This is a genomic window from Pseudomonas sp. WC1, assembly GCF_050586565.1.
In the GTDB taxonomy this organism is placed as follows: Bacteria; Pseudomonadota; Gammaproteobacteria; order Pseudomonadales; family Pseudomonadaceae; genus Aquipseudomonas.
Map to the genome: position 1 here is coordinate 1 of NZ_JBOBDQ010000025.1, position 56530 is coordinate 56530.

50 protein-coding genes, 2 tRNA genes, 1 pseudogene and 1 riboswitch (1 of these 54 cut by a window edge) are annotated in these 56530 nt (G+C 64.4%); of the genes and pseudogenes, 35 read left to right on the plus strand and 18 right to left on the minus strand.

Annotated elements, in window-relative coordinates:
- From ACQ4OD_RS13335 to ACQ4OD_RS13350, 4 genes are all read right to left on the minus strand, one after another.
- Positions 1-968: metal ABC transporter ATPase (locus ACQ4OD_RS13335; protein WP_198754814.1), on the minus strand; the 968-nt coding region annotated here is incomplete at its 3' end.
- Positions 969-1005: 37 nt separating this feature from the next.
- On the minus strand, positions 1006-1818 hold the full coding sequence (locus ACQ4OD_RS13340; RefSeq protein ID WP_046853972.1) for an aldo/keto reductase: 813 nt from the start codon (positions 1816-1818) through the stop codon (positions 1006-1008).
- On the minus strand, positions 1815-2990 hold the full coding sequence (locus tag ACQ4OD_RS13345; RefSeq protein ID WP_102682187.1) for an NAD(P)/FAD-dependent oxidoreductase: 1176 nt from the start codon (positions 2988-2990) through the stop codon (positions 1815-1817). Before ACQ4OD_RS13345 ends, ACQ4OD_RS13340 begins: the two co-directional genes overlap by 4 nt.
- A gap of 117 nt (positions 2991-3107) precedes the next feature.
- Positions 3108-3440, minus strand: a complete 333-nt coding sequence (locus tag ACQ4OD_RS13350; protein ID WP_430944420.1) for a DMT family transporter — start codon at positions 3438-3440, stop codon at positions 3108-3110.
- 90 nt (positions 3441-3530) lie between these two features.
- On the opposite strand from ACQ4OD_RS13350, the gene ACQ4OD_RS13355 reads away from it, so the two are divergent.
- Together ACQ4OD_RS13355 and waaA are read left to right on the plus strand one after the other, a co-directional pair.
- Positions 3531-4421: a LysR family transcriptional regulator gene (locus ACQ4OD_RS13355; protein WP_198754825.1), complete on the plus strand. Its 891-nt coding sequence runs from the start codon at positions 3531-3533 to the stop codon at positions 4419-4421.
- 38 nt (positions 4422-4459) lie between these two features.
- Positions 4460-5731 (plus strand): lipid IV(A) 3-deoxy-D-manno-octulosonic acid transferase, encoded by a 1272-nt coding sequence (waaA, locus tag ACQ4OD_RS13360; RefSeq protein WP_139673888.1) that lies wholly within the window; start codon positions 4460-4462, stop codon positions 5729-5731.
- 82 nt (positions 5732-5813) lie between these two features.
- Here the strand turns inward: waaA and ACQ4OD_RS13365 are convergent, their stop codons facing one another.
- Positions 5814-7247 carry a TolC family outer membrane protein gene (locus ACQ4OD_RS13365; protein WP_139673885.1) on the minus strand — a complete coding sequence of 478 codons (1434 nt, stop codon included), beginning with the start codon at positions 7245-7247 and terminating at the stop codon, positions 5814-5816.
- A gap of 158 nt (positions 7248-7405) precedes the next feature.
- Positions 7406-7512, plus strand: a riboswitch (TPP riboswitch).
- 157 nt (positions 7513-7669) lie between these two features.
- Here ACQ4OD_RS13365 and thiC point away from each other — a divergent pair.
- Positions 7670-9550: a phosphomethylpyrimidine synthase ThiC gene (gene thiC, locus ACQ4OD_RS13370; protein WP_046853977.1), complete on the plus strand. Its 1881-nt coding sequence runs from the start codon at positions 7670-7672 to the stop codon at positions 9548-9550.
- Between the two features lie 134 nt (positions 9551-9684).
- Entirely contained in the window at positions 9685-10968 is a 1284-nt protein-coding gene (gene cytX / locus ACQ4OD_RS13375; RefSeq protein WP_430944421.1) for a putative hydroxymethylpyrimidine transporter CytX, read from the plus strand.
- Here the strand turns inward: cytX and ACQ4OD_RS13380 are convergent.
- On the minus strand, positions 10937-11683 hold the full coding sequence (locus ACQ4OD_RS13380) for an RsiV family protein (RefSeq protein WP_102682182.1): 747 nt from the start codon (positions 11681-11683) through the stop codon (positions 10937-10939). The genes cytX and ACQ4OD_RS13380 overlap by 32 nt on opposite strands.
- A 184-nt stretch (positions 11684-11867) precedes the next feature.
- Between ACQ4OD_RS13380 and ACQ4OD_RS13385 the strand changes: the two genes are divergently transcribed.
- From ACQ4OD_RS13385 to ACQ4OD_RS13425, 9 genes are all read left to right on the plus strand, one after another.
- Positions 11868-12485: an NUDIX domain-containing protein gene (locus ACQ4OD_RS13385; RefSeq protein ID WP_139673876.1), complete on the plus strand. Its 618-nt coding sequence runs from the start codon at positions 11868-11870 to the stop codon at positions 12483-12485.
- A complete protein-coding gene (locus ACQ4OD_RS13390) occupies positions 12476-12928 on the plus strand; it encodes a DUF1249 domain-containing protein (protein ID WP_023630808.1) in 453 nt (150 codons plus the stop codon). The genes ACQ4OD_RS13385 and ACQ4OD_RS13390 overlap by 10 nt, the downstream gene beginning before the upstream one ends.
- An 85-nt stretch (positions 12929-13013) precedes the next feature.
- Complete coding sequence (gene cpdA / locus ACQ4OD_RS13395) at positions 13014-13817, plus strand: 3',5'-cyclic-AMP phosphodiesterase (RefSeq protein WP_258599756.1); 804 nt, start codon at positions 13014-13016, stop codon at positions 13815-13817.
- Between the two features lie 136 nt (positions 13818-13953).
- Positions 13954-14562 (plus strand): YqiA/YcfP family alpha/beta fold hydrolase, encoded by a 609-nt coding sequence (locus ACQ4OD_RS13400; RefSeq protein ID WP_430944422.1) that lies wholly within the window; start codon positions 13954-13956, stop codon positions 14560-14562.
- 33 nt (positions 14563-14595) lie between these two features.
- Positions 14596-16500 (plus strand): DNA topoisomerase IV subunit B, encoded by a 1905-nt coding sequence (gene parE / locus ACQ4OD_RS13405; protein ID WP_023630810.1) that lies wholly within the window; start codon positions 14596-14598, stop codon positions 16498-16500.
- Positions 16497-17483 carry an esterase-like activity of phytase family protein gene (locus tag ACQ4OD_RS13410; RefSeq protein ID WP_198754809.1) on the plus strand — a complete coding sequence of 329 codons (987 nt, stop codon included), beginning with the start codon at positions 16497-16499 and terminating at the stop codon, positions 17481-17483. Before parE ends, ACQ4OD_RS13410 begins: the two co-directional genes overlap by 4 nt.
- Positions 17480-17998 (plus strand): retropepsin-like aspartic protease family protein, encoded by a 519-nt coding sequence (locus tag ACQ4OD_RS13415; RefSeq protein WP_277502180.1) that lies wholly within the window; start codon positions 17480-17482, stop codon positions 17996-17998. Before ACQ4OD_RS13410 ends, ACQ4OD_RS13415 begins: the two co-directional genes overlap by 4 nt.
- 10 nt (positions 17999-18008) lie before the next feature.
- Positions 18009-20267: a DNA topoisomerase IV subunit A gene (gene parC / locus ACQ4OD_RS13420; protein ID WP_139673861.1), complete on the plus strand. Its 2259-nt coding sequence runs from the start codon at positions 18009-18011 to the stop codon at positions 20265-20267.
- 176 nt (positions 20268-20443) lie between these two features.
- On the plus strand, positions 20444-21154 hold the full coding sequence (locus ACQ4OD_RS13425) for a PqiC family protein (protein WP_038706898.1): 711 nt from the start codon (positions 20444-20446) through the stop codon (positions 21152-21154).
- A gap of 193 nt (positions 21155-21347) precedes the next feature.
- Here ACQ4OD_RS13425 and ACQ4OD_RS13430 read toward each other — a convergent pair whose 3' ends face one another.
- Positions 21348-22799, minus strand: a complete 1452-nt coding sequence (locus tag ACQ4OD_RS13430) for a histidine kinase (RefSeq protein WP_430944423.1) — start codon at positions 22797-22799, stop codon at positions 21348-21350.
- 135 nt (positions 22800-22934) lie between these two features.
- Between ACQ4OD_RS13430 and serB the strand changes: the two genes are divergently transcribed.
- Entirely contained in the window at positions 22935-24149 is a 1215-nt protein-coding gene (serB, locus tag ACQ4OD_RS13435; protein ID WP_139673855.1) for a phosphoserine phosphatase SerB, read from the plus strand.
- Positions 24150-24310: 161 nt separating this feature from the next.
- Here the strand turns inward: serB and asd are convergent, their stop codons facing one another.
- The 3 genes from asd to ACQ4OD_RS13450 are packed head-to-tail and all read right to left on the minus strand — an operon-like array spanning position 24311 to position 27574.
- Positions 24311-25174 (minus strand): archaetidylserine decarboxylase, encoded by an 864-nt coding sequence (gene asd, locus ACQ4OD_RS13440; RefSeq protein ID WP_038706897.1) that lies wholly within the window; start codon positions 25172-25174, stop codon positions 24311-24313.
- 9 nt (positions 25175-25183) lie between these two features.
- On the minus strand, positions 25184-25993 hold the full coding sequence (gene rhdA / locus ACQ4OD_RS13445; protein ID WP_430944424.1) for a thiosulfate sulfurtransferase: 810 nt from the start codon (positions 25991-25993) through the stop codon (positions 25184-25186).
- Between the two features lie 45 nt (positions 25994-26038).
- Positions 26039-27574, minus strand: coding sequence for an HDOD domain-containing protein (locus tag ACQ4OD_RS13450; protein WP_430944425.1), 1536 nt, complete (start codon positions 27572-27574; stop codon positions 26039-26041).
- Between the two features lie 130 nt (positions 27575-27704).
- On the opposite strand from ACQ4OD_RS13450, the gene motA reads away from it, so the two are divergent.
- Positions 27705-28556, plus strand: coding sequence for a flagellar motor stator protein MotA (gene motA / locus ACQ4OD_RS13455; protein ID WP_023630652.1), 852 nt, complete (start codon positions 27705-27707; stop codon positions 28554-28556).
- Between the two features lie 3 nt (positions 28557-28559).
- Positions 28560-29576: a flagellar motor protein MotB gene (gene motB / locus ACQ4OD_RS13460; protein WP_102682172.1), complete on the plus strand. Its 1017-nt coding sequence runs from the start codon at positions 28560-28562 to the stop codon at positions 29574-29576.
- A 32-nt stretch (positions 29577-29608) separates the two neighbouring features.
- Here the strand turns inward: motB and ACQ4OD_RS13465 are convergent, their stop codons facing one another.
- Together ACQ4OD_RS13465 and rsgA are read right to left on the minus strand one after the other, a co-directional pair.
- A complete protein-coding gene (locus ACQ4OD_RS13465) occupies positions 29609-30088 on the minus strand; it encodes a molecular chaperone Tir (protein ID WP_102682171.1) in 480 nt (159 codons plus the stop codon).
- Positions 30089-30234: 146 nt separating this feature from the next.
- Complete coding sequence (gene rsgA, locus ACQ4OD_RS13470; protein WP_139673849.1) at positions 30235-31266, minus strand: small ribosomal subunit biogenesis GTPase RsgA; 1032 nt, start codon at positions 31264-31266, stop codon at positions 30235-30237.
- Positions 31267-31375: 109 nt separating this feature from the next.
- On the opposite strand from rsgA, the gene orn reads away from it, so the two are divergent.
- Together orn and ACQ4OD_RS13480 are read left to right on the plus strand one after the other, a co-directional pair.
- The gene (gene orn, locus ACQ4OD_RS13475) at positions 31376-31918 is read left to right on the plus strand and encodes an oligoribonuclease (RefSeq protein ID WP_139673846.1); all 543 of its coding nucleotides are present in this window, start codon (positions 31376-31378) and stop codon (positions 31916-31918) included.
- 91 nt (positions 31919-32009) lie between these two features.
- Complete coding sequence (locus ACQ4OD_RS13480; protein WP_023630647.1) at positions 32010-32621, plus strand: trimeric intracellular cation channel family protein; 612 nt, start codon at positions 32010-32012, stop codon at positions 32619-32621.
- 867 nt (positions 32622-33488) lie between these two features.
- Here the strand turns inward: ACQ4OD_RS13480 and queG are convergent.
- The gene (gene queG, locus ACQ4OD_RS13485) at positions 33489-34553 is read right to left on the minus strand and encodes a tRNA epoxyqueuosine(34) reductase QueG (RefSeq protein ID WP_139673837.1); all 1065 of its coding nucleotides are present in this window, start codon (positions 34551-34553) and stop codon (positions 33489-33491) included.
- Between the two features lie 64 nt (positions 34554-34617).
- Between queG and ACQ4OD_RS13490 the strand changes: the two genes are divergently transcribed.
- The 11 genes from ACQ4OD_RS13490 to ACQ4OD_RS13540 all read left to right on the plus strand — a co-directional run bounded on the left by ACQ4OD_RS13490 (position 34618) and on the right by ACQ4OD_RS13540 (position 46892).
- Positions 34618-35469 (plus strand): NAD(P)H-hydrate dehydratase, encoded by an 852-nt coding sequence (locus ACQ4OD_RS13490; protein WP_430944426.1) that lies wholly within the window; start codon positions 34618-34620, stop codon positions 35467-35469.
- On the plus strand, positions 35457-35930 hold the full coding sequence (tsaE, locus tag ACQ4OD_RS13495; RefSeq protein WP_139673831.1) for a tRNA (adenosine(37)-N6)-threonylcarbamoyltransferase complex ATPase subunit type 1 TsaE: 474 nt from the start codon (positions 35457-35459) through the stop codon (positions 35928-35930). The genes ACQ4OD_RS13490 and tsaE overlap by 13 nt, the downstream gene beginning before the upstream one ends.
- 12 nt (positions 35931-35942) lie before the next feature.
- Positions 35943-37373, plus strand: a complete 1431-nt coding sequence (locus ACQ4OD_RS13500) for an N-acetylmuramoyl-L-alanine amidase (protein WP_102683933.1) — start codon at positions 35943-35945, stop codon at positions 37371-37373.
- A complete protein-coding gene (gene mutL, locus ACQ4OD_RS13505) occupies positions 37370-39265 on the plus strand; it encodes a DNA mismatch repair endonuclease MutL (RefSeq protein ID WP_102683934.1) in 1896 nt (631 codons plus the stop codon). The genes ACQ4OD_RS13500 and mutL overlap by 4 nt, the downstream gene beginning before the upstream one ends.
- Position 39266: 1 nt before the next feature.
- On the plus strand, positions 39267-40238 hold the full coding sequence (gene miaA / locus ACQ4OD_RS13510) for a tRNA (adenosine(37)-N6)-dimethylallyltransferase MiaA (RefSeq protein ID WP_102683935.1): 972 nt from the start codon (positions 39267-39269) through the stop codon (positions 40236-40238).
- Positions 40239-40332: 94 nt separating this feature from the next.
- A complete protein-coding gene (gene hfq, locus ACQ4OD_RS13515; RefSeq protein ID WP_023629894.1) occupies positions 40333-40593 on the plus strand; it encodes an RNA chaperone Hfq in 261 nt (86 codons plus the stop codon).
- A gap of 18 nt (positions 40594-40611) precedes the next feature.
- On the plus strand, positions 40612-41913 hold the full coding sequence (hflX, locus tag ACQ4OD_RS13520) for a ribosome rescue GTPase HflX (protein WP_102683936.1): 1302 nt from the start codon (positions 40612-40614) through the stop codon (positions 41911-41913).
- Between the two features lie 96 nt (positions 41914-42009).
- Positions 42010-43194 (plus strand): FtsH protease activity modulator HflK, encoded by a 1185-nt coding sequence (hflK, locus tag ACQ4OD_RS13525; RefSeq protein ID WP_102683937.1) that lies wholly within the window; start codon positions 42010-42012, stop codon positions 43192-43194.
- The gene (gene hflC, locus ACQ4OD_RS13530; protein ID WP_023629896.1) at positions 43194-44063 is read left to right on the plus strand and encodes a protease modulator HflC; all 870 of its coding nucleotides are present in this window, start codon (positions 43194-43196) and stop codon (positions 44061-44063) included. Before hflK ends, hflC begins: the two co-directional genes overlap by 1 nt.
- A gap of 293 nt (positions 44064-44356) precedes the next feature.
- Positions 44357-45544, plus strand: coding sequence for an ATP phosphoribosyltransferase regulatory subunit (locus tag ACQ4OD_RS13535; protein ID WP_102683938.1), 1188 nt, complete (start codon positions 44357-44359; stop codon positions 45542-45544).
- Positions 45545-45599: 55 nt separating this feature from the next.
- Entirely contained in the window at positions 45600-46892 is a 1293-nt protein-coding gene (locus ACQ4OD_RS13540; RefSeq protein ID WP_028688256.1) for an adenylosuccinate synthase, read from the plus strand.
- 264 nt (positions 46893-47156) lie between these two features.
- Here the strand turns inward: ACQ4OD_RS13540 and ACQ4OD_RS13545 are convergent, their stop codons facing one another.
- Positions 47157-47468, minus strand: a complete 312-nt coding sequence (locus ACQ4OD_RS13545; protein ID WP_372241253.1) for a hypothetical protein — start codon at positions 47466-47468, stop codon at positions 47157-47159.
- A gap of 567 nt (positions 47469-48035) precedes the next feature.
- Here ACQ4OD_RS13545 and ACQ4OD_RS13550 point away from each other — a divergent pair.
- Positions 48036-48164, plus strand: a pseudogene (locus tag ACQ4OD_RS13550) (hypothetical protein); the annotation flags it as partial.
- Positions 48165-48365: 201 nt separating this feature from the next.
- Positions 48366-49070 carry a methyl-accepting chemotaxis protein gene (locus ACQ4OD_RS13555; protein WP_371918106.1) on the plus strand — a complete coding sequence of 235 codons (705 nt, stop codon included), beginning with the start codon at positions 48366-48368 and terminating at the stop codon, positions 49068-49070.
- A 129-nt stretch (positions 49071-49199) separates the two neighbouring features.
- Here the strand turns inward: ACQ4OD_RS13555 and ACQ4OD_RS13560 are convergent, their stop codons facing one another.
- From ACQ4OD_RS13560 to ACQ4OD_RS13575, 4 genes are all read right to left on the minus strand, one after another.
- Positions 49200-50765, minus strand: coding sequence for an ABC transporter permease (locus ACQ4OD_RS13560; RefSeq protein WP_430944427.1), 1566 nt, complete (start codon positions 50763-50765; stop codon positions 49200-49202).
- Positions 50765-51778: an extracellular solute-binding protein gene (locus ACQ4OD_RS13565; protein ID WP_023629373.1), complete on the minus strand. Its 1014-nt coding sequence runs from the start codon at positions 51776-51778 to the stop codon at positions 50765-50767. The genes ACQ4OD_RS13560 and ACQ4OD_RS13565 overlap by 1 nt, the downstream gene beginning before the upstream one ends.
- Before the next feature lie 165 nt (positions 51779-51943).
- A tRNA-Leu gene (locus ACQ4OD_RS13570) sits at positions 51944-52030 on the minus strand.
- An 88-nt stretch (positions 52031-52118) separates the two neighbouring features.
- Positions 52119-52205, minus strand: a tRNA-Leu gene (locus ACQ4OD_RS13575).
- Between the two features lie 98 nt (positions 52206-52303).
- Between ACQ4OD_RS13575 and ACQ4OD_RS13580 the strand changes: the two genes are divergently transcribed.
- The 4 genes from ACQ4OD_RS13580 to rpsF form a co-directional block, all read left to right on the plus strand.
- On the plus strand, positions 52304-52477 hold the full coding sequence (locus ACQ4OD_RS13580) for a hypothetical protein (RefSeq protein ID WP_430944428.1): 174 nt from the start codon (positions 52304-52306) through the stop codon (positions 52475-52477).
- The gene (rnr, locus tag ACQ4OD_RS13585; RefSeq protein ID WP_430944429.1) at positions 52477-55050 is read left to right on the plus strand and encodes a ribonuclease R; all 2574 of its coding nucleotides are present in this window, start codon (positions 52477-52479) and stop codon (positions 55048-55050) included. The genes ACQ4OD_RS13580 and rnr overlap by 1 nt, the downstream gene beginning before the upstream one ends.
- Positions 55047-55793 carry a 23S rRNA (guanosine(2251)-2'-O)-methyltransferase RlmB gene (gene rlmB / locus ACQ4OD_RS13590; protein ID WP_102683943.1) on the plus strand — a complete coding sequence of 249 codons (747 nt, stop codon included), beginning with the start codon at positions 55047-55049 and terminating at the stop codon, positions 55791-55793. The genes rnr and rlmB overlap by 4 nt, the downstream gene beginning before the upstream one ends.
- 322 nt (positions 55794-56115) lie before the next feature.
- On the plus strand, positions 56116-56530 hold the 5' portion of the coding sequence (gene rpsF / locus ACQ4OD_RS13595; protein WP_023629370.1) for a 30S ribosomal protein S6. Its footprint extends 11 nt past the window's final position; 415 of the gene's 426 nt are visible here — the first part of the coding sequence; the start codon lies at positions 56116-56118; the stop codon falls past the right edge of the window.

The following is a 56530-nucleotide window of genomic DNA, read 5'->3' on the forward strand; positions in this document are numbered from 1 at the left end:
CATTTGTGCAGCGTGTCCCGCGCTCGCTCCAGCAACGCCCGGGCCTTGTCACTGAAGCGCTCCAGGTGCGAAGCCGGTTCGCGCTTGTGTTCGGCCAGGTCTTGTTGCTTCAACCAGTCCTTCCAGCGTACCCGCTCCTCCCGAACCACCCAGCCTACCTGTAGTGCAAAGCTTTCAGCCAGCCATAGGCCGCGTGTGCTCGCCGGCAGCAGTTGATCCTTCTTCAGGGTATAGAGCTCTGCCATCGGTTGGCCGTCCTTCAACGGCATCAGGTAAAGGTCTGGTCTTTTGCGGTCGAGCCGTGCCACCAGTTGGTCGCCCTCGAGCCGTTCATCGACATGGAACAGGCTCAGTGACTTGGCCTCCTTGGGCACTTGCAGACGCAGGTCGTAGATCAGCTGCAACGACGCGGTGGGCAGGTGCACGTAGGCCCGTGGCCGCTCCAGCAGGGTGAGCCGGGCGCAATGCACCGGGCGGGCGGCACCAGACTCAGGCGAGAGCACGAACGGCAGCGCCTCGCGATAGTGCAGGGCGGCGGCATAGGGCGCCGGCAGCCAGGTATCGTTGAAGCGCCCGCCAAGCCAGCCTTCAGGGGTTTCCAGCAGGCACTCCTCGGCCACTTCCTGGATCGCCGTGTGCAGCGGCAGGTTCAGCTCGTGGGCCGGGACATAGCCTGAAATCAGCTTGAGCACCACATCGCCACGGTCCTGTCGGCGTTGGCGCACCAGCACCCAGTAGTCGCGGCCTTGCCAGTTCAGGGTGAGGCGCACCGACACGCCGAGGTTGGCCAGCTCCGCCACGAAGCGTTCGGGGTCGGCGACCTGGATGGCCTTGCGCCGCTGCAGGGTTTGAGCGAAATTCAGCGGCATGCCGATGCTCTGGTAAGTCAGGCCGTCGGGCGTGGCTTCGACGTGCAGCGGCAGGGTCTTGAAGTTGCTCGGATTCTTGCGGATCAGCGTACGCGGCACGAGGCTCCTCCTTGCGTTGGGCCCCCGCCCGGGCGGCTCAGGGCCGGCCCAGGATGCGGGCGACGGTGGCCACGTTGTGGGCCAGGTGAACCGGGTTGATGGTGCCGACGATGGCACTGCACACGCCGGGGTGGGCGAACAGCAACTCGAAACTGGCCTGCACCGGGTCGACCCCCGGCGCCAGGCAGATATGGCCGCTGGCCAGGGCCTTCTTTACCAGGATGGCCTTGCCGTGTTCGGCAGCGTAGTCGAGCACGGGCCGCTCCGCCTGCTCGTTGAGATTGTAGGTGACCATGGCGCAATCACCTTGTTCCAAGGCCTTCAGGCCACCCGCGGCGGTCTTGCCGGAGAAGCCGTAGCCGAGGATCTTGCCTTCGCGCTTGAGCGCGGCGAGTGTTTCATACACTCCCTCCTGCTCGAGGATCGCCAGGTCGTTGCCATCGGAGTGCACCAGCACCAGTTCGATACGGTCGGTTTCCAGGCGCTTGAGGCTGCGTTCGACCGAGCGACGGGTATGGGCGGCGCTGAAATCGAAATGCGACTGGCCATCCTCGAACTCTTCCCCGACCTTGCTGACGATTACCCATTGCTCGCGTTGGCCGCGCAGCAATGGGCCGAGGCGCTCCTCGCTGCGGCCATAGGCCGGGGCGGTGTCGATCAGGTTGATGCCCAGCTCGCGGGCCTGGGCGAGCAGCAGGCGGGCGGCCTGGTCATCGGGGATGGTGAAACCATTGGGGTATTTGACGCCTTGGTCGCGGCCCAGCTTGACCGTGCCCAGGCCCAGTGGCGATACCCGCAGGCCGGTGCTGCCCAAGGGGCGGTGGTGATCGTGCAGGGTCGGCAGGCTCATGGCAGCAGTTGCTCCCAGGCTGGCAGCGCCAGCGGTGGACGCGGCAGGTCGGCAAGGTCCGGCTGGCTCGCCGGGCGCACGCCGTCACGCTCGAAGCTGGCCAGCACACGATCGGCGAAATCTGGCGCCAGGGCCAGCTTGGTCGGCCAGCCGACCAGCAGGCGTTGCTGGTCGGCAAGGAAGGCGTTGTCCGGGCGTACCAGGCCCGATTGCGCGGGCTCGGCGCGATCGACGCGCAGGGTGGCCCAGCGGACCAGGCTTTGATCGACCCAAGGCAACAGGCTGGCAACTTCCTTCTGCGCCGCGGCGATCTGCGCGGCGGGCTCACGGGCAACGCCGTCAGCCTCGGCGATATCGCCACCCAGGTACCACACCCATTGGCCATCGGCGGCCGGGTGGGTGGTCACGGTGATGCGCGGCTTGGGGCCGCCGCCCAGGCAGTGGGCATACAGGGGCTTGAGGTTGGGCCCCTTGGCCAGGACCATGTGCAGCGGGCGGCGTTGCATGGCCGGTTGGTTCAGCCCCAGGGCGTGCAGCAGGCCTTCGGTGCCACCGCCGGCGCTCAGGACTATGCGCTGGGCGCGGATCTCGCGGTCATCGACCACCAGGCCGGCCAGCTCTTCGCCGTCGCGCAGCGGTTCGATTCGCTCGCCGGCCAGCAGGCTGTCACCCGCCAGTTGCGCGAGGTTGGCCAGCAGGCTGGGCACGTCGATGACCAGTTCGGCCAGGCGGTAGACCTTACCCTTGAAGGCGCGGTCCTGCAGGGCCGGCGGCAGTTGCTCGCCCTTGACCTGGTCGACCCGGCCGCGCACGGCCTTGCTGGCGAAGAAACTGGTGAGGTTGCCCGCCAGGGTGCCGGGGGACCACAAGTAGTGGGCATCGGACAGCAAGCGGGTGCCGCTCAGGTCCAGTTCGCCGTTGCCGGCCAGCGCTTCGCGCCAGCGTCGCGGCATGTCGGCGATGGCCTCGGAGGCGCCGGTGAGGGCGCCGTGCAAGGCATATTTGGTGCCGCCGTGGATGATGCCTTGCGACTTGATGGTCTGCTCGCCACCCAGGCTGGCGCGCTCCACCAGCACCGTCGAGTAGCCCAGGCGGCGCAGCCGGGCATTGAGCCAGAGGCCTGCGACCCCGGCGCCGACGATCAGCACGTCAGTGGTAATGGCGGATGGCATGCGGGCACCTCGAAAACTAGGACAGGTGCGCAGTATACAGGCTGTGGCGTCGTGCTGACCCCTGTGGGAGCCGGCTTGCCGGCGATAGGGCCGCGCAGCGGCCCCATGGGCTCAGGCTCAGTGCCCTGCGGTATTGGAAAACACCTGGATCACCACCACCCCGCCGACGATCATGGCCATCCCCACCATCGCCGGCACATCCAGCTTCTGCCCATAGATCACCAGCGCCGCGACGCTGATCAGGACGATCCCCAGACCCGACCAGATCGCGTAGGCGATCCCCACCGGAATGCTGCGCACCACCAGGGTGAGCATCCAGAACGCCACGCCGTAGCCGCACACCATCAGCAGCAGCGGCAGAGGCGTGCTCAGACCCTTGACCGACTTCATGGAGGCAGTGGCAATGACTTCGGCGCAGATGGCGATAGCGAGATAGGTATAGGCGTTCATGATGCGGGTCCTCCGGTACTGGATGGGCATTCTAGAGGATCCCAGGATGCGGTAAAGTCATTACCTATCTGTTATGGAGATAGGTTAATGATGACTGAGCACTGGAACCTGGAACAGTTGCGCCTGTTTGTGCGGGCGGCGGAGCTGCGTTCGTTTTCCGCCGTGGCCCGAGAGCAGCACAAGGCCCAGTCGGCGATCAGCAGCGCCATCGCCTTGCTCGAGGCGGACCTGGGCGTGACCCTTTTCGAGCGCAGCAGCGGCCGGCAGCCGCGCCTGACCGAAAGCGGCGCCGCGCTGCTGGAGGACGCCCGCGAGCTGTTGCGCCAATGCGAGCGTCTGGATGGCCGGGCGTTGGCCTTGATGCGCGGACAGGAGGCGTTGCTGCGGGTGGCCCAGGACGAGGCCATGCCCTACCAGCCGGTGATCGACAGCCTTGACGAGCTGGCGGTGCGCTACCCCTACCTGGAGGTGCAACTGGCCAGCGGCGCCCAGGGCGATGTGGCGCGCAAGCTGGTGGAGCGGCGCGCCGACCTGGGGTTGTTCTTCCACCACGAAAGCATTCCCGCCTCGCTGGAGAGACGGTCCTTGGGCAGCGTCGAGATGGTCACGGTGTGTGCCATCGACCACCCGCTGGCACACTTGGCCAAGGTCAGCCGCCAACAACTGGCCCGCCATCGCCAGTTGCTGATTACCCCGCAGCAGAGCGGCTACCCCGGCGGCGAGGCGATCAGCCCGCAGATCTGGCGTGCCGACAGCTTTTATGCCATGGCCGAATTGCTGATGCGCGGCCTGGGCTGGGCCTGGCTGCCGCGTCATGTGGTGCAGTACCCCACCTACCAGGCGCAGATGGTCGAGCTGGACAGCGAATGGCGCCCGCCGGCGCTGGTGGCGGAACTGGCCTGGCGCCGTGACGAGCCCTTGGGCCCTGCGGCGCAGTGGCTGGCCGAGCGCTTCGCCGTGCACCTGCGGGCCATTGGCTGACAGGCCTTTTCATCCAGTTCCTAGTAAACTCCGCCGCCATGAACAGAACCCTCTATACCCTGCTTTTCCATCTGGGCCTGCCGCTGGTCGCGCTGCGCCTGTTCCTGCGCGGGCGCAAGGCGCCGGCCTACCGTGCGCGTATCGCCGAGCGCTTCGCTTGTGGCTTGCCACCCATGCGTCAGGGTGGCATCTGGGTGCATGCGGTCTCGGTGGGTGAGAGCATCGCTGCCGCGCCGATGGTGCGGGCCCTGCTCAAGCAGTACCCGGACCTGCCGGTCACGCTCACCTGCATGACCCCGACCGGCTCAGAGCGCATCCGCGCGATGTTCGAGGGCGAGCCACGGGTGCAGCACTGCTACTTGCCTTACGACCTGCCGTGGGCGGCCGGGCGGTTCCTCGACCATGTGCGCCCGCGCCTGGGCATCATCATGGAAACCGAGCTGTGGCCGAACCACATCCACCAGTGCGCCAGGCGCGGCATTCCGGTGGCGCTGGCCAATGCGAGGCTGTCCGAGCGCTCGGCGCGTGGTTATGCCCGTTTTGCCGGCCTGACCCGGCCGATGCTCGAGGAGATGAACCTGATCGCCGTACAGACCGAAACCGAGGCGGAGCGTTTCCGCGCGCTCGGTGCGCGCCACGAATGCGTGCAGGTGACCGGTTCGATCAAGTTTGACCTCACGATCGACGATCAACTGCTGCCACGGGCCTGCGCATTGCGCGAGCAGTGGGCTGCCCGGCAGCGTCCGGTGTGGATCGCCGCCAGTACCCACGATGGCGAAGACGCGTTGATTCTCGAGGCTCATCGTGAGCTGCTGAAGGTACACAGCGATGCGCTGCTGATCCTGGTGCCGCGCCATCCCGAGCGCTTCGCGGCGGTGCATGAGCTGTGCGCCGGACAGTTCTCCACGGTGCGCCGCTCGGCCGGTGACGCGGTCACGGCGCAGACCCAGGTGCTGCTGGGCGACACCATGGGCGAACTGCTGTTTCTGTATGCACTGGCCGATATCGCCTTCGTAGGCGGCAGCCTGGTCCCCACGGGCGGTCACAACCCGTTGGAGCCGGCGGCGCTGGCACTGCCGGTGCTCATGGGACCGCATGTGTTCAACTTCCTCGAGATCAGCGCGATGCTGCGCGAGGCGGGGGCGTTGCAGCAGGTGGACGATGCCGAGGGGCTGGCCGCGGCGGTGCGCCGCTTGGTTGAGCTGCCGCAGGACGCGCGGCGCATGGGCGAGGCGGGCAGGGCGGTGATGCGGGCCAATCAGGGGGCGTTGCAGCGTTTGCTCGATGGGCTGGCGTGCCTGCTGAGCTGATGATGAGCCTGTAGGCGCGGTTGTGGTGGGAGCGGGGCAATCCCGCTCCCACTAAGCCCGCCCTACAGGTAGTGTGTTGCCTTCAAGGCCGGCGTTCGAAGTTCTTCGCCGCAGCCGCTGCCAGATCCGGTGGCAGGAAATCCTTGTCCGGGTTGTAGTCGGCCTTCAGGTACCGCCCCAGGTCCTGCAGGTCCTGCGGGCTCAAGGTGCCGGCCGCCTGCTTGAGGCGCAGGTTGTCGAGGATGTAGTCGTAGCGGCTGTTGTTGTAGTCGCGCACCGAGGTGTACAGCTGGCGTTGCGCATCGAGCACGTCGACGATGTTGCGGGTGCCGACCTGGTAGCCGATCTCGGTGGCCTCCAGTGCGCTCTGGTTGGAAATGATCGACTGCTTGCGCGCCTGTACCTGTTCCACGTCGGTGTTCACCGCACGGTGCAGATTACGCGTGTTCTCCACCACCTGGCGGCGCAGGCTTTCGCGCTGCTGCTCGCTCTGGGTCAGGCGCGCATAGGCCTCGCGCACCTGGGAGCTGGTCAACCCGCCGCTGTAGATCGGAATGTTCAGTTGCAGGCCGACGCTGGTCTGCTCCACGTCACCGCCGTAGCGCACGCCGTTCTGCGAAGGGTTGGTGAAACCCAGGTTGTCGTTGTCGCCCTTCTGGTACTTGGCCACGGCATCCAGGGTTGGTGCATGGCCCGCTTTGCGTTGGCGCACGGTCTCTTCGGCGGCCGCCACGGCATGGTTGGTGGCCTGCAGGTTGAGGTTCTGCCGCCCGGCGGTCTCGACCCAGGCCTTGGCGTCGTTGGGCGTCGGCACTTGCACCGGCAGGGTGTGGACCACGCCCTGGATCGCGCTATATTGGCGGTTGGTCAAGGTGATCAGGGCCTCGAAGGCATCCTGCACCTGGCGCTCGGCGATGATCCGGTTGGCCCGCGCCGTGTCATAGCTGGCCTGTGACTGCAGCACATCGGTCTTGTCCGAAAGGCCGACATCGAATCGCTCGTTGGACTGGTCGAGCTGGCGCTTGAAGGCCGCCTCTTCAGCCTTGGTCGAGGCCAGGTTGTCCTGAGCGCGGAGCACCGCGAAGTAGTTCTCGGCGCTTTGCAGGATCAGGTTCTGCTCGGTGGCCGACAGTTCCAGCGCGGCCTGCTCGTTGACCGCTTCGGCAGCCTGCAGCTGGAACCAGCGGTCGGCGCGGAAGATCGGCTGCGCCAGGGTGGCGCTCCAGGTATTGCCGCTGCGGTTGGAGGTGATCGACGGCTCGTCGAGCTTGGTGCGGGTATTCATCATCTCGGCGCCGGCCGAAAGGTTGGGCAGCAAACCGGCGCGGGCCTGGGGCACCACTTCGCGGCGGGCGCCGTAGTCGGCGCGGGCGGCTGCCAGGTCGGCGTTATTGTCCACCGCTTCCTGGTAGACGCTGACCAGGTCGGTCTTCACCGTCGTGGGCGTATCCACTGCCCAGGCCACTCCGTTGGACGCACAAGACACGGCAATCGCCAGTGAGAGTTTGCGCAGCATAGGGCAATCCTTGATCAAGATGTATTTACTGTACTGTCTGGTATCGAGCACGCCAGTGTAGTGCCGTGCGTCGCCATCAACAATCCGCCACGTGTGCCATTTATCACGCCAGGGATTTACCCGCTTGGCTTTGCCGACCACTCCAGTCTAGACTGCGCAGGTTCTTGTCGGGGTGCCTTGATGCAAAGGCTGAGATCGCAAAGTTGCGGATCCCGTTGAACCTGATCAGGTTAGCGCCTGCGTAGGGAACAAGATTGCTCTCATGTCCCGGGAGCCTCTTGTGCCAGGTCCGGGATCGCCACAGCTGCTTGCAGCCCACGGCACCCCTTGTCCGGCACTGCACTCGTCAACACGGGTGCGTCCGCGCCTTTCAGGTTCACCCCGACATTCCGCCCGCTAGGAAGCTGTCTGGAGAGCCTGTGATGAGCAAACAAGAAAAAACGATCAGTCTGAGCGAGTCGGCCCAAGTCGACCAACAGTCCGTGCAACCGCTGCCCAACTCGCGCAAGGTCTATGTCGAAGGTTCGCGCCCCGATATCCGCGTGCCCATGCGCGAGATCAGCCTGCACGACACCCCCACCGACTTCGGCGGCGAAAAGAACGCCCCGGTGCTGGTGTATGACACCTCCGGCCCGTACACCGACCCCAATGTCATCATCGACGTGCGCAAGGGCCTGGGCGATGTGCGCTCGGCGTGGATCGACGCCCGTGGCGACACCGAGCGCCTGGGTGGCCTGAGCTCGAACTTCGGCCAGCAGCGCCTGAACGACGCCGAGCTGGCCAAGCTGCGCTTCGCCCACGTGCGCAACCCGCGCCGGGCCAAGGCCGGCGCCAACGTCTCGCAGATGCACTACGCGCGCCAGGGCATCATCACCGCCGAGATGGAATACGTTGCCATCCGCGAGAACATGAAGCTGCAGGAAGCCCGCGCCGCCGGCCTGTTGAGCCAGCAGCACGCCGGCCACAGCTTCGGTGCCAGTATCCCGAAAGAGATCACCCCCGAGTTCGTGCGCGAAGAGATCGCCCGCGGTCGCGCGATCATCCCGGCCAACATCAACCACACCGAGCTGGAGCCGATGATCATCGGCCGCAACTTCCTGGTAAAGATCAACGGCAACATCGGCAACAGCGCCCTGGGTTCCTCCATCGAGGAAGAAGTGGCCAAGCTGACCTGGGGCATCCGCTGGGGTTCGGACACGGTCATGGACCTGTCCACCGGCAAGCACATCCATGAAACCCGCGAGTGGATCATCCGCAACTCGCCGGTGCCGATCGGTACCGTGCCGATTTACCAGGCCCTTGAAAAGGTCAATGGCGTTGCCGAGGACCTGACCTGGGAGCTGTTCCGCGACACCCTGATCGAACAGGCCGAGCAGGGGGTGGACTACTTCACCATCCACGCTGGCGTCTTGCTGCGTTATGTGCCGCTGACCGCCAAGCGCGTCACCGGCATCGTCAGCCGTGGCGGCTCGATCATGGCCAAGTGGTGCCTGGCGCACCACAAGGAAAACTTCCTGTACACGCACTTCGACGAGATCTGCGAAATCATGAAGGCCTACGACGTCAGCTTCTCGCTGGGCGACGGCCTGCGCCCGGGCTCGATCGCCGACGCCAACGACGCCGCGCAGTTCGGTGAGCTGGAAACCCTCGGCGAGCTGACCAAGATCGCCTGGAAGCACGACGTGCAGTGCATGATCGAAGGCCCTGGCCACGTGCCGATGCAGCTGATCAAGGAGAACATGGACAAGCAGCTCGAATGCTGCGACGAAGCGCCGTTCTACACCCTTGGCCCGCTGACCACCGACATCGCCCCTGGCTACGACCACATCACCTCAGGGATAGGCGCGGCGATGATCGGCTGGTTCGGTTGCGCCATGCTCTGCTACGTCACGCCCAAGGAGCACCTGGGCCTGCCGAACAAGGATGACGTGAAGACCGGCATCATCACCTACAAGATTGCCGCGCATGCCGCCGACCTTGCCAAGGGCCACCCGGGCGCGCAGATCCGTGACAACGCGCTGTCCAAGGCGCGCTTCGAGTTCCGCTGGGAGGACCAGTTCAACCTCGGCCTGGACCCGGACACCGCCCGTGCGTTCCACGACGAGACGCTGCCCAAGGAGTCGGCCAAGGTCGCCCACTTCTGCTCGATGTGCGGGCCGAAGTTCTGCTCGATGAAGATCACCCAGGAAGTGCGTGAGTACGCGGCCAAGATCGAGACCGTCGACGTGACAGTCGAACAGGGCATGCGCGAGCAGGCCGAGCGGTTCCGCCAGGAAGGCAGTCAGTTGTACCAGAAAGTCTGAGTAGCAGACCCAGGCGGTGCGCGATGCGCACCGCATCGCTGGCAAGCCAGCTCCCACAGACTGCGATGCGGCCCCTGTGGGAGCTGGCTTGCCAGCGATGGGTTCACCCCAACTCTTCCGTCGAGCGCCCGAGCATGACCACTCCCAGCCACTTCTCTCCCGACCACCCGGTCCCCTCTCACCATCGCCAGTTCGGCGCCCGCGACCTGTTTTCGCTGTGGTTTTCCCTCGGCATCGGCCTGATGGTCCTGCAGGTCGGCAGCCTGTTGGCGCCGGGCCTGGGGCTGGCGGGCTCGATCCTGGCGATCACCCTGGGCACGGCGGTAGGGGTATTGCTGCTGGCCGCGGTGGGGGTGATCGGTAGCGATACCGGCCTGTCGGCCATGGCAACCTTGCGCCTCACGCTCGGTAGCCATGGCGCGCGCCTGCCGGCCTTGCTCAACCTGCTGCAACTGGTGGGCTGGGGTTCGTTCGAGATCATCGTCATGCGTGATGCCGCCAGCTTGCTGGGCGAACGCGCGTTCGGCGAGGGCAGCGGCTGGAGCAGCCCGCTGCTGTGGACCTTGTGCTTTGGCGCCCTGGCCACTCTGCTGGCGGTCAGCGGGCCGCTGGCGTTCGTGCGCAAGGTCTTGCGCAAATGGGGGATCTGGCTGCTGCTGGGCGCCTGCGCCTGGTTGACCTGGAACCTGTTCGCCAGGGCCGACCTGGCCCAGCTGTGGCGTCAGCCCGGTGATGGTTCGCTGTCCCTGGCCCTGGGTTTCGACATCGTGATCGCCATGCCGCTGTCGTGGCTGCCGCTGATCGCCGACTATTCACGCTTTGGCCAGCGCGCCAGCCGGGTGTTCGGCGGTACCGCGCTGGGCTTCTTCATTGGCAATGCCTGGCTGATGAGCCTGGGCGTGGCTTACACCTTGGCGTTCGCGCCCAGCGGTGAGGTGAATGCCCTGCTGTTGGCACTCGCCGGCGCTGGGCTGGGAATTCCGTTGCTGCTGATCCTGCTGGACGAGACGGAAAACGCCTTTGCCGATATCCACTCGGCGGCGGTGTCCACCGGCCTGCTGCTGAAAATGAAGGTCGAGCACCTGGCCTTGGCGATCGGCGTGCTGTGCACGCTGATCGCCTTGCTGGCGCCGCTGGCCCAGTACCAGAACTTCCTGTTGCTGATCGGCTCGGTGTTCGCGCCGCTGTTCGGCGTGGTGCTGGTGGATCACTTCGTGATTCGCCGCCGCCGCTTGCCGGCGTTGGTCGAGGGCTTGCACTGGCAGGCGCTACTGGCCTGGGGCGTGGGGGTGGCGGCCTATCACCTGATGGCCAGCCAGGCGCCTGAGCTGGGGGCGACCCTGCCGGCACTGTTGCTGGCAGGGGTACTGCACCTGTTGCTATCGCTCAGCCGCGGCCGGGAAACAGCTCGGGCTTGATCACGCCATTGAGGCGCGGGTAGGGGATCTTCAGCTCGACGTGGCCCATGGAGTAGGGGGCGATGGAGTAGACCTCGTACTTGATCACCACCGCGCCGTAGGTCAGGGCGATGTGCGGGGATTGCTTGAACGGCCAGGTCTTGACGAACTCGGGGTCCTTGTCCATGCCGGTGCTGATCAGCCAGGCGCGGTGGGACTCCTCGGCGGTTTTCCAGAAAGTCGCCTCCTGACCCGGCACAAGCATGTCGTCCAGGGTCAGCACCTTGTCCAGCTTGCGCGAATAGTTGATGAAGCCGCGTCCCGGCATGCCGTGGGCGCCGCCGCTGTCCAGGTAGCTGGACAGCTCGACGATCACCAGCCCGTCATGCTGCTCGCGTACCTTGGCTTGCAGGTAGCTGCTGTTGCGCTTGTCGGCGCGGGCCAGGTACTGCTGCTCGTAGGCTTGCAGCGAGGCCGGCGGGGTGCCGCGCTGGTTGTCCTCGGTCAACATCAGCAGGCGCTTCTCGACAATGCCGTCGAGCTTGGGCAGGGCCGGGAAGTGCACGACGTCGATGTTGACCAGCGGGCAGTCGCTTTCGCTGCAGCCGGGTTTTACGTGCTCCCAGGCCTCGCGCTTGACCTCGAGCGGGGCCCGGTAATTGGGCGTGAACAGGCTCTGGCAGGCGCCGAGCGCCAGTGCCAGGACGGCCACGGAAGTCAGTTTGACAAGCGTCATGTTGCCTCTTTCACAACGGTGATGATCGGCCTTGGACCGCCTGCGCGGCCTTCAGTTCGCCACTAAGCTAACAGAGAGTGACACGCCTGTCCCGGCTGCCCGAACGGTCAGCGGAAAGGGATGAAACCGGGCCGTGCGCAGAGTAGGATTGCGCGATGCGGTAAACGAGGCATGAGGAGTTTGCATGACGGACACGCACAATACAGTGCCTACCCAGGTCGAGATCGCTCGGCGGGAGCCGCTGTTCAAGGGCTTTTACAAGCTCGACAAGCTTTACCTGCGCCACGAACTGTTCGCCGGGGGCATGAGCCGCGAGTTCACCCGTGAACTGTTCGTACGCCATGACGCGGTCTGCGTGCTGCCCTACGATCCGCAGCGCGACGAAGTGGTGCTGATCGAGCAGTTTCGCGTTGGCGCCATGGGCAAGGTCGCCAATCCCTGGCTGATCGAAATGGTGGCCGGGCTGATCGACAAGGACGAGCAACCCGAGCAGGTCGCCCATCGCGAAGCGGAGGAAGAAGCAGGCCTGACCTTCTCGGCGCTGTGGCCGATGACCAAGTACTTCCCCTCGCCGGGCGGCAGCGACGAGTACGTCCACCTGTTCCTGGGCCGTTGCGTCAGCGAGGGTGCCGGAGGCCTGCATGGCCTGGAAGAGGAAAGCGAGGACATCCGCGTGCGCGTCTGGGCGTTCGAGGACGCCCTGCAGGCGGTGCGCGACGGGCGCATCTGCAACGCCGCCACGATCATCGGGTTGCAATGGCTGGCGCTGAACCGTGACGAAGTACGAGGTATGTGGAAGTGAACCTGCTGCGCGAGCGCTATCGAGTCGACCTGGTCGGGCTGCAGTCGGCCTGCGAGGCCAACTATGCCCGCCTGATGCGCCTGTTGCCCGACATGCGCACCACGCAGAGCTCGCGGCGCATCGGCATGACCCAGGGCGACCAGATGCTCGGCGTGCTGGTGCTTGAAGTGCTGCTGGCCTGCCCTTACACCACCACGCTCAAGGTACGCCAGGAGCACAGCCTGCCCTGGCTGCCGGTGCCAGAGCTGGAAGTGCAGGTCTACCATGACGCGCGCATGGCCGAGGTGGTCAGTGCCGAGCATGCGCGTCGCCTGCGCAGCATCTACCCCTATCCCAACACGGCTATGCACCAGCCGGACGAGAAGGCCCAGCTCAATCTGTTCCTCGGTGAATGGCTGAGCCACTGCCTGGCCTGCGGCCACGAACTGGAAGCGGTGCGCTGAAATGTGATGCGCGTCGGTTTCGAGTATTTGCTCGAAAGCGATCCGCCGCCATAATCCGTGCTGAATCCGTTCGAGGAGACGGCCGTTGCCGCAACCACTATCATCCCCGTCACCTGTCCATGTGGTGCAACTGACCGACGCCCATCTGTTCGCCGACCCGGCGGGCACCTTGCTGGGCCTCAATACCCGCGCAAGCCTTGGGCACGTGGTCGGCCAGGTTCGCCGCGAACAACCGCGCATAGACCTGCTGCTGTGCACGGGCGATCTCTCCCAGGACGCCAGCAAAGCTTCCTACGCTGCTTTCCGTGAAATGACGGCGGTGTTCGGCGCCCCCTCGCGCTGGTTGCCAGGCAACCATGACGAAGCCCAGGTGATGCTAGCCGTGGCGCCGGAGCTGGTGCAGGCCGTGACCGACATTGGTCAATGGCGCATCGTCATGCTCGATTCGGCGGTGGTCGGCGCCACGTTCGGGTTGTTGGCGGACGATCAGCTGGCCATGCTGGACAAGGCACTGGACGATGCCGGCGAACGCCATTGCCTGGTGTGCTGCCACCACCAGCCGGTGGATATCGGTTGCGCCTGGATCAAGCCGATCGGTTTGCGCAATGCCGATGCACTGTTGCTGTGTATCAAGCGTTATCCACAGGTGAAAGCCTTGCTCTGGGGGCATATCCATCAGGAATGGGATGAACTGCATGATGGCGTCCGTTACCTCGCCACACCGTCGACCTGTATCCAGTTCGCGCCGCGCAGCGAGGACTTCAAGGTGAGCGAGGAGCAGCCGGGCTATCGCTGGCTGCGGCTGCATGACGACGGGCGGCTGGAGACCGGGGTGGAGCGGGCGTTCGATTTCGAGGTGAAGCTGGACTTCGACAGCCCCGGTTACTGATCGGGTCAGTGGTGAGAGGCGTGGGAGCGGGCACTGCCTGCATCGCCTTGGTTGAAGTATTTGTTGCGAAAATCCAGGCGCTGCGCCAATGCCCTTCGAACGCGCTACACTGCGCATCTTTGCGTCCGGGGGCAGCATGTCGGGTTCCATCCTCTATATCCATGGCTTCAACAGCTCGCCGCTGTCGAAGAAAGCCCGTCAGCTCGAGGCGGTGATGCAGCAGCTCGGCCTGGTCGACCAACTGCGCGTCCCGGCCTTGCACCACCACCCGCGCCAGGCTATCGCCCAGCTGGAGGCAGCCATCGATGAGCTGGGTGCGCCGCTGCTGGTCGGCAGCTCCCTCGGCGGCTACTATGCCACCCATCTGGCCGAGCGCCACGGGCTCAAGGCCTTGCTGGTCAACCCGGCGGTCGCGCCGCATCGCCTGTTCGATGGCTACCTCGGCACCCAGCGCAACCTCTATACCGACGAAGCCTGGGAGCTGACCCACGATCATGTGGAAGCGCTGGCGGAACTGGAAGTGCCGCCCCCACAGGACGCCAGCCGCTATCAAGTGTGGTTGCAGACCGCCGATGAAACCCTGGACTATCGCCAGGCTGAGCGCTACTACCGCGCCTGTGCCCTGCGTGTCCAGGCCGGTGGCGACCACAGTTACCAGGGCTTCGCCGAACAGCTGCCGGCCCTGCTGGCGTTCGCCGGCATTGCCCGCGGGCAGTACGCGGCGCTGGACTTTTCTGTATTTTGACTTTTGCATTCACCAGACTGACGACGAGAACCCATGGCCAATCCCAGCGCTAGCGCCTATAACGCAGACGCCATCGAAGTCCTCTCGGGCCTTGACCCGGTCCGCAAGCGGCCGGGCATGTACACCGACACCAGCCGGCCCAACCACCTGGCCCAGGAAGTCATCGACAACAGCGTCGACGAAGCCCTGGCTGGCCACGCCCGGTCGGTGCAGGTCGTTCTGCACGCCGATCACTCGCTGGAAGTCAGCGACGATGGCCGCGGCATGCCGGTGGACATCCACCCCGAAGAGGGCGTTTCCGGTGTCGAGCTGATCCTTACCAAGCTGCACGCCGGCGGCAAGTTCTCCAACAAGAACTACCAGTTCTCCGGCGGCCTGCACGGCGTCGGCATCTCGGTGGTCAACGCCCTGTCGAGCCAGGTACGCGTACGCGTCAAGCGCGACGGCAACGAGTACCAGATGACCTTCGCCGACGGCTTCAAGGCCAGCGAGCTGGAGGTGGTCGGCACCGTCGGCAAGCGCAACACCGGCACCAGCGTGTACTTCAGCCCCGACCCGAAGTATTTCGATTCGCCGAAGTTCTCCATCAGCCGCCTCAAGCACGTGCTCAAGGCCAAGGCCGTATTGTGCCCGGGGCTGTCCATCAGCTTCGAGGACAAGGGCACCGGCGAGAAGGTCGAGTGGCACTACGAGGACGGTCTGCGCTCCTACCTGGTCGATTCGGTCAGCGAGTTCCAGCGCCTGCCCGACGAGCCGTTCTGCGGCAGCCTGGCGGGTAACAAGGAGGCCGTGGACTGGGCCCTGTTGTGGCTGCCGGAGGGCGGCGACAGCATCCAGGAAAGCTACGTCAACCTGATCCCCACCGCCCAGGGTGGCACCCATGTCAATGGCCTGCGCCAGGGCCTGCTGGACGCCATGCGCGAGTTCTGCGAGTTCCGCAACCTGCTGCCGCGCGGAGTCAAGCTTGCCCCCGAGGACGTCTGGGAGCGCATCAGCTTCGTGTTGTCGATGAAGATGCAGGAACCGCAGTTCTCCGGCCAGACCAAGGAGCGCCTGTCGTCCCGCGAGGCGGCCGCTTTCGTCTCTGGCGTAGTCAAGGACGCCTTCAGCCTGTGGCTCAATGCCCATCCCGAACTGGGCATGCAACTGGCGGAACTGGCCATCAGCAATGCTGGCCGGCGCCTGAAGGCGAGCAAGAAGGTCGAGCGCAAGCGCATCACCCAGGGGCCGGCGTTGCCCGGCAAGCTGGCTGATTGTGCCGGCCAGGACCCGATGCGCGCCGAGTTGTTCCTGGTCGAGGGTGACTCGGCAGGGGGCTCGGCCAAGCAGGCGCGGGACAAGGAGTTCCAGGCCATCCTGCCGCTGCGCGGCAAGATCCTCAACACCTGGGAGGTCGATGGCGGTGAAGTCCTGGCCAGCCAGGAAGTGCACAACATCGCCGTGGCCATCGGCGTAGACCCGGGCGCAGCCGACCTTTCGCAGCTGCGCTACGGCAAGGTCTGCATCCTCGCCGACGCCGACTCCGACGGCCTGCACATCGCCACACTGCTGTGCGCGCTGTTCGTCCAGCATTTCCGCCCGCTGGTCGAGGCCGGGCACGTCTACGTGGCCATGCCGCCGCTGTACCGCATCGACCTGGGCAAGGAGATCTACTACGCCCTGGACGAAGCCGAGCGCGACGGCATTCTCGACCGCCTGGTCGCCGAGAAAAAGCGCGGCAAGCCGCAGGTCACCCGATTCAAGGGCCTGGGCGAGATGAACCCGCCGCAACTGCGCGAAACCACCATGGACCCGAACACCCGGCGCCTGGTCCAGCTCACCCTGGATGATGTACAAGGCACCACCGAGATCATGGACATGCTGCTGGCCAAGAAGCGTGCGGGCGATCGCAAGAGCTGGCTGGAGACCAAAGGCAACCTGGCCGAGGTCCTGGTTTGATTCGTCCGTTGCTCCTGGCCTGCCTGGCGTTATTCGCCCTGCAGGCCCAGGCCGGCGACTGGCCGCAGCTCAAGCTCAGCGCCGAGCATGTGGTCGATGGCATGCGCGGCGGCAACCTGTCGGGCCTGGCTTGGTGCCGTGGGGCGCTGTGGGCGGTGTCCGACCGCGATGACGACCGTATCTACCGCCTGGACCAGGATGAGGCGACCTGGCAGGCCCTGCCGCAGACTTTCACCCCGCCCCCCGCGCCCGATACCGGCCTGCCCTGGGGGCTCAAGTCGCGCAACTGGGCGGCGTCCTACATCCGCGGCGGCGAGCTGGATTTCGAGGGCATCACCTGCGATCAGGCCGGCAACCTCTACATCGTCAGCGAGGCCCACGCCGCCGTGCTGCAGTTGCCCGTGGACGGTGAGCCGGACTGGCTGAAAATCGACCAGGCCATGGTGCGCCAAGCGCGGGCCAGCGGCATGTTGCTGCATTTCAACGCACTGTTCGAGGGGCTGGCGATCAACCCGGCGGGCGATCGCCTGTGGCTGGCCGCCGAGCGCGAGCGCCGTGGCCTGCTCGCGGTGCAGCGCCAGCAATCGGTGTGGACCTGCGGGCGCGGCTGCGTACTGCTCAGCGAGGCGGGTGTCGAGATGCAGCCGCCGCAATTCCCCGAGGCACGCCCGGTATCACGTGACTTTGCCGACCTGGCCTGGTTCGAAGGCAAGCTGTTCACCCTCGAGCGCAATGCCTACCGCATTTGCCGACGGGATGCCGACACGGGCGCCGTGGAGCGCTGCTGGTCGTTCGCCGCCGAGGCCCTGATGGAGTCGCGGCGCTACTCGCAGCCTTACGGCCTGGCTGAGGCGCTGGTGATCGACAAGGGCGGTGCCTGGATCGGCGTGGACAACAATGACCGCCCGCGGGTGGATGGTGAAACACGGCCGATCGTCTGGCGCTTTGACGCGCCGCAGGGCGGCTGGAGCGCCAAGCCATGAGCCAGCCACCGGGCAAGCGCGCGGGCAGGGTGTTGATGATTGTCGCCTGGGCGGCGGCGATGTTCCTCGCCACGCGTTTTTTCGGCCAGTGGGAAGAACGTCAGCAGAATCCCAACAGCGTGGTGCAGAGCGAGCAGGGCGATGGCTTCGTCGAGGTGCGCCTGCTGAGCAACGGCCAGGGCCATTTCGTCGCCGATGGCGCGATCAATGGGCGACCGGTGCATTTCATGCTCGACACCGGCGCCACTGACGTGGCGATCCCCGAGGCACTGGCCCGCGATCTGGACCTGGCGCGTGGCGCCGCGGTGCAGTTGAGCACCGCCAATGGCCGTACCCAAGGCTACCGCACGCGGCTCGACAGCCTGCAACTGGGCGATATCCACCTGCGCGACGTACGCGCGCTGGTGGTGCCCGGCCTGGATGGCCAGGGTGTGCTGCTGGGCATGAGTGCCCTGAAACAACTTGAATTTACCCAGCGCGGCGGCACCATGCTGCTGCGCCAGAACCTGAAATGACGAGGCCCGCATGAGCGACTCACTCGAACTCAGTCTCGACGGCGTCGAACGCCGTTCCCTGGCTGACTTCACCGAACAGGCCTACCTCAACTACTCCATGTACGTGATCATGGACCGCGCCCTGCCGCACATCGGCGACGGCCTCAAGCCGGTCCAGCGACGCATCGTCTATGCCATGAGCGAGTTGGGGCTCGATGCCGACTCCAAGCACAAGAAATCGGCGCGTACCGTCGGTGACGTGCTCGGCAAGTTCCACCCCCACGGCGACTCGGCGTGCTACGAGGCCATGGTGCTGATGGCCCAGCCGTTCAGCTACCGCTACACCCTGGTCGACGGCCAGGGCAACTGGGGGGCGCCGGACGATCCGAAGTCGTTCGCCGCCATGCGTTACACCGAGGCGCGCCTGTCGCGCTACTCCGAGGTGCTGCTCACCGAATTGGGCCAGGGCACCGTCGACTGGGTACCGAACTTCGACGGCACCTTGCAGGAGCCGGCCGTGCTGCCCGCGCGTCTGCCGAACATCCTGCTCAACGGCACCACCGGCATCGCCGTGGGCATGGCCACCGACGTGCCGCCGCACAACCTGCGCGAAGTGGCCAGCGCCTGCGTGCGACTGCTCGACGAGCCCAAGGCCACCATCGAGCAGCTTTGCGAGCATATCCAGGGCCCGGACTACCCGACTGAAGCCGAGATCGTCACCCCGCGCGCCGACATCCAGAAGATCTACGAGAGCGGCAAAGGCTCGATCCGCATGCGCGCGGTGTACCGCATCGAGGATGGCGACATCGTCGTTACCGCGCTGCCGCACCAGGTTTCCGGGGCCAAGGTGCTCGAGCAGATCGCCGCGCAGATGCAGGCCAAGAAGCTGCCGATGGTCGCCGACCTGCGCGACGAGTCGGATCACGAGAACCCGTGCCGCATCGTGATCATCCCGCGCTCGAACCGCGTGGATGCCGCCGAACTCATGCAGCACCTGTTCGCCACCACCGATCTGGAAAGCACCTACCGGGTCAACGTCAACATCATTGGCCTCGACGGTCGCCCGCAGCTGAAGAACCTGCGGGCGTTGCTGCTGGAGTGGCTGGAGTACCGCATCGGTACCGTGCGGCGTCGCCTACAGCATCGCCTGGACAAGGTCGAGAAGCGCTTGCACCTGTTGGAAGGCTTGCTCACTGCGTTCCTCAACCTGGATGAAGTGATCCACATCATCCGCACCGAGGAGCATCCCAAGCAGGCCCTGATCGCCCGCTTCGACCTGACCGAGATCCAGGCCGACTACATCCTCGAGACCCGCCTGCGTCAACTGGCGCGTCTGGAAGAGATGAAGATCCGCGGCGAGCAGGACGAGCTGCTCAAGGAACAGAAGCAACTGCAAGCGCTGCTGGGCAGCGACACCAAGCTGCGCAAGCTGGTGCGCAGCGAGCTGATCAAGGACGCCGAGACCTACGGCGACGACCGCCGCTCGCCGATCGTCGAGCGGGCCGAGGCCAAGGCCCTGTCGGAAAACGAACTGATGCCGACCGAGCCGGTCACCGTGGTGCTTTCGGAGAAGGGCTGGGTGCGTTGTGCCAAGGGCCACGATATCGATGCCACGGGCCTTTCGTACAAGGCAGGCGACGGCTTCAAGGCCGCCGCCGCCGGACGTTCCAATCAGTTTGCCGTGCTCATCGACTCCACCGGTCGCAGCTACTCGCTGGCCGCCCATAGTCTGCCGTCGGCCCGTGGCCAGGGCGAGCCGTTGACCGGCCGCCTGACCCCGCCACCGGGCGCCACCTTCGAATGCGTGCTGCTGCCGGAAGACGATGCCTTGTACGTCGTGGCCTCCGACGCCGGCTACGGCTTCGTGGTCAAGGGCGAGGACCTGCAGGCCAAGAACAAGGCCGGCAAGGGCCTGCTCAGCCTGCCCAACGGCGCCAAGGTGATGACCCCGCGCCCGGTGACCGATCGTGAGCAGGACTGGCTCGCCGCGGTGACCACCGAGGGCCGTCTGCTGGTGTTCAAGGTGGCCGACCTGCCGCAGCTGGGTAAAGGCAAGGGCAACAAGATCATCGGCGTGCCGGGTGACCGGGTGGCCAGCCGCGAGGAATACGTGACCGATCTTGCGGTGATCAGCGAGGGCTCCACCCTTGTATTGCAAGCTGGCAAGCGTACCCTTTCGCTCAAGCCCGATGATCTCGAGCACTACAAAGGCGAGCGGGGGCGCCGTGGTAGCAAATTGCCACGTGGTTTCCAGCGCGTCGACGGGCTGCTGGTAGAAACCCCCGCGTGAATGGATGGGCTGTCTGTTGCGGCGTTTTCAACGCCGCTTCGGGCGGAAATGCTGGAGTCGGGCGGCTATTTCGCGGATGATAGTGCCCTCGTTGGCGCCGGCGTGGCCGAGTGCCCGGATGAATCTACATGAGTATCACTGCGGTCAGTCTGGTGACGACCGCCTGGATGGGATGAATGAAATTTCTGCGCCTTCCATTTGCGCTGCTGATGACTGGCCTGTTGGGCCTGAGCGGGTGCAGCATGCACCAGCCGGTTGCCCTGTACCAGCTCGACAGCGGTGATCCCGGCCAGCCGACCCAGGCTGCGGGCATGGCGGTGGTGCTTGGCCCGGTATCGGTGGCCGACTACCTGCAACGCGAAACCTTTTTGCAGCGTCAGACCGATGGTAGCCTGACCGCGGCGACCGACGGTCGCTGGGCTGGCAGCCTTTCGTCGGATATCGACCAGTTGCTGGTACGCCAGCTGGCCTGGCGCCTGGACAGCCAACGCGTGGTGCTGGCGCCGGCAAGTGCCGGCTTCACGCCGGACGTGCAGGTGTTGCTGTCAATCACCCGCCTGGACTCGGGCAAGAACCAGCCGGCGATCCTCGATGCGCAGTGGCGCGTGCTGGATCGCCGTGGCCAGGTGCGTGACAACCGTATCGTCCACCTCGAGCAGCCCCATGCGGGTAGCGAGTCGGCGCAGGTGCAAGCCCAGGGGCAGCTGCTGCAGAAGCTGGTCGAACAGCTGAGCACCACGGTCAAGCCGCTGGCCAACCAGCCGGCCATCGCCGAGGAAGCGCCACGCAAGCCGGCCGCGCCGGTGCAGGTGAAGAAAGAGCCGGAGAAACCGAAGATTCCGATGGCTTCACCGATTCGTACCGATATGGAAGTGTTCCGCTTCTGATATGACAGGCATGAAAAAGCCCGCAGCGATGCGGGCTTTTTTGTGGCCTTCGAGAATGCTGGGGGCGCTTTGCGCCCCTTTCGCCGCGGTTCGTCGCTATGACAAGCCGACTCCCACAAAGAGCAGACCATGTACCTGTGGGAGCCGGCTTGCCGGCGAAAGGGCTGCGCCGCAGCCCCAGGCGTGTTTCAGGTCAGGCGCGGCGCTCGTGCATCCGCGCTAGTTGGCGCTCCAGCATGGACGGGTAAGGCTCCATCAGGCGCTCGACACAGCACGCGCCCTCCGGACTGGCGATCGGGCGGATGCGCGCGCGCTGGCGCACCAGGGTGTCATCGCTGATGCGGCGCTCGACCAGCAACAGGTTGCGGCTGTGCTGCGACAGGGCCAGGGCGTCTTGGGCCTGTTCGGTCATCAGCAAGTCGACCTGTTCCATGCCTTGCAGGTCGTCGGCCAGCACCAGGCCCAGCTGCAGTTGCAAGGTGATACCGCTGTCGGCCACCTCGATCTGCAGGGCGTGGCCCAGGGCGCGCAGCAGCTCGCCACAGCAGATGGCATTGGTCAGGTAGTCCTCGCCGCTGTCACGGCTGTGGAACAGCAGCAGGGTGCTGCCATCGTTCAGGGTGTGGACTTCTCCTTCGTACAGAGACGCGGCTTGGTCCAGGCAGTCGCGGTAGCGTTCCAGCAATTCGGTCAGGCGGGTGCGCGGCAGGCGGCGCAGTTGCTCCTGGGAGCCCAGTTGCACGGCCAGCACGGCACTGTGCTGCGGTTCGTCGGACTCGACGATAACGGGTTTGGCCGCGGCGCTTTGCTCATCCAGCAGATCGGCGAAGGCGTCATCGTCATCGTCGTGCTCGGGTGCCTGTGCCGCGACTTTCGTGCGTGGCGCGGCCTTGGGGGCGGGCACCTCATCGAAATCGTCTTCCTCGTCCTCTTCTTCCGGCTCCGGTGGCGGCGGCGGGGCAAGGCGGGCGTGCAGCTGGCGGGCCAGGTCGCCGATCTCGTCCTGGCGGTCGATGCCCGGCGTGTAGGGGTGCGGATCACGCAACCAGACGCGCAGTTGCAGCAGTGGGGTGGAGATGAAACGGCCCAGACGCAGGCTGAGGGTCAGTGCCAGGGCCAACAGGATCGCGGCAAGGATGCCCATGCTCTGCAGGCTGATCAGCATCGGTTGCTGGAACTGGCTCATGTCCAGGCTGATGCGCAACTGGCCGGCGGTCACGTCCTGGAAGGTGATCTTGGTCTGGTAGACCCCTTCGGTTTCGCCCAGCAAACTATTGCGTGGGCGCTGGCCGGCCTCGGCGAGGATGCGGTTGTCCACGCTGTAGATGGCGGCATGGGCCACCAGCGGGTTCTTCACCAGGTTGCCGAGCAGCACGTTGAGGCTGAGGATGTCGTTGGACACCAGCAGCTCGGTGGCCGATGTGGCCGTTTGCGTGGTCAGGCTCTGGCCAACGGCATCGGCCTGCTCGTGCATGGCCTGCTTGAACTGCAAACCCATCACGCAGGCATAGATCACCAGGGCCAGGGCCACCAGGAAGATGTTATGGCTGGCAATGCGCAGGGCCAGGGGGATTCGGCGCTGGCTGAGGGCTCGGTAGATCATCAGGAAGAAGTTATCGGGTTTTACGGGCGTGGGCCGGTTCACAGAGCGCGGCTCTTCATGGCGAGAAAGTTGCTGGGCAGTATAGCGATACGTGTTTTGTCGGCAAAGTAGCGTTGGCGCCCGATGGTCATGGAAAATCGGTAGAATGCGCATTTTTCATCGAGTTGGAGCCCGGTCTTGCGCGAAATCGTCCTGATCAACATCACTGGTGAAGACCGTCCAGGTCTTACCGCGGCCATCACCGGCGTCCTGCTCCAGGGCGGTGTGAACATTCTCGACATCGGTCTTGCGGTCATGCACGGCACGCTGTCGTTCGGCATCCTGGTCGACATTCCCGACAATGAGGTGGCCACCGCGCTGCTGCAGAGCGTACAGGCCAAGGCCCATGAGCTGAACCTGCAGGCGCGCTACACGCCGATCTCCGAGGCCGACTACCAGCACTGGGCCGACAGCCAGGGCGAGGCCCGCCACATCGTCACCCTGCTCAGCCGCCGGGTCACTCCCCAGCAGTTGCAGCGGGTCAGCGCCATCATCAGCCAGTACGGCCTGACCATCGAGCGCATCGAGCGCCTGTCGGCCCGCGTGGCGCTGGATGTCCAGACCGAGAAGGGCAAATCCGCGCTGGAAATCTCCGTGCGTGGCGAAGCCAGCGATGCCCAGGCCTTGCGCGCCGACTTCTTCGCCCTGTCCGAAGAGCTGAACATCGACATCGCCTTCCAGCGCGACGACCTGTTCCGCCGCAACCGGCGCCTGGCGGTGTTCGACATGGATTCGACGCTGATCGAGGCCGAAGTCATCGACGAGCTGGCCAAGGCTGCCGGTGTCGGTGAGCAGGTGGCGGCGATCACCGAGCGCGCGATGCGTGGCGAGCTGGATTTCCGGGCCAGCTTCAAAGAGCGCATGGCGCTGCTCAAGGGCCTGGACGTGGGCGTACTGGACCAGATTGGCGCCTCGCTGCGCCTGACCGAGGGCGCCGAGCACCTGTTCGCCGAGCTCAAGCGCCTGGGCTACAAGACTGCGATCCTTTCCGGCGGCTTCTCCTACTTCGCCAAGCAGGTGCAGGCGCGCCTTGGTATCGACTACGTATTCGCCAACGAGCTTGAAGTGGTGGATGGCAAGGTCACCGGAGTGGCCGTCGAGCCGATCGTCGATGCCCAGCGCAAGGCCGATCTCTTGCAGCAACTGGCCAGTGAAGAGGGCCTGCAGCTCGAGCAGACCATTGCCGTCGGCGATGGCGCCAACGACCTGCCGATGCTGTCCCTGGCCGGCCTGGGTGTGGCGTTCCGCGCCAAGCCGCTGGTGCGTCAGTCGGCCAAGCAGGCGATCTCGACCCTGGGTCTGGATGGTGTGCTGTACCTGCTCGGCGTACGCGATCGCGAAGCACGCGGTTGATCTTGAGCCCTGGGGCTGCGCTGCAGCCCTTTCGCCGGAAAGCCGGCTCCCACAGAGGTTTGCGTAGTTACTGTGGGAGCCGGCTTGCCGGCGATGGACCGCGTAGCGGTCCCAATGAAAAAGGCCCTGCTGAGCAGGGCCTTTCTTGTTGCAGCAGTCAATCAGGCCTGGGCCGGCTGCGCCAGTAGCTCACCCATGCGCACGGCGGAGCCGGCACCGAGGCTCTCGGCCCACTTCACCTGCTCTGGCCCGAACAGCACGATGGCGGTGGAGCCCAGCTTGAAGCGGCCCAGTTCGGCGCCTTTCTCCAGATGGATCGGCGCACGGCTGGCGTCGTCATAGCGGAAGGTCTTCAGCTCGCGCTTCGGCGGCGTGACCAGGCCGGCCCAGACAGTCTCGATCGAGGCGACGATCATCGCGCCGACCAGCACCACGGCCATCGGGCCGCGCTCGGTGTCGAACAGGCAGACCACGCGCTCGTTACGTGCGAACAGCTCCGGTACGTTCTCCGCGGTGGTCTGGTTGACCGAGAACAGCCGGCCCGGCACATAGACCATTTCGCGCAGGGTGCCGGCCAGCGGCATGTGCACGCGGTGGTAGTCCTTGGGCGAAAGGTAGATGGTGGCGAACTCGCCGCCCATGAACGGCGCGGCCAGGGCCGGGTCGCCGCCGAGCAGCTCCAGGGCGCTGTAGCCGTGGCCCTTGGCCTGGAAGATGCGGCCGTGCTCGATCGGGCCGAGCTGGCTGACCGCGCCGTCGGCCGGGCAGAGGATCGCGCCGGGGGTCTCGTCCAGCGGACGGGCGCCGGGCTTGAGGGCGCGAGTGAAGAAGGCGTTGAAGTGCTCGTAGGCGCTGAGGTCTTCGACCAGTGCCTCGGACATGTTCACCTGGTAGCGCTTGGCGAACCAGGCGGTGAAGGCGTTCTTGAACCAGCGTGCGCGGCACTCGGCGACGCAGCCGGCCAGCCGCGACAGCAGGTGGTGCGGCAGCAGGTACTGGCTGATGATGAACAAGCGGGATTTCATTGAGCGTCCTTAAACTTCGACGGGCGTGTCGGGGTGGTTGCCCCATTCGCCCCAGGAACCGGCATAGCCCTTCACCCGTGGATAGCCGAGGGCCTTGGCCACGAGGTAGGTGAAGCCGGAGCGGTGGTGGGTCTGGCAATGGGTGATCACTTCCTTGTCGGGGGTGATGCCCAGGTTTTGCAGGACTTCGGCGATATCCTCGCGGATGCGCAGGTGGTCGTTGAGGTCCATGCCGGCGGTCCACTCGAAGTTGATCGCGCCGGGAATATGCCCGCCTTTGGCAGCCAGCACTTTCTCGCCGCTATATTCCAGTGGTCCGCGCGCGTCCCAGATGACCAGGTCGGCGGCGCCCAGGCGGCTTTGCAGGTATTCGCGGGTGGCGGTGGGCTCCGGGTGCAGGCGCAGGTTCACCGCGCCGCCCATGCTGGCGGGCACCTCGGTGGACAGTTTGTCCGCCGGCCAGGCCTGTATGCCGCCGTTCAGGTAGTGATAGCGCGGGTGGCCAATCACGTCGAGCAGCCAAATGAAACGGCCGGCCCAGCCGCCGCCTTCTTCGTCGTAGACCACATAGACCGCATCGTCGCGATGACCGAGTTCGGCGAACAGCTTTTCCAGGTCGGCGCGTGCCGGCAGCAGGCCGGGTGCAGGCGGCTGTCCCAGCTGGGTGCGCTTGGGATCGACGAAGCGCGCCCCGGGGATGTGGCCGCTGCCATAGCGGTTGGCGCTGGTCAGGTCGACCAGGATCAGTTGCGGCGATTCCAGGCGCGGCAGCAGGTCCTCGGCTTCGATCACCAGGGGCAAGCCGGAAAAGTCAGTCATCCACGGTCTCCAGGGTGCAAAGGGGGCGATTGTAGCGCAAGGCAATCATGAATGGCGGTTGCCGAAGAGGGCCAGGGCGCGCTCGATGCATTGCACGGTTTTACCGAATGCCTGCACGCTGACATCGGCCAGCGGTTTGCCGTCCTGGTCCGCCACCGCCAGCATCAGCACCTGGTCGCCGACCGCCAGCGAGCGCAGCAGCAGGTGTTCGCTGCGGAAGAATGCGCGCAGTGGCGCCGGCAGCAGTGCGGTGAACTGGGCGTGATTTTCGGGCGTCAGGCGCAATTGCCCGGCCTTGCTCATCAGTTTCTGCAGGAGTTTGTTCTGCGCGATCGGCAACGCAATGACGCCGGCTTCCTTGGGCAGGCCCGCAGTCTGCTGCACCCGCAGGTAGTCGGTAGCCTTGTCCAGGCTCAGCAGCATCAGACGCTGCATGCCGCACGCCAGCAGTGCTTCGCGGGCCTGGGTGGCCAGGTGCACGGTATTGCTGAACGGGCTCGGCTGGGCGAGCAACTCCTGGCACAACCTGCGCCAGCGACCAAGGTCCTCGGTGCTGGGCGGTGGCGGCGTGAGCATGTCCGGGTGTGGACGGCGCTGGTGCCAAGGCCAGATCAGCGCCTCGGCCGGGTGGAACAGGGCATGCCGGGCGTGATGGCGGGCACTGGCCGCGGCCTGCTGGTGAACCTGCTGCTGGACATCGTCCAGCGTGGTCTGCAGATAGAGGGCGGTAAGCAGCTGCCAGCGCAGCAAATGCGGATTGTCCCAGCCGACCTGGGCGGCCAGGGCAAGGCCGTTGGCCAGCAGCACGGTATTCGGGGGCTGGTTGAACCAGCGGCGCAGGGCCGGCTCTTCGTCCAGGCGCTGCTGCTGGACCAGCGGGTCCTGCTCGCGGGCGATGTTCAGCACCTGCGCCAGCTGTTCGCGCTCGTCTATCAGCAGGCGGTAACCCTGGGTCACCCACTCGGGCAGGCGCCAGTGCTCGGCCATGGCCTGGCACAGTTGCATGATGCGCACGCCGAACAGTTGCTGTTCGACTTCAGCGGCTTCCTCGCCCTTGTGGATAACTCGCAGCTCCCAGGTATCCAGCAGCTTGGGATAGACCAGGGCCAGCGGCCACAGGGGCGAGAGGAACAGCAGGCTGCCCCAGTGGATCTCCTGCCACAGGCGCGCCAGGCGGCTGGCGAACAGGCCGTTGGCCTGCTGGGTGGCATGCTGGCTGATCAGCAGGAACTGGCGCAGCACCGGCGGGATCTCGTCGGCCGGCAGCGATGGCAGGCGTGCCAGCAGTTGGCTGACGCGGGCCAGGCCAAGGCGGTTCAGGGCTATTTCCAGGCTCTCGGCCGGTTCCGCCTGGCTGGCGTTGGCCGGGTGGTTGGCCTCGCGCAACACGCAGAGCACCAGCGCGGGGCTATCCTGCATCAGTTCGGCGATATCGCGCAGGGAGCGACGGCTGTCGTTGATAGCCTGCAGCACCCGATCATGGCTCTCTTTCGGCACCGGTACGCGGACCCCGTCGAGCAGCTTGATCCAGGCCTCTAGACTCGACGGAGCCTGACTTGGCACCTTGGTTTCAATTGGCATATTGACATCAGTCCGAACTGGCTTTTCGCAATGAGTGGCTATAGTCTGGCGCAGTTCTGCCGATAAGTAGAAGAAGAGTTTTCAAGCTTCCGTTCCCTATCCTGACCACGACAGCAAGTGCTTCCAACTTATGGCTAAAATTATCGGCATCATCGTCGTATTCGCGAGCGTGCTCGGCGGCTACGTGCTTTCCCACGGCAAGATCGCGGCACTGATCCAGCCGTTCGAAGTGCTGATCATCGGCGGCGCGGCCTTTGGTGCGTTCCTCCAGGCCAACCCTGGTTACATGACCATGCATGTGATCAAGAAGTCGCTGAAGATGTTCGGCACCCGTTTCACCCACACCTTCTACCTGGAAGTGCTGGGCCTGGTGTACGAGATCCTCAACAAGAGCCGTCGTGAAGGCATGATGGCGATCGAAGGCGACATCGAGGACGCCGCGGCCAGCCCGATCTTCGCCAAGTACCCGGCGGTGCTGGGTGATGAGCGCATGACCGCGTTCATCTGCGATTACCTGCGGATCATGTCCACCGGCAACATGGCGCCCCACGAGCTCGAAGGCCTGTTCGACATGGAGCTGCTGAGCATGAAGGAAGAGCTCGAGCACCCGTCCCACGCAGTGACCGGGATCGCCGACGGCATGCCCGGCTTCGGTATCGTCGCGGCGGTACTGGGTATCGTGGTGACCATGGCCTCGCTGGGTGACGGCGACCAGAAGTCCATCGGCCTGCACGTCGGTGCGGCGTTGGTCGGTACCTTCTTCGGTATTCTTGCGGCCTACGGCTTCTTCGGCCCGTTGGCCAATGCCCTGCGCCATGATGCCAAGGAAGAGTTGAACGTCTACGAGGCGATCAAAGCCTCGCTGGTGGCCTCGGCTTCCGGCATGCCGCCGTCGCTGGCGGTCGAGTTCGGTCGCAAGGTGCTGTACCCGGCGCACCGCCCGAGCTTCGCCGAGCTGGAACAAGCAGTACGCGGTCGCTAAGCCATGGAGAACAATCAGCCCATCATCGTCAAGCGCGTCAAGCGCTTTGGCGACGGCCATCACGGCGGCGCCTGGAAAATCGCCTTCGCCGACTTCGCCACGGCGATGATGGCGTTCTTTCTGGTGCTGTGGTTGCTGTCGACCGCCACGCCTGAGCAGAAGATCGCAATTGCCGGTTACTTCAAGGACCCGATCGGTTTCTCCGAAAGCGGTACGCCCTACATCATCGATCTGGGTGGCTCGCCAGAACTGGCACCGGAAAAGACCATCAACCCGGAAGTGAAGTCCGAGCCGACGCCGGATACCAGCCTGCAACTGGACAAGGATCAGGTCGAGACCATGGCCGAGCAGGTCGAGCGCGAGCGCCTCGAGCTGCTGCTGCAGGAGCTGCAGAACAAGGTCGAGGAAAACCCGCAGCTGCAGAAGTTCAAGGACCAGATCCTGTTCGAGATCACCCAGGACGGCCTGCGCATCCAGATCATGGATGCCGAGAACCGGCCGATGTTCGACCTGGGCAGCGCACGCCTGCAGCCGTACTTCGAAGACATCCTGCTGGCCATGGCCGACACCATCAAGGCGGTGCCGAACAAGATCAGCATCAGTGGCCATACCGATGCCAAGCCGTACTCCGGTACTGGCGATTTCGGTAACTGGGAGCTGTCGGCCAACCGCGCGAATGCGGCGCGTCGTGCATTGGTCGCTGGAGGCTATCCGGATGAGCAGGTGGCCCGCGTGGTCGGTTATGCTTCGTCGTCGCTGTTCGACCGTGCCAACCCGTTCAACCCGGTCAACCGCCGTATCGACATCATCGTCCTCACCAAGAAGGCGCAGCGCGATATCGAGGGTGAACAGGGCAAGCCGGAGGCTGCGCCGCCTGCCGCTGACACACCGCCTGCGAGCGCAGCGCCAGGTGCGGCCGCGACACCGGGCGATACGCCGATGCAGCCGCGTGAGCTGCGCCAGAAGCTGAACATCTTCGAAGATGGCGTATTGAAGATGGACGAGGCCAAAGACCAGTAAGTAACAGGGGCCGCTTTGCGGCCCCGATGCATTCAGAACCCCCGCCTGATCTTGGCCTTGAGATCGGCATGGAAGAAATCCGCATTGTCCCTGTCCGACACTGCGCCGCCCCCGGCCGGCGAAGCCATGGCCCGGCCAAAGGTCTGTTCGTCATGATAGGCGCGCACGAACAGGTCGATATGCTCTCGTTCCCGCATTACTGGCCACTTGCCCAAGCGCTGCGGCAGGTCAGTCGAGCCAGCATGGTAGAAAGTCACCCGCCGATGCGCCATGGCCGCAGCGCCCAGTAGCCAGGCCGTCCACCAGCCTTCGGCATGGGCCTCGCAGAGCACTCCGATCCAGTGAGTGGCATCGGCCATGTGTTGGCAAAAGCTGCCATGCAGGTCGTCGTGGGTCTGCCCTTCACTGTCGAAGGGGACGAGTTGGGTGGGAATGCCTTCTAGTAGCAGCCACTCGTTCAGGATGAAGGCATCGAGCCGTTCGTTCTGGTGGTAACTGATGAATACCGGCATCTGTGCTGCCCTCCCTGATCAATACCGATGACAAGGCCATGACCATCAGGGAAAGCAGCTGGAGGGACAATAGGTGACCGCAATACCGGAGCGGTCCCACCTACTCCGGTAAAATTTCCTACGATGCTGGCGTGTTTGCCGCCACCTCAATAGGTGTCTTCCGGCAAGCTGGCGATGATCGAACGGTAGCTGTTCATTCGTTGTTGAGTAACGCTGCCGTCCTCCAGGGCCTTGAGCAGCGCACAGCCAGGTTCGCGGTCATGCTTGCAGTCGCGGAAGCGGCAGTTGCCGATCAGTTCGCGGAATTCGATGAAGCCATCTTCGACATCAGCACGGCTGACATGGCCCAGACCGAATTCGCGGATGCCCGGCGAGTCGATCAGGTCGCCGCCATTGGGGAAGTGATAGAGGCGCGCGGTGGTGGTGGTGTGAGTGCCCTGGCCGGACCATTCCGACAGGTCGCCGACACGGGTGCCTGCATCAGGCAGCAGGCTGTTGACCAGCGAGGACTTGCCCACGCCCGACTGGCCGACGAACACGCTGATATGGCCGTCTAGTGTCTGCTGCAGGCGCTGCATGCCATCGCCCTGGTGCGCGGAAACCTCCAGCAGCGGGTAACCCAGGCCGCGGTAGACCTCGAGCATGGCGTTGAGAGTCGGGGCGTTCTCGTCGTTGATCAGATCAGCCTTGTTCAGCAGCAGCAGCGGGCGGATGCCGGCATGCTCGGCGGCGACCAGGTAACGGTCGATCAGGTTGGGATGCGGTTCGGGCGCAGGGGCGAAGACAATGACGATCAGGTCGACGTTGGCCGCCACCGGCTTGAGCTGGCCATGGTTGTTCGGCCGGCACAGCTCGGTGCTGCGCGGCATTTGCGCGACGATCACGCCGATGCCCTGATTGCCGGCGCGCCAGACCACACGGTCGCCGGTCACCAGCGCCGGCAGGTTGGCCCGCAGGTGGCAGCGGAACACCTGGCCCGCAACCTCGCCGTCCTGGGCCTCGACCTCGACCTGCACGCCGAAGTGGGCAATCACCAGGCCCAGTTGCTCTGGCCCCAGGTCGCCGCCTTCCAGTTCCTGCAGCACGTGCTGCTCGCGTTTGGCGGCGCGGGCGGCGCGCTCACCCTGGATCTTTTCGATGCGCCAGTTCTGGCGGCGGTTGAGCTGGCGTTTGGCCATGAAGGTTCCGAGTAGGCGAGGCAGAAAGAAAACGGCGGGCAGTTTAGCACGGCACGCCCACGAGCTGCCCCGCTAGGCTAATATGACGGGCTATTCGAGGAGCCTTTTCATGCAGAACCCACAGAATCTGATCTGGATCGATCTGGAGATGACCGGCCTGGACCCGGACAACGACGTCATCATCGAGATGGCTACCATCGTCACCGACAGCGAGCTCAATACCCTGGCCGAGGGGCCGGTGATCGCCATTCACCACAGTGATGAGGTGTTGGCGCGGATGGACGAGTGGAACACCCGCACCCATGGCAACTCAGGACTCACTCAGCGCGTACGCGAGAGCAAGGTGAGCATGGCCGAGGCCGAGGCGCAGACCATCGCCTTCCTCGAGCAGTGGGTGCCGAAGGGCAAGTCGCCGATCTGTGGCAACAGTATCTGCCAGGACCGCCGCTTCCTCTATCGGCACATGCGCGAGCTGGAAAACTACTTCCACTATCGCAACCTTGATGTGTCCACGCTCAAGGAACTGGCTGCGCGCTGGGCGCCGGAGGTGCGTGACAGCTTCAAGAAGGGCAGCACCCACCTGGCGCTGGATGACATCCGCGAGTCGATCGGTGAGCTGCGCCACTATCGCGAGCACTTCATCAAGGTCTGACCTTGCCGTGCGCCGACGATCATCGGCGCGCCCCTTTTGGTGCCCCGCGTGACTGGGTAGACTGCGCGCCTTTCCCGCACGGACCTGCACCATGTTGCTGATGCTCTATCTCATCGCCATCACCGCCGAAGCCATGACCGGCGCCCTGTCCGCTGGCCGTCGCGGCATGGACTGGTTCGGCGTGGTGCTGATCGCCTGCGTTACCGCGCTGGGTGGTGGTTCGGTGCGTGATGTACTGCTTGGGCACTACCCGCTCACCTGGGTCAAGCACCCGGAATACCTGGTGCTGACCAGCTTTGCGGCTTTGCTGACGATCTTCATCGCGCCATTGATGCGCCACCTGCGGTCGCTGTTCCTGGTGCTCGACGCCCTGGGGCTCGTGGCGTTCACCCTGATTGGCTGCATGACCGCGCTGGAGATGGGGCAGGGGTTCTTGGTCGCTTCTATCAGCGGCGTGATTACCGGCGTGTTTGGCGGCATTCTGCGGGATATCTTCTGTAACGATATTCCGTTGGTGTTTCGGCGTGAGCTGTATGCCAGTGTTTCGTTCGCGGCGGCTTGGTTCTATCTGGGGTGCGTTTACTTCAAGGTGCCGGCGGAGCAGGCCATGCTGCTGACACTGTTTGGTGGTTTTCTGGTGCGGTTGTTGGCGATTCGGTTTCATTGGGAGATGCCGAAGTTTCATTACAACGATCAGCAATAGCGGTTTTTTTGCGGCGCAGCCACTATATTCAGAATTGTTCTGGCAGGGCTGTACTGTAGTCATATAACCATTGTTCAGAAGAGTTGCTTGCTCTTGCTCTTGCTCTGCTTTTGCTTCTAAGTGCGCGATAGTTCAGGCGACACAAATTGCGACTTCAGGAGGCCGAACGGAGGGCTTGCGCAGGGAGGTGACGGGCATGGATGCCCGTCAAGCGCCGATCAGGCCATGGATGGCCCGTCGGCGCGTCCTCCCGGAGCGAGCCCGGAGTGAGGGGACCCCGGAGCGAAGCGTAGGGGCCGTATGAACGGAGCCGAACGGTTTTGCCTCCTTTTCCCAAGAGAAAAGGAGGTCGCCGTAAAGGCGAAAAGGTGAGTGTGCGTCGACATGGCGAATGAATGCGCATATAACTTTTAAAACACACTCTGTGTAAGTCAAAGTCAAAGTCAAAATCAATTGGCATCGGTTTTGATAGATATAAGTTCATTCATTTGCGATGTCGACGCACAGTCATCTTTCCGCCCTTACGGCGGCTTACTTGGTCGTAACTCGCCGTCCGCGGCCAAAGTAAGCAAAGCCGTGGCGCTCCATTCATCCGGCCCTCCGCTTCGCTCCGGGTCCCCTCACTCCGGCCTTGCTCCCGGGAGGACCGCGCTGAACGCCCCATCCTGGGGCGCAGCGCTTGACGGGCATCCATGCCCGTCACCTCCCTGCGCAAGACCTGCGTTCGGCCTCCTGAAGTCGCGAAGTTACGGGCGGCGCCTGCACTGGCGCAGCTGGCGCTTGCAGGCTATGGGGTTAACCTTTTGATCGCCAAAGGCAAAGGCAAAGGCAAAGGCAAAGGCAAAGGCAAAGTCGAAGCAGCGAGCTTCAAAGGGCGTTGTGGCGAGCCAGGGCCCATTCCACGTGTTCGCGTACCAGTTCCGAAGGATCATCCCTACGCGCATTGAGCGCCTCCAGCACGGGGATGGTCGACGGTGCGTTGCCAAGCCCCACCGCGAGGTTGCGCAGGAACCGTTCATACCCCGCCCGGCGCAGTGGCGAGCCTTCGGTGCAGCCGAGAAAACGCTTTTCATCCCACAGGAACAATTCGGCCAGCTCGATATTGTCCAGCCCCCGACGGGGCATGAAGTCGTCTTCGGTCGTGGTCTTGGCGAAACGGTTCCACGGGCAGACGATCTGGCAATCGTCGCAACCAAACACCCGATTGCCGATCAGTGGGCGCAGTTCCAGTGGAATGGCCCCGCGCAACTCGATGGTCAGATACGAGATGCAGCGCCGGGCATCGAGCTGATAGGGCCCGACGAACGCCTGGGTCGGACAGATGTCCAGGCAGGCCTGGCAACGCCCGCAATGATCGCTGCCCTGCACGCCGTCGATCGGCAGCGGCAAGTCGACGAACAACTCGGCGAGGAAGAAATAGCTGCCCGCCTTGCGGTTGAGCAGCAGGGTGTTCTTGCCGATCCAGCCAAGGCCGGCCTCCTGGGCCAGGGCTTTCTCCAGCACCGGGGCACTGTCGACGAAGGCGCGGTAGCCGAACGGGCCGATGGCTTCCTGGATGCGGTCGGCGAAGTGCTGCACGCGCTTGCGCACCAGCTTGTGGTAGTCGCGGCCCAGGGCGTAACGCGAGATATAGGCCTTTTCAGGGTCCGCCAGGCGCTTGGCCATCTGCGTGTCGCCGGGCAGGTAGTCCATGCGCAGCGAGATCACCCGCAACGTGCCGGGGATCAGCTCGGCCGGACGCGAGCGCTTGTTGCCATGCTCGCCCATGTACTCCATTTCGCCGTTGTAGCCTGCCGCCAGCCAGCGCTGCAGATGCTGTTCGTGCTCGCCAAGGTCGACACCGGCGATGCCGACATGGGCAAAACCGAGTTCGCGGCCCCAATCCTTGATCGATTGGGCCAATGTGGCGATGTCTGGAAGGTCGGCGGACATGGATGAACAAGCATTACAAGCGGAGGTGCGTATAATTCTGCCAGACATCGGAGCCTTTGACCCCATGCCTCAGACCAAACACCCCCCATTACCGCTCAGCAGCCTGACCTTGGCCAGGCTGCCGCCACGTGCCGCTGATGCCCACAAGGGCGATTTCGGCCATGTGCTGGTGGTCGGCGGCGACCTGGGCACAGGCGGCGCGGTCATGCTCAGTGGCGAGGCGGCGTTGCGTTGCGGCGCCGGCCTGGTCAGCGTGGCCACCCGCCCCGAACACGTAGCTGCGGGGCTGACGCGCCTGCCCGAGACCATGTGGATGGGCGTGAGCTCGGCCAACCAACTGATGGTGTTGCTCGAGCGTGCCACGGTGCTGGTGGTCGGCCCTGGCCTCGGCCAGGCCGGGTGGGGGCGCAGCCTGTTGTCGGCGGTGGCCAATGGCCACCGGCCACAGGTGTGGGACGCCGATGCGCTCAACTTGCTGGCGCGCACGCCACTGGCACTGCCCAGCGGTAGCATTCTCACCCCGCACCCCGGCGAGGCCGCGCGCCTGCTGGGGATTTCCACCGAGGCGGTGCAGGCCGACCGGCCGGGGGCGGCGCGCAAGCTGGCGCGTCGCTACGCCAGCGTCTGCGTGCTCAAGGGCGCCGGCACGTTGGTGGCCGACCCTGGCGGGCAACTGGCGGTTTGCGGCCGTGGGCACCCAGCCATGGCTGGTGGCGGATTGGGCGATGTGTTGACAGGCGTGCTCGCAGCCTTGCTGGCCCAGGGGCTGGACGCCTGGCAGGCCGCGTGCCTGGGGGTGTGGCTGCATGCCTGCGCCGGCGAGCGGCTGGGTGTCAAAGGTAGAGGGCTGGCGGCCAGTGATCTGGTGCCGGTCATTAGAGCGTTATTGGAGGAGCATTCAGCGTGTCAGGCATAACCCTGTTTCTGGGCGACGAGGACGCCACCGTCGCCTTTGGCGCGAAACTGGCCGAAGTGACCAAAGGTCATGGTGTGATTTTTCTCGAGGGCGACCTGGGGGCAGGCAAAACCACCCTGTCCCGCGGGCTGATTCGTGGCCTGGGTCATACCGGCCCGGTAAAAAGTCCGACATTTACCGTGGTTGAACCCTACGAGATTGGTGAGGTTCGCGCCTTCCATTTCGACCTCTATCGCCTGGTCGACCCGGAAGAGCTTGAATTCATGGGCATTCGAGATTATTTCGAGGGCGATGCATTGTGCCTGTTCGAGTGGCCCGATAAAGGTGCGGGCGTTTTGCCAAAGCCCGACCTGACCATTACCATAAGCCCGCAAGCGGGCGGACGTTCGCTTAACCTGTCGCCGCAAGGGGCTCGCGGCGAAGCCTGGTGTGCCGTTCTGGCCAAAGAATTCATACAGTAAGTGGGGAAAGGTATGCGCATACGCGCACTGGTCGCTGTTGTTGGGCTGCTGCTGACCGCGGTGACCGTTGACGCTCTGGCCGTCACTCAAGTCAAGAGCATGCGCCTGTGGCGCGCTCCGGACAATACGCGGCTGGTCTTCGACCTGTCCGGGCCTGTGCAGCACAGCGTCTTCACCCTCACCGCTCCCGATCGCCTGGTGATCGACATCAACGGTGCCACCCTGGGGGCGCCGCTGAACGTCTCCACGTCGAACACGCCAATCACCAGTGTGCGTTCGGCCCAGCGCACGCCTACCGACCTGCGCGTGGTGGTCGACCTGAAGAAAGCCGTGTCGCCGAAGAGCTTCACCCTGGCGCCGAACGCCCAGTACGGCAATCGCCTGGTGGTCGACCTGTACGATCAGGAAGCTGACGCCATCGCCGCCAGCAACCCGACACCGCCCCCGACACCGCAGCCACCGGCCACCACGCCGGCGGTGCCTGTCACCCCGGCGCAACCGGCGATCAAGCTGCCGCCAGCACCGAGTGGCAAGCGTGACATCGTGGTCGCCATCGACGCCGGTCACGGCGGCGAAGACCCGGGCGCGTCCGGCTCGCGTGGCCAGCACGAGAAAGACATCGTGCTGGATATCGCCAAGGAGCTGCAGCGCCAGATCAATTCCGAGAAGGGCTACCGCGCCGAGCTGACCCGCACCGGCGACTACTTCATCCCGCTGCGCAAGCGCACCGAGATCGCCCGCAAGAAGGGCGCCGATCTGTTTGTCTCGATTCACGCCGACGCCGCGCCGTCGAAGGCTGCCTTTGGCGCTTCGGTGTTCGCCCTGTCCGACCGTGGCGCAACCTCCGAGACCGCCCGCTGGCTGGCCGACACGGAAAACCGCTCCGACCTGATCGGCGGCGCCGGCAACGTCAGCCTCGACGACAAGGACCGCATGCTGGCCGGGGTGCTGCTCGACCTGTCGATGACCGCCACCCTCAGTTCCAGCCTCAATGTCGGGCAGAAGGTGCTGGGCAACATGGGCCGGGTCACGCCGTTGCACAAACAACGGGTGGAACAGGCCGGGTTCATGGTGCTGAAGTCGCCGGATATCCCGTCGATCCTTGTTGAAACCGGGTTCATCTCCAACGCCAACGAGGCGGCCAAGCTGGCTACCCGTAGCCATCAGCAGGCCTTGGCACGTTCGATTCATACCGGTGTGCGTCAATTCTTCCAGCAGAACCCGCCGCCTGGCACTTACATCGCCTGGCTGCGCGACAGTGGCAAGATCGTCCAGGGCCCGCGTGAACACACCGTGCGCCCCGGCGAGACGCTGGCGATGATTGCGGTGCGTTACCAGGTCAGCGTGGCTGGCCTGCGCAGTAGCAACAACCTGAAGACCGACGAGCTTAAGGTTGGCCAGCACCTTGACATCCCCACCACCGCCCTGGCGTCCCAGCAATGAGTGGCGGCTCGCGTATCCAGCTGCTCAGCCCGCGGCTGGCGAACCAGATCGCCGCCGGCGAGGTAGTCGAACGCCCCGCCTCGGTGGCCAAGGAGTTGCTGGAGAACAGCCTCGACTCCGGTGCTCGGCGCATCGAGGTCGAGGTCGAACAGGGCGGCGTGAAGTTGCTGCGGGTGCGCGACAACGGCGGTGGCATTGCCCCCGATGACCTGCCGCTGGCGCTGGCCCGCCACGCCACCAGCAAGATCCGCGAACTGGAAGACCTTGAAGGCGTGCTCAGCCTGGGCTTTCGCGGCGAGGCCCTGGCATCGATCAGCTCGGTGGCGCGCCTGACCCTTACATCGCGTACCGCCGATGCCAGCGAAGCCTGGCAAGTGGAGACCGAGGGGCGTGACATGACCCCGCGGGTGCAGCCTGCCGCGCATCCGGTCGGCACCTCCGTCGAAGTGCGTGACCTGTTCTTCAATACCCCGGCGCGACGCAAGTTTCTCAAGGCCGAAAAGACCGAATTCGATCATCTGCAGGAAGTGATCCGGCGCCTGGCGCTGGCGCGTTTCGACGTCGGTTTTCACCTGCGGCACAACGGCAAGACCATCTTCAGCCTGCACGAGGCCGCCGACGAAACGGCCCGGGCGCGGCGGGTCGGCACCATCTGCGGCCCGGGCTTTCTCGAGCAGGCGCTGCCCATTGATGTCGAGCGCAACGGCCTGCGACTGTGGGGCTGGGTCGGTCTGCCGACCTTCTCGCGCAGCCAGGCCGATCTGCAGTATTTCTTCGTCAATGGCCGGGCCGTGCGCGACAAGCTGGTAGCCCATGCGGTGCGCCAGGCCTATCGCGACGTACTGTTCAATGGCCGGCACCCGACCTTCGTGCTGTTTCTCGAGTGCGACCCGACCGGCGTTGATGTCAACGTCCACCCGACCAAGCACGAGGTGCGCTTCCGCGAAGGGCGCATGGTTCATGACTTCCTCTATGGCACCTTGCACCGCGCCTTGGCTGATGTACGCCCGGAAGACCAGCTCGCCGCACCGGCTGCCACCGACGAGCTGGTCCGCCCCAGCGGCTTGCAGGCTGGCGAGTTTGGCCCTCAGGGCGAGATGCGCCTGGCCTCGCCTGTGCTCGAGCAGCCTCAGGGCGAACAGCGCCCTTCGTTCACGGGCGGCGCTGGGGCAGGTTATCAATACCAATACTCGCCTCGCCCTGCGCAGCCGGTGAGTACCGGCGAGGCGCAGGCGGTCTATCGTGAGTTCTACGCGCCACTGGACAATGCCGCCGCTCCGAGCGCGTTGCCGGAAAGCCAAGGCGATATCCCGCCGCTGGGCTACGCCCTGGCGCAGCTCAAGGGGATCTATATCCTCGCCGAGAACGCCGTCGGCCTGGTGCTGGTGGATATGCACGCCGCCCATGAACGGATCATGTACGAGCGGCTGAAGGTGGCGATGGCCAGTGAAGGCTTGAGCGGCCAGCCGTTGCTGGTGCCCGAGTCGCTGGCGTTGAGCCAGCGCGAAGCCGACTGCGCCGAGGAACATGCCCAATGGTTCCAGCGCCTGGGCTTCGAGCTGCAGCGCCTGGGCCCGGAAACCCTGGCGATCCGCCAGATCCCGGCCCTGCTCAAGCAGGCCGAGGCCAATCGCCTGGTGCAGGATGTGCTGGCCGACCTCATGGAGTACGGCACCAGTGATCGTATCCAGGCGCACTTGAACGAACTGCTGGGGACCATGGCTTGCCATGGCGCGGTGCGGGCCAACCGGCGCCTGGCCATCCCCGAGATGAACGCCTTGCTGCGCGACATGGAGAACACCGAGCGCAGCGGCCAGTGCAACCACGGCCGACCGACCTGGACCCAGATGGGCCTGGACGATCTGGACAAGCTGTTCCTGCGGGGCCGATGAAATGAGTGCCAGACCTCCGGCGATTTTCCTCATGGGCCCGACCGCGGCCGGCAAGACCGACCTGGCGATCGAACTGACCAGCAAGCTGCCCTGCGAGCTGATCAGTGTCGACTCGGCGCTGGTCTATCGCGGCATGGACATCGGTACCGCCAAGCCCTCCAAGGAAGTGCTGGCCGCGCATCCGCACCGCCTGATCGACATTCTTGACCCCGCCGAAAGCTACTCGGCCAAGCGTTTCTGCACCGATGCTCTCCAAGCCATGGCCGAGATCACCGCGCGCGGCAAGATCCCACTGCTGGTTGGCGGCACCATGCTCTATTACAAAGCACTGGTCGATGGCCTGGCGGACATGCCGCCAGCCGATGCCATGGTGCGTGCCGAGCTGGAGGCACAGGCGCAGGCGCTCGGTTTGGCCGAATTGCACCGCCAACTGGCCGAAGTCGATCCGGAGTCGGCGGCGCGCATTCATCCGAATGATCCGCAGCGGCTGATCCGTGCGCTTGAAGTGTACAAAGTGAGTGGCGAGAGCATGACCGCCCACCGTCAGCGTCAATACGCGGAAAGTAGCGGCGCAGACGCAGGCGCGGGCGAGCATTTGCCCTATACTGTCGCCAGCCTGGCGATAGCGCCTACAGATCGTCACATTTTGCATCAGCGAATTGCGTTACGATTTTCACAGATGCTGGAACAGGGCTTTGTCGACGAGGTCCGAACGCTGCGGGCCAGAAGTGACTTGCATGCGGAGCTGCCGTCTATAAGGGCAGTGGGATATCGGCAGGTCTGGGACTACCTCGACGGCAAGCTGACTGAGAATGAGATGCGTGAACGCGGTATCATTGCCACGCGTCAGCTGGCCAAGCGGCAGTTCACCTGGTTGCGTGGCTGGTCCGACGTCCACTGGCTGGATAGCCTGGCCTGCGACAATCTGTCCCGCACCTTGAAATACCTGGGGACCGTCTCCATATTGAGCTGAGTCCCTGCCAGTTGCCGTCTATTCTTGCGAAGGGGCGGCATAATTTATCGATTTTCTTGATTTTCTATTATTGATCCTTACAGGAGTGCGGCATATGTCAAAAGGGCATTCGCTACAAGACCCTTACTTGAACACCTTGAGAAAAGAAAAAGTCCCGGTTTCGATCTATCTGGTCAACGGGATCAAGCTGCAGGGCCAGATCGAATCCTTCGACCAGTTCGTCGTGCTGCTGAAAAACACCGTCAGCCAGATGGTCTACAAGCACGCCATTTCGACCGTCGTCCCCGCACGCCCGGTTCGTCTGCCAAGCCCGACCGATGGTGAGCACGGCGACAGCGAGCCAGGCAACGCTTGAAAAAAGTAGGAGCCTGCATTGTTCTTTGAGCGCCACGGTGGTGGTGAGCGAGCGCTGCTCGTTCACTTGGAAGGTCAGAACCCTGAGGCGCGCGAAGACCCGCAGGAGTTTCAGGAGCTGGCGCTGTCGGCCGGAGCCGATATCGTTTCGCTGGTAACAGTGGCGCGGCATCAGCCCACCGCCAAGTTTCTGATCGGCAGCGGCAAGGTCGAGGAGTTGCGCGACCTGGTCCATTCGGCCGAAGCCGACCTTGTGATTTTCAATCACACCCTCACGCCCAGCCAGGAACGTAACCTCGAGCGCGTCTTCGAGTGTCGCGTGCTGGACCGTACCGGGCTGATTCTCGACATTTTCGCCCAGCGGGCGCGTACTCACGAAGGCAAGCTGCAGGTCGAACTGGCCCAGCTCGAGCACATGAGCACGCGGCTGGTACGCGGTTGGACCCACCTTGAGCGGCAGAAGGGCGGTATCGGCCTGCGTGGTCCGGGTGAAACCCAGCTCGAAACCGACCGCCGCCTGCTGCGGGTGCGCCTGCGCCAGATCAAGGCACGCCTGGAGAAGGTGCGCAGCCAGCGCGAGCAGGCCCGCCGTGGGCGCAAGCGCGCGGACATCCCGTCGGTGTCGCTGGTGGGCTATACCAACGCCGGCAAGTCGACCCTCTTCAATGCGCTGACCGAATCCGATGTGTATGCCGCGGACCAGTTGTTCGCCACCCTCGACCCGACCTTGCGCCGGCTCGAGCTGGCCGACCTGGGGCCGATCGTGCTGGCCGACACCGTAGGTTTCATCCGCCACCTGCCGCACAAGCTGGTCGAGGCATTTCGGGCTACGCTCGAAGAGTCGAGCAACTCTGACCTGCTGCTGCACGTGATCGATGCCCATGAGCCCGAGCGCATGGAGCAGATTGAACAGGTACTGGCGGTGCTGGGCGAGATCGGTGCCGAGAGCTTGCCGATCCTCGAGGTCTATAACAAACTCGACCTGCTCGAAGATGTCGAGCCGCAGATCCAGCGCGATGCCGATGGCAAGCCGCAGCGAGTCTGGGTATCGGCACGTGATGGACGAGGCCTGGAGCTGGTTGGCCAGGCGATTGCCGAGTTGCTGGGGGACGACCTGTATGTCGGGACCCTGTGCCTGGAGCAACGGTTTGCCCGCCTGCGCGCGCAATTCTTTGCCCTGGGTGCCGTGCAGAGTGAAGAGCATGATGAAGAAGGGCGCAGCCTGCTGAGCGTGCGACTGCCCAGGGTCGAGTTGAATCGCCTGGTCAGCCGCGAAGGCATGGAGCCGCAAGTGTTTGTCGAGCAACACACTTTGCAATAAATGCCCGTCGAGGTCGCCGGGCAGCCGTGACAGGCATTCTGTAGCATTGGACGGCGCGCCGTGGGCGCGTCTTTGCTTTATCAGATGGAGAGCGCTATGGCTTGGAACGAGCCGGGTGGCAACTCGAACAATCAGGATCCCTGGGGCGGCCGCCGTAATGGTGGCGGCGGTGGTGGCGACAAGAAAGGTCCACCGGATCTGGACGAGGCCTTCCGCAAGCTGCAGGACAGCCTGAACGGCATGTTCGGCAGTGGCAAGAAACGTGGCGGCGGCGGTGACCGCAATATCGGCAAGGGTGGCGGCTATGGCCTGCTGGGCATCGGCCTGGCGGCTCTGGCGGCAATCTGGCTGTATAACGCCGTCTATGTCGTGGACGAGCAGGAGCAGGCCGTGGTGCTGCGCTTCGGCAAGTACTACGAGACCGTTGGTCCCGGCCTGAATATCTATTTCCCGCCGATCGACCGCAAGTACATGGAAAACGTGACCCGCGAGCGGGCGTACACCAAGCAGGGGCAGATGCTCACCGAAGACGAAAACATCGTCGAAGTGCCACTGACCGTGCAGTACCGCATCAGCAACCTGCAGGACTTCGTGCTCAACGTCGACCAGCCGGAAGTCAGCCTGCAGCATGCGACCGAAAGCGCCCTGCGCCACGTGGTGGGTTCCACCTCGATGGACCAGGTGCTGACCGAAGGCCGCGAGCAGATGGCGGTGGATATCCGCGAGCGCCTGCAGCGTTTCCTCGACACCTACCGCACCGGTATCACTGTCACCCAGGTCAACGTACAGAGCGCGGCAGCCCCGCGTGAAGTGCAGGAAGCCTTCGACGACGTGATCCGTGCCCGTGAGGACGAGCAGCGTGCGCGCAACCAGGCCGAGTCCTACGCCAATGGTGTGGTACCGGAGGCCCGTGGCCAGGCGCAGCGCATCATCGAGGACGCCAACGGCTACCGTGATGAAGTCATTGCCCGCGCCAAGGGTGAGGCCGATCGCTTCACCAAGTTGGTCGCCGAGTATCGCAAGGCACCGGAGGTCACGCGCCAGCGTCTGTACCTGGATACCATGCAGGAGGTCTACAGCAACTCCAGCAAGGTTCTGGTCACGGCCAAGGACGGGCAGAACAACCTGCTCTACCTGCCGTTGGACAAGATGGTCGAAGGCAGCCGTGGCAACAGTGCAGCGCCGGCCAGCAGCGTATCGCCGTCGGTCAATGACGCCGCCGCGCGTGCCGCGCAGGACCTGCAACCACAACCGCCGCTGCGTTCCAGGGAGAGCCGCTGATGAGCAATAAGTCACTGTTCGCCCTGATCGGCGCCGTGGTGCTGGCGATCGCCGCCTGGAACTGCTTCTACATCGTTTCGCAGACTGAACGCGCGGTATTGCTGCAGTTCGGCCGCGTGGTCAAGGCCGATGTCCAGCCTGGCCTGCACGTGAAGGTGCCGTACGTGAACCAGGTGCGCAAGTTCGACGCCCGCCTGATGACCCTCGACGCACCGACCCAGCGTTTCCTGACGCTGGAGAAGAAAGCGGTGATGGTCGATGCCTACGCCAAATGGCGAGTCAAGGACGCCGAGCGCTTCTATACCGCAACCTCGGGTATGAAGCAGATCGCCGACGAGCGCCTGTCGCGTCGTCTGGAGAGCGGCCTGCGCGACCAGTTTGGTAAGCGCACCCTGCACGAAGTGGTTTCCGGTGAACGTGATGCGCTGATGGCAGACATCACCGCGTCGCTGAACCGCATGGCCAGCAAGGAGCTGGGTATCGAAGTGGTCGACGTTCGCGTCAAGGCCATCGACCTGCCCAAGGAAGTCAACCGCAGCGTGTTCGACCGCATGAGCACCGAGCGCGAGCGTGAAGCCCGCGAGCACCGCGCCAAGGGTAACGAGCTGGCCGAAGGTATTCGTGCCGACGCCGATCGTCAGCGCCGAGTGCTGCTGGCCGAAGCGTACCGCGAAGCGGAAGAGACCCGTGGTGATGGCGATGCCCAGGCGGCTGCCATCTATGCCAAGGCCTACACGCAGGACGCCGATTTCTACGCGTTCTACCGTAGCCTCAAGGCCTACCGCGAAAGCTTCTCCAGCAAGAGCGATGTACTGGTCCTGGATTCGAAGAACGAGTTCTTCAGGTTCCTGGACAAGAGCAAGCCCTGATCGTGCTCTCATGACGGATTCGCCCCGCCGGGCAGCTAAAATGCCTGGCGGGGTGCATCCTGAATGAAAAGGGGTGTATGATGAGTCAGCCGGGAAATTCCCGGCTTTTTTGCGTCTGCAAGGTTGATTGGCAAACGGCCAGTTGACGGTTTGGTCAGGTCGCAAGGCAATTCGAGGGTATTGGCTACGGTGGTTGCGCTGGGATCGGTGCTGCCCGCTGTTGTGCGTCAATGCCTGCTTTACTCACGGCTCGCCAGCTGGCAGGCCGCCCGGACCAGAGGGGAAATGGCGTAATGGCAACGGTAGACCGCTGGCTACTGCCAGATGGCATCGAGGAAGTACTGCCACCTGAGGCGGCGCGCATCGAGATCGCGCGTCGTCAGGTGTTGGACCTGTTCCAGAGTTGGGGTTACGAACTGGTCGTCACCCCGCATATCGAGTACCTGGAGTCGCTGCTCACCGGCGCCGGCCAGGACCTGGACCAGCGTACCTTCAAGGTCGTCGACCCGCAGTCCGGCCGCCTGATGGGTTTCCGTGCCGACTTCACGCCGCAGGTGGCGCGCATCGACGCCCACACCTTGCGCCGTGAAGGCCCGAGCCGCCTGTGCTATGCCGGCAGCGTGCTGCATGCGCAGCCGCGTGCCTTGTCGACCTCGCGTAGCCCGATCCAGCTGGGCGCCGAGCTGTACGGCGACGCCAGCCCTACCAGCGATGTCGAAGTCATCAGCCTGATGCTCGCCACACTGCAGCTGACCGATGTCGCCGATGTGCACATGGACCTTGGCCATGTCGGTATCTATCGCGGCCTGGCCCGTGCCGCCAACCTGTCCGGCGCGGTCGAGCAGCAACTGTTCGATGCCCTGCAGCGCAAGGCCGTCGATGAAGTGCAGGCGCTGACCGCAGACCTGCCGAAGGACCTGGGCAACATGCTGCGCGCCCTGTGCGAACTGTGCGGTGGCCGTGAAGTGCTGGCCGAGGCCCGTGTGCGCCTGGGCCGTGCCCCGGCCAGCGTGCTGGCGGCGCTGGACGACCTGTTGGCGATCGCCGACCGCCTGGCTTCGCGCTACCCGGACCTGCCACTGTACTTCGACCTCGGCGAACTGCGCGGCTACCACTATCACACTGGCGTGGTGTTCGCCGTGTTCGTGCCTGGCGAAGGTCAATCGATCGCCCAGGGCGGCCGCTATGACGACATCGGCGCCGATTTTGGCCGGGCACGCCCGGCCACCGGATTCTCCACGGATTTGAAGACCCTGGTCACACTGGGGCGAGCGGAGGTCGTATTGCCTGTTGGCGGCATCTGGATGCCCGACAGCAGCGATGCGGCCCTCTGGCAGATGGTCTGCCAGTTGCGCAACGAGGGCCAGCGAGTGGTCCAGGCTTTGCCTGGCCAGCCGCTGAGTGCTGCCCTCGAGGCGGATTGTGATCGGCAATTGATTCAGCAAGACGGGCGCTGGCAGGTTCTGCCGCTGACCCATTGAGATTCTTCGCCGGCAATGGGCCGGCACCAAGTTTGCGTGAATGAGGACAAATGTAATGGGTAAGAATGTCGTCGTCCTGGGCACCCAGTGGGGTGATGAGGGCAAAGGCAAGATCGTCGATCTGCTGACCGAACATGCTGCCGCCGTCGTGCGCTACCAAGGTGGCCACAACGCGGGCCACACCCTGGTGATCAACGGTGAGAAGACTGTTCTGCACCTGATTCCGTCCGGCATCCTGCGTGAAGGCGTGCAATGCCTGATCGGCAACGGCGTGGTCGTTGCCCCGGATGCCCTGATGCGTGAAATCACCAAGCTGGAAGAGAAGGGCGTACCGGTGCGCGAGCGCCTGCGCATTTCCCCGGCTGCTCCGCTGATCCTGTCGTACCACGTGGCCCTCGACCAGGCCCGTGAAAAAGCCCGCGGCGAAGCCAAGATCGGCACCACCGGTCGTGGTATCGGCCCGGCCTACGAAGACAAGGTGGCCCGTCGCGGGCTGCGCGTCGGCGACCTGTTCCACCGCGAGCGCTTCGCCGCCAAGCTCGGTGAGCTGCTGGACTACCACAACTTCCAGCTGGTGAACTACTACAAAGAGCCGGCCATCGACTTCCAGCAGACACTGGACGAGTGCATGGCCTATGCCGAGCAGCTCAAGCCGATGATGCTCGACGTCACCGCCGAACTGCATAACCTGCGCCGCGCCGGCAAGGACATCATGTTCGAAGGCGCCCAGGGCTCGCTGCTGGACATCGACCACGGTACCTACCCGTACGTCACCAGCTCCAACACCACCGCCGGCGGCATCTCCACCGGTTCCGGCGTTGGCCCGATGTACCTGGACTACATCCTGGGCATCACCAAGGCCTACACCACCCGCGTCGGTTCCGGTCCGTTCCCGACCGAGCTGTTCGACGAGACCGGCGCCACCCTGGCCAAGCGTGGCCACGAGTTCGGCTCCACCACCGGCCGTGCCCGTCGTTGCGGCTGGTTCGATGCCGTGATCCTGCGTCGCGCCATCGACGTCAACAGCATCTCGGGCATCTGCCTGACCAAGCTGGATGTGCTGGACGGCCTGGAAACCATCAACATCTGCGTTGGCTACAAGAACGAGAACGGTGCCGTCATCGACGCGCCTTCCGATGCCGACAGCTACATCGGCCTGGAGCCGGTGTACGAAGAGATGCCAGGCTGGAGCGAGTCGACCCTGGGCGTTAAAACCCTGGAAGAGCTGCCGCAGGCCGCGCGCAACTACATCAAGCGCATCGAGGAACTGGTCGGCGCGCCGATCGATATCATCTCGACTGGCCCGGACCGCAACGAAACCATCGTGCTGCGTCATCCGTTCGCCTGATCAGCTACTCGCTGGCTGACTGAACGCCGCGCCCCCGCAAGGAGGCGCGGCGTTTTCATATGGGGGTAAAAACGTGGGGCGGGCTTGCCCCGTGAATGGCCGCCCCGAAGGCAATCTCGCTGCCATGGATAATTACCTCATACCTTTGGCATTTATACCTGCTGTCTCAGGCACAACCCTTGCTGTAAGAAGTTTCTGTAGATGCCATCAAAGTAATGGCGCCAGAAACACGAGGGTTACAACGTGTCTGCCATCCTTTCACTGTTACGAAGCCGCCTCTTGCGGCCTGTGTTTGTTGCGCTTGGTATCGCTCTTCTGGTGCAGGTACTGGTTGCCGTTGCACTGACGCGGAGCACGGTCACCGCCCTGGAGGCCGATTTGGGGGCGCGCCTGGGCAATGATAGCCAGAAACTGGCTGCCGAACTGGAGCAGGCCGGAGAGGATGTCCGGGCTGGGCTCGACAGCCTTTCCGTCAGTACGCGTCAGCGTTTGAGTGCGGGCCTCTCCAGCCGCCTGCAGGATGAGCAGCAGCAGCTGCGCGCAACGCTGGAGGAAAATCTCAGGGACTCGGCTCATGAAATGGCCGATCTGTTGGCCTCGGTCGCGCCCCGGGCGATCTGGGACAACGACGTGCCGATGCTCTCGGACTTCGCTCGCCGTGCTCAGCGCAATCCCAATGTGCTGTTCGTGATCTACGATGATGCCCAGGGCCAGCACCTGACTCGCTACCTCAACCGGCAGAACCCGATCAACCAGGCATTGATGGAAAAGGGCCAGGGTGAACGGGCGCTGGACAAGGTGCTGGATGCCGCGCGCAAGGATCCGTCGGTGTACTTCGTAGAAGCGTCGATCAACCCCAATGGCGCAGAGATCGGCAAGGTGCTGATGGGCGTGTCCACCGCGGGCATCGACCAGGAGCTCAAGGCCCTGGATCAGCGCTTCGCGGCCTTGATCGCCAGTGGCGAGCAACTGGTCGGGGAAAGCCTGGTGGCCGCCGCCGCCGACAGTGGCAAGGCCTTGCGTGCGCGCCTGGAGACAGCCCAGCATAGCGCCACGGCGATGCAGGCCAATACCGCGCAGACCGTGCGTGATGCCGCCGCCGAGCTGCGCTGGCGCATCGGCCTGGGTCTGGTGCTGGTCGGTATGGGTGTGCTGCTGGTGGTGGCCGTGGTGCTCGGGCGTCGCGTCCTCAGCAAGCTTGGCCTGCTGATCGCCGCGTTGAACGACCTGGCCGCCGGCGAAGGCGACCTGACCAAGCGCGTCAAGCTCGACAGCCGTGACGAGATCGGCGACATGGCCTCGGCGGTCAACCGCTTCGTCGACAAGCTGCAGCCGATCGTCCGCGAGGCCGGCGAAGTGGCGCAGCGTACTGGCGTGGAGATCGACAGCATGGCCCAGCGCAACGCCGGGGCCGATGCCGCCGCCGCGTTGCAGCGCGACGAAGTGGCTGCCAGCCTGCGCGACCTGTCGAGCATGGCTGACGAGGCCCAGGCCGAGAGCCATGCCATGCAGGCGGCATTGCAGCAGGTGGTGGATATTCGCCAGGCGACCGACGAGAACAGTCGTGCCTCGACGCAATTGGCGAGGTTGATCGAGAACCTGGCCGGCGAAGTGCAGACCGGCTCCCAGGTGATCGAGCGGCTGGCCAAGCAGAGCGAGCAGATCGAGGTGGTGCTGACGGTGATCCATGGCATTGCCGAGCAGACCAACCTGTTGGCGCTCAACGCCGCCATCGAAGCGGCGCGGGCCGGAGAAACCGGGCGCGGTTTCGCCGTGGTGGCCGATGAGGTGCGTGCCTTGGCGAGCAAGACGCAGAGCTCGACCGGGGATATCCAGTCGCATATCGCTGCGCTGCAGCAAGGCGCCAAGGAGGCGGTGGCGACCATCAGCCAGGCCGGGCGCCAGGCCAGTGAAGGCTTGCTGGTGTTGCGCGACAATGAGCGGCGGCAGCAATCGGTGCAGACTGCGGTCGAGCAGGTGCATGCGGCGATCGGCCTGGCCACGCGAGCGGCCGAGCAGCAGGCCAGCGGGGCGCAGGCCGTGCGTGGGCGAGTCGAAACCATCCATGCCCAGGCCGAGCGTTCGGCCGAGGTGGTGATGCAGACCACGGCCAGCAGCAAGGTACTGGATGACTTGGCGGCGCAGTTGCGGGCCAGCCTGGGGCAGTTCAGGGCCTGAGGAAAGGTGGGGGCTTCATCGCCGGCAAGCCGGCTCCCACAATTACAGTGCGGGCTTGAGAGCGACGCGGTAGGGGTGGGAGTCGGCTTGCCGGCGAAAGGGACGCAACGCGCCCCCAAGGGGAGGCTGTCACGCCTTGTTCAGGTACATCCTGGTAGTCAGCAGATACACCGGCAATCCCGAAACCACGATCAGCAACGCCGCATAAGGCGCCGCCGCCGCGAACTCGACGTTGGCGGTATGCGCCCACACCTCGGTGGCCAATGTGGTCATACCGGTCGGGCTGAGCAGCAGGGTGGCGGTCAATTCCTTCATCGCATCCAGGAACACCAGGGCGAACGCTGCCGCCATCGCCGGGAAGATGATCGGCAAGGTAACCCGGCAGAAGGCTGCGAAGCTGGTGGCGCCCAAGGTACGCGCCGCCTCTTCCAGGGTTGGTGAGGCCTTGTTCAGTGCGGTGCGTACCGGCGACTGTGCCAGCGGCAGGAACAGCAAGGCGTAGGCCAGGATCAGCAGCGCGGTGGTCTGGTACAGCCCCGGCACGTAATGCAGGGCGAAGAACACCAGGGTCAGCGCGATCACCAGCCCGGGCAGGGCGTGCAGCAGGTACGGCAAACGCTCGGCCCAGATCGCCAGACGCCCCTTGTAGCGCACCACCAGAAAGCTGATTGGCAGGGCCAGCAGCACGCAGAAGCCGGCGCCACCCAATGACACCGACAGCGAGGTGCCCAGGGCCTTGCCGATGGCCGCGACCGGGAAGGCCGCCGATGAGCCCACGCTCAGCCAGTAGCCGAGCATGGCTAGCGGAATGCCGCTGCCCAGCACCGCCAGTGCCAGGCAGAACAGCTGGCTCAGAGGCATCCAGCCGTGCAGCCGCAAGGGTTGAGCGCGGCGTGCCACGCCCTGGCCAATGCGCACATGGCGCGCCTTGCCGCGTACTCGCAGTTCCAGCCATAGCATTGCCAGGCACAGCACCAGCAGTACCGCTGAGAGCATCGCCGCGTTGGCGTTGCTGAACTCCAGCTCGAACTGCTGGTAGATCGCTGTGGTGAAGGTCTGCAGGCCAAGGATCGACAGGGCGCCGAACTCCACCAGCATGTGCAGGGCAATCAGCAGCCCGCCGCCGAGCATCGACGGCCACAGCAACGGCAGGGTGATTTTGCGGAACACGCCCCAGCGGCTGCAGCCCAGAGTGCGCGCCGACTCCTCCAGCGCGGTATCCAGGTTGCGCAGGGTGGCGGCCACCGGCAGGAACACCAGTGGGTACTTCGACAGCGCCATCACCAGGATTGCCCCGCCCAGTCCCTCGAAGTCCGAACTCAGCGACACCCAGGTGAAGCTGCTGACGAACGATGGCACGGCGAATGGCAGGCACAGCACCACGCCCCACAGGCGTCGGCCCGGCAGGTCGCTGCGCTCCAGCAACCAGGCCAGGGCCACGCCCACCACCAGGCATAGCACGGTGACGCCGACCATCAGCAGCAGGGTGTTGCGCAGCAAGCCCCACACGAACGGACGCCATAGCAGGCGCAGGGCTTCATGCCAGCCGGCATCCCAGGCCTTGAGCCCGACGTACAGCAATGGCAGCAGGCTCATGGCCACCAGGAACAGCACGGGCAGCACCACCCAGATGGACGGGCGCTTGCGCTTGGGGACGAAGCGCGCCAAGGCGGGTGAGGGCAGGGCGGCAGTCATCAGAGCAGGCCAACCTCACGTTCCAGTTCGATGGCTTCCTCGGCATTGCCAAGGTCGGCCGGCGAGATCTTCGGCGGGCGCAGCTCATCGAACGGCTTCAGGCCACGGTCGGAGACCATGCCTTTATGCAGCGGGTATTCGGCGGTGGTCTGGGTGATCACGCGCTGGCCTTCTTCGCTGGCCATCCAGTTGAGCAGGGCCTGTGCTTCTTTCGGGTGCTTACTGGCCTTGACTGCGGCGGCACCGGAGATGGTCACCAGGTTGCCCGCGTCGCCGTCGGCCAGGTAGTACAGCTTGGAATCGAGCTTGCCGCGTTCACGCTCCAGAGCGTACCAGTAGTAGTTGTTCACCAGTACCGCGGCGACTTCGCCTTTTTCCACGGCCTTCAGGGCGACCATGTTGTTGGTGTAGGTCTTGCCGAAGGCCTTCAGGCCGGTCAGCCATTCTTCGGTGGCTTCGCGACCGTGCATCTTGAGGATGGCCACCGCCTGTTCCTGGAAGGCCCCGCTGGTGGGCACGTAGCCGACACGACCGTCCCATTCGGGGCCGGCGAAATCCATCACCGTGGTCGGCAGGTCCTTCTCATCGATCTTCTTCGGGTTGTACACCACTACGCGGGTACGGGCGGTAACGCCCATCCAGGTGCCGTTGGCGCCCACGTACTCCTTGGGCAGCATGTTCAGGGTGGCGTCGTCGATCTTCGCCAGCAGGCCCAGTTCGCCCAGGTTGTTCAGCGGTGGCGACTCTTCGGTATAGATGATGTCGGCCGGCGAGCGTTCGCCTTCCTCGATGATCTGGCTGGCCAGCTGGTTGCTGCTGCCCTTGCGGATATTGATATGGATGCCGGTCTTGGCCTCGTAGGCCTTGGCGATGGCTTCACCGATTTCCTTGTGCTGGCCGTTGTACATCGTCAAGGTGACTGGTTCGTCTGCCAGGGCGGCCGGAGCGCCGATCACCAGGCTCAGGACTGCGGCGGCCAGGGTGCGCATCAGCGGTTGCGGGCGGATCGTCATGCGGGTGCTTCCTCGCTTACGGCTACATATTTGGAAACAATGGTAAACGAAATTGTTTCTCAAATGGGCGCATGACGGGAAATTCATGGGTAGACGAAGGAGGGGGCCGGCGACATGAAATCGCAGGCAAGAAAAAACCCACTAGCAAGCTAGTGGGTTTTTGTATGGTGCCCAGGAGAAGACTCGAACTTCCACGACCGTTAAGTCACTGATACCTGAAACCAGCGCGTCTACCAATTCCGCCACCTGGGCAAAGCTTTGCATCGTCTGGTGAAGGCGACTTTCGTCTGCTTTCACACAGTAGTAACAGATCCTTGGTCATCTGTTACTTGAAAATTTTTGGTGCCCAGGAGAAGACTCGAACTTCCACGACCGTTAAGTCACTGATACCTGAAACCAGCGCGTCTACCAATTCCGCCACCTGGGCACACATTCGAGATTAAAAGATGCTTTACAGCGTCGTTCATCTCTACTACAACTTCGGGGTTGTCCGTCGTTGTGGTGCGCACTATACGGACGCTCCTGATGGCTGTAAAGCCCCTGATCGAAAAAAAATTCAAAAAATTCAACCCGTTGATTCCACGCGCCTATTTCCATTCGGCGGATACCACGCCGGGGCTGTCCAAGGCTGACATTTCCGGTTTCAATACGCCTATGCCAGAATTCATATCTATATACCCCAAGGTGAACCCCTTCTGATGGCCGATTGGCAATCCCTCGATCCCGAGGCCGCTCGCGAAGCGGAAAAATACGACAACCCTATCCCCAGCCGTGAGCTGATCCTGCAGCGCCTCGCCGACCGTGGCGAGCCGGCTGCCCGCGAACAGCTGGCCGAAGAGTTCGGTCTTTACGAAGAAGACCAGATCGAAGCCCTGCGCCGCCGCCTGCGTGCCATGGAGCGCGACGGTCAGCTTATCTATACCCGGCGCGGCACCTATGCCCCGGTGGACAAGCTTGACCTTATCTGTGGCCGCGTGTCCGGCCACCGCGACGGTTTCGGCTTCCTGATTCCCGACGATGGCAGCGAAGACCTGTTCCTCAGCCCGTCGCAGATGCGCCTGGTGTTCGACGGCGACCGCGGCCTGGCCCGGGTTTCCGGCGTGGACCGCCGTGGCCGCCGCGAAGGTGTGCTGGTGGAAGTCATCTCCCGTGCCCACGAAAGCGTGGTCGGCCGTTACTTCGAAGAGGGCGGCATCGGCTATGTGACCCCCGACAACCCGAAGATCCAGCAGGAAGTGCTGGTCACCGCCGGGCGCAACGGCGGCGCCAAGATCGGCCAGTTCGTGTCGATCAAGATCACCCACTGGCCAACCCCGCGCTTCCAGCCGCAGGGTGATGTGGTCGAGGTGATCGGCAACTACATGGCGCCGGGCATGGAGATCGACATCGCCCTGCGCAGCTATGACATCCCGCATGTCTGGCCGCAGGAGGTGATCAAGGAAGCGCGCAAGTACCGCTCGGAAGTCGAGGAGAAAGATAAAGAGAAGCGCATCGACCTGCGCCATCTGCCTTTCGTCACCATCGACGGCGAAGACGCCCGCGACTTCGACGATGCGGTGTATTGCGAGCCGCTGGGCAAGCTGCGCATGTTCTCCGGCGGCTGGCGCCTGTACGTGGCGATCGCTGACGTTTCCAGCTACGTGCGCCTGGGTTCGGCCCTGGATACCGAAGCGCAGCAACGGGGTAACTCGGTGTACTTCCCCGAGCGCGTCGTGCCGATGCTGCCCGAAGAGCTGTCCAACGGCCTGTGCTCGCTGAACCCGCACGTCGATCGCCTGGCCATGGTCTGCGAAATGACCATCAACAAGGCCGGCCAGATGGTCGACTACCAGTTCTACGAGGGTGTGATCCACTCCCATGCGCGCCTGACCTACAACAAGGTCAGCAGCATGCTCGAGCATTCCCGTACCCGCGAAGGCAAGGCCCTGCGCGAGGAATACAGCGCGGTGCTGCCGGACCTGAAGAGCCTGTACGCCCTGTACAAGGTGCTCCTGGCGGCCCGTCACACCCGCGGCGCGATTGACTTCGAGACCCAGGAAACCCGGATTATCTTCGGCGAAGACCGCAAGATCGACGAGATTCGTCCGACCGTGCGCAACGATGCCCACAAGCTGATCGAAGAGTGCATGCTGGCGGCCAACGTCGCGACGGCCGAGTTCCTGCAGAAGCACAACGTGCCTGCGCTGTACCGCGTGCACGATGGTCCGCCGCCCGAGCGCCTGGAGAAGTTGCGCGCATTCCTCGGTGAGCTGGGCCTGAGCCTGCACAAAGGCAAGGATCCTTCGCCGAAGGACTACCAGGCGCTGCTGGCGAGTATCGCCGGGCGCCCGGACTTCCACCTGATCCAGACCGTCATGCTGCGCTCGCTGAGCCAGGCGGTGTACAGCGTCGAGAACAACGGTCACTTCGGCCTGAACTACGAGGCCTACACCCACTTCACCTCGCCGATCCGTCGTTACCCGGACCTGCTGGTGCACCGCGCCATCCGCAGCGTGATCCGCTCCAAGGTCGACACCCCGCACGTCAAGCGCGCCGGTGCCATGAGCATTCCCAAGGCGCGCATCTACCCGTACGACGAGAACAGCCTCGAACAGATGGGCGAGCAGTGCTCGATGACCGAGCGCCGCGCCGACGAAGCCACACGCGACGTGGTCAACTGGCTCAAGTGCGAGTACATGCGTGATCGCGTCGGCGAGACCTTCCCTGGTGTGATCACCGCGGTGACCGGCTTTGGCCTGTTCATCGAGCTGACCGACATCTATGTCGAAGGCCTGGTGCATGTCAGCGCCCTGCCGGGTGACTACTACCACTTCGATCCGGTGCATCACCGCCTGTCCGGTGAGCGCAGCGGCCGCAGCTTCCGCCTGGGCGACACGGTCGAGGTGAAGGTCATGCGTGTCGACCTCGAGCAGCGCAAGATCGACTTCGAAATGTCGGAGAAGACCGTCACCGCGCCGGTCGGCCGCAAGCCACGCGCTGCCGCGCAGCCGGTGGCCGAGCAGGCGCCTGCCGCCGAAGCGAAGATTTCGCCCAAGCCGCGCAGCCGCAAGAGCGAGGCCTCCGAGGCGTACTTCCCGAAAGACGCCGTGCAGCGCAATGCCGAGGTGCGCAAGAGCCGTGAAATGAAGAAGGCGCTGATGGGCGAGGCGCGTGCCAGCGGCCATGCCGGCGGCAAGTCGGAAAAAGGTGGCAAGTCGTCCGGCAAGCCGACCAAGCATCGCAAGGGGCCGCCCAAGTCCGGCGCGCCACGCAAGGGCAAGAACAAGTCATGAGTCAGCTGGAAAAGATCTACGGCGTGCATGCCGTGCAGGCGCTGCTGCAACACCACCCCAAGCGGGTAAAGCAGATCTGGCTGTCCGAAGGGCGCAGTGAGCCACGCATCCAGGCCCTGCTGGAGCTGGCTGCGCAGAACCGCGTCCAGGTCGGCCAGGCCGAGCGCCGTGAGCTCGACGCCTGGGTCGAAGGTGTGCATCAGGGGGTGGTCGCCGACGTGAGTCCGAGCCAGGTATGGGGCGAGGCGATGCTCGACGAGCTGCTCGAGCGCACCGAGACGCCGCCACTGATCCTGGTGCTCGATGGCGTTACCGATCCGCACAACCTCGGCGCCTGCCTGCGCACCGCCGATGCGGCCGGGGCGACTGCCGTGGTGATCCCCAAGGACAAGTCCGCGACCCTGACCGGCGTGGTGCGCAAGGTGGCCTGCGGCGCCGCCGAGGTGATGCCGCTGGTGGCCGTGACCAACCTGGCGCGTACCCTGGAGAAACTCCAGCAGCGCGGACTGTGGGTGGTCGGTACCGCTGGCGAGGCCGAGCAGGAAATCTACCAACAGGACCTGACCGGTCCGCTGGTGATGATCATGGGGGCCGAAGGCAAGGGCATGCGCCGCCTGACCCGTGAACACTGTGATTTCCTGGTGAAGTTGCCGATGGGCGGCAGCGTCAGCAGCCTGAACGTTTCGGTGGCCACCGGGGTGTGCCTGTTCGAGGCCGTGAGGCAGCGTCAGGTCAAGCGCTGATTCATTGCTCGTGGGGCGGGGTCGTGGGAGCGGGCTTGCCCCGCGATGCGATGGCAAACCCACCACCATCGCGGGGCGGGTCGCCGCATCGCCGCTCCCACGAGCCCCGTTCCCGCAAGAATCACCCGACCTGGCGAATATGTTTCCGGCTGTTCAAATATTCGCCAACCTCCTTGCTTGTCCTTCCCGGCTTCTCTACAATTGCGCCCCTTGCCGAGCTGGCAGGCGCGCATGTGCCTTCTCTCTAGGGCAAGACATACAGTGTCATTCACTCCTTGTCTGACCAGGTTGCTGGCAGACTACTAACCCGTAAGGAGCATTCATGCGTCATTACGAAATCATCTTCCTGGTTCACCCGGACCAGAGCGAGCAAGTCGGCGGCATGGTTGAGCGTTACACCAAGCTGATCGAAGAAGATGGTGGCAAGATCCACCGCCTGGAAGACTGGGGCCGTCGTCAACTGGCCTACGCAATCAACAATGTTCACAAGGCTCACTACGTGATGCTGAACGTTGAGTGCTCCGGCAAGGCCCTGGCCGAGCTGGAAGACAACTTCCGCTACAACGATGCCGTGATCCGTAACCTGGTCATCCGTCGCGACGAAGCCGTCACCGGCCCGTCCGAGATGCTCAAGGCAGAAGAGAACCGCAGCGAGCGCCGTGAGCGTCGTGAACGTCCTGAGCATGCTGATGGCGCCGAAGGCGACGACAGCAATGACAGCGACAACAGCGATAACG

Bases quoted from the DNA above. Each gene is read 5' to 3' on its own strand.
- ACQ4OD_RS13340 (WP_046853972.1), bottom strand. From the start codon at position 1,818: ATGAGCCTGCCGACCCTGCACGATCACCACCGCCCCTTGGGCAGCACC.
- ACQ4OD_RS13345 (WP_102682187.1), bottom strand. From the start codon at position 2,990: ATGCCATCCGCCATTACCACTGACGTGCTGATCGTCGGCGCCGGGGTC.
- ACQ4OD_RS13350 (WP_430944420.1), bottom strand. From the start codon at position 3,440: ATGAACGCCTATACCTATCTCGCTATCGCCATCTGCGCCGAAGTCATT.
- ACQ4OD_RS13355 (WP_198754825.1), top strand. From the start codon at position 3,531: ATGACTGAGCACTGGAACCTGGAACAGTTGCGCCTGTTTGTGCGGGCG.
- waaA (WP_139673888.1), top strand. From the start codon at position 4,460: ATGAACAGAACCCTCTATACCCTGCTTTTCCATCTGGGCCTGCCGCTG.
- ACQ4OD_RS13365 (WP_139673885.1), bottom strand. From the start codon at position 7,247: ATGCTGCGCAAACTCTCACTGGCGATTGCCGTGTCTTGTGCGTCCAAC.
- thiC (WP_046853977.1), top strand. From the start codon at position 7,670: ATGAGCAAACAAGAAAAAACGATCAGTCTGAGCGAGTCGGCCCAAGTC.
- cytX (WP_430944421.1), top strand. From the start codon at position 9,685: ATGACCACTCCCAGCCACTTCTCTCCCGACCACCCGGTCCCCTCTCAC.
- ACQ4OD_RS13380 (WP_102682182.1), bottom strand. From the start codon at position 11,683: ATGACGCTTGTCAAACTGACTTCCGTGGCCGTCCTGGCACTGGCGCTC.
- ACQ4OD_RS13385 (WP_139673876.1), top strand. From the start codon at position 11,868: ATGACGGACACGCACAATACAGTGCCTACCCAGGTCGAGATCGCTCGG.
- ACQ4OD_RS13400 (WP_430944422.1), top strand. From the start codon at position 13,954: ATGTCGGGTTCCATCCTCTATATCCATGGCTTCAACAGCTCGCCGCTG.
- parE (WP_023630810.1), top strand. From the start codon at position 14,596: ATGGCCAATCCCAGCGCTAGCGCCTATAACGCAGACGCCATCGAAGTC.
- ACQ4OD_RS13415 (WP_277502180.1), top strand. From the start codon at position 17,480: ATGAGCCAGCCACCGGGCAAGCGCGCGGGCAGGGTGTTGATGATTGTC.
- parC (WP_139673861.1), top strand. From the start codon at position 18,009: ATGAGCGACTCACTCGAACTCAGTCTCGACGGCGTCGAACGCCGTTCC.
- ACQ4OD_RS13425 (WP_038706898.1), top strand. From the start codon at position 20,444: ATGAAATTTCTGCGCCTTCCATTTGCGCTGCTGATGACTGGCCTGTTG.
- asd (WP_038706897.1), bottom strand. From the start codon at position 25,174: ATGAAATCCCGCTTGTTCATCATCAGCCAGTACCTGCTGCCGCACCAC.
- rhdA (WP_430944424.1), bottom strand. From the start codon at position 25,993: ATGACTGACTTTTCCGGCTTGCCCCTGGTGATCGAAGCCGAGGACCTG.
- ACQ4OD_RS13450 (WP_430944425.1), bottom strand. From the start codon at position 27,574: ATGCCAATTGAAACCAAGGTGCCAAGTCAGGCTCCGTCGAGTCTAGAG.
- motA (WP_023630652.1), top strand. From the start codon at position 27,705: ATGGCTAAAATTATCGGCATCATCGTCGTATTCGCGAGCGTGCTCGGC.
- motB (WP_102682172.1), top strand. From the start codon at position 28,560: ATGGAGAACAATCAGCCCATCATCGTCAAGCGCGTCAAGCGCTTTGGC.
- ACQ4OD_RS13465 (WP_102682171.1), bottom strand. From the start codon at position 30,088: ATGCCGGTATTCATCAGTTACCACCAGAACGAACGGCTCGATGCCTTC.
- rsgA (WP_139673849.1), bottom strand. From the start codon at position 31,266: ATGGCCAAACGCCAGCTCAACCGCCGCCAGAACTGGCGCATCGAAAAG.
- orn (WP_139673846.1), top strand. From the start codon at position 31,376: ATGCAGAACCCACAGAATCTGATCTGGATCGATCTGGAGATGACCGGC.
- ACQ4OD_RS13480 (WP_023630647.1), top strand. From the start codon at position 32,010: ATGTTGCTGATGCTCTATCTCATCGCCATCACCGCCGAAGCCATGACC.
- queG (WP_139673837.1), bottom strand. From the start codon at position 34,553: ATGTCCGCCGACCTTCCAGACATCGCCACATTGGCCCAATCGATCAAG.
- ACQ4OD_RS13490 (WP_430944426.1), top strand. From the start codon at position 34,618: ATGCCTCAGACCAAACACCCCCCATTACCGCTCAGCAGCCTGACCTTG.
- ACQ4OD_RS13500 (WP_102683933.1), top strand. From the start codon at position 35,943: ATGCGCATACGCGCACTGGTCGCTGTTGTTGGGCTGCTGCTGACCGCG.
- mutL (WP_102683934.1), top strand. From the start codon at position 37,370: ATGAGTGGCGGCTCGCGTATCCAGCTGCTCAGCCCGCGGCTGGCGAAC.
- miaA (WP_102683935.1), top strand. From the start codon at position 39,267: ATGAGTGCCAGACCTCCGGCGATTTTCCTCATGGGCCCGACCGCGGCC.
- hfq (WP_023629894.1), top strand. From the start codon at position 40,333: ATGTCAAAAGGGCATTCGCTACAAGACCCTTACTTGAACACCTTGAGA.
- hflK (WP_102683937.1), top strand. From the start codon at position 42,010: ATGGCTTGGAACGAGCCGGGTGGCAACTCGAACAATCAGGATCCCTGG.
- hflC (WP_023629896.1), top strand. From the start codon at position 43,194: ATGAGCAATAAGTCACTGTTCGCCCTGATCGGCGCCGTGGTGCTGGCG.
- ACQ4OD_RS13535 (WP_102683938.1), top strand. From the start codon at position 44,357: ATGGCAACGGTAGACCGCTGGCTACTGCCAGATGGCATCGAGGAAGTA.
- ACQ4OD_RS13540 (WP_028688256.1), top strand. From the start codon at position 45,600: ATGGGTAAGAATGTCGTCGTCCTGGGCACCCAGTGGGGTGATGAGGGC.
- ACQ4OD_RS13545 (WP_372241253.1), bottom strand. From the start codon at position 47,468: ATGAGCCGAGTCCCTGAGATTTTCCTCCAGCGTTGCGCGCAGCTGCTG.
- ACQ4OD_RS13555 (WP_371918106.1), top strand. From the start codon at position 48,366: ATGGCTGACGAGGCCCAGGCCGAGAGCCATGCCATGCAGGCGGCATTG.
- ACQ4OD_RS13560 (WP_430944427.1), bottom strand. From the start codon at position 50,765: ATGACTGCCGCCCTGCCCTCACCCGCCTTGGCGCGCTTCGTCCCCAAG.
- ACQ4OD_RS13565 (WP_023629373.1), bottom strand. From the start codon at position 51,778: ATGACGATCCGCCCGCAACCGCTGATGCGCACCCTGGCCGCCGCAGTC.
- ACQ4OD_RS13580 (WP_430944428.1), top strand. From the start codon at position 52,304: ATGGCTGTAAAGCCCCTGATCGAAAAAAAATTCAAAAAATTCAACCCG.
- rnr (WP_430944429.1), top strand. From the start codon at position 52,477: ATGGCCGATTGGCAATCCCTCGATCCCGAGGCCGCTCGCGAAGCGGAA.
- rlmB (WP_102683943.1), top strand. From the start codon at position 55,047: ATGAGTCAGCTGGAAAAGATCTACGGCGTGCATGCCGTGCAGGCGCTG.